Here is a 56,024-nt window from a genome sequence, read left to right on the forward strand (position 1 = left end):
GACGCCGTCCTCACCTTCCGCAGAAACACCATCCCATTAGTGTGTCACCCCGGCCAACCGCGAGCCCCTCACCAGCACGAACACCAGCTGAACCACCAGATCCTCGCTCAAGAGGTCCAACTCAGGTGCGTGCGCTCCTCTAGTGAGACCTGAAGCTGCGCGGCGGAGGCGCTGGTTTGCGCACTGTGACGGTTGCACGCTCTGTGTGTTGAACGGAGAGGCGCGTCCGAGGTGACAGCAACGCTGACAGCAACGCGATGGTGTCCACCGGGGTGAGCCGAACCGGGTTGATGCTCTGACCTGCAGGGACCTGGTCAACTTCGCTTGTCCGGACGGACTTTTAATCCGCGGGTCGAGGGTTCGATCCCCTCCGGGCCCACCAGGTGAGGGGCATATTGTGCGATCCACAGATCTCCCAGGTGTCCCCATAGGTGTCCCCATAGTGTCCAAACCGGGGCCAGTCATAGATGGGTCATACCGCAGTCCCGTCGTGGGTCTCACCCGCGCGGCATACTCGGCGCCATGCACCCCTGGCTGACGAAGACCTCGCGCGGCTGGGTCGAGCCGCGACCGTCGGCCTGCGAATGCGGCAGCACCCGTCACGTCGTCGGGTGGACGTCGTGCGGCTGTGGCGGTGGGCCGATGACGGGTGGGCACCGGACATGGATCTGCGTCGACTGCGGGCATCGTGTCGCGGTCGGGTGCCCGGGGCAGGTCGGTGCCGGGCCGATGCATGAGTGCGGATAACAAGGGTGCAACGAGGCTCTCCGGGCTATGGTTCCGCCATGAGCCAGCTTCGGATATCGCGCTGCCAGGACGAGTCCTGGGCTCCCCAGCGCCTTCACTGGGCAGCGATCGACGATGACGACCGGATCGTCATGCGGGAGTTCGCGGAGTCGATCCGCGGGGTGGTGGACCCCCTCCACTTCATTGACGTGATGGCAGACATCAAAGCGTCTATCGAGACGATCGAACGCTGCTGCGCAACGGCTCCCGGGCAGGTCGAGCCAGTCGCACGCGACCGCAACTTGTTCGAGCTCAAGCTCAGCTTCCGGACCTGGGGCTTGCGCGTGCGGATCTATGAGACTGAGGACCCTAGGTTGCCCGGCTACCTGGTGGCCCTGCGTGCCCATCAGAAGGCCATTGGTGACTCTCAGGACGAGATCGATCAGATGCAGAACGACGAGATTGATGTCGCCAGCCGGCGCTGGGCCAGTGGATACGCCACCGGGTGGGGCCTCATCGGGTGAGTCACCCCATCCCGCGGTTGCTCCTCGAGCGGAGAGGTATAGGATCAACCCTATGAACGACGTCGACCCCTTCGATGAGCTGTTCGAGTCTCCTTCTGCTCAGCTTGCTCTTCATCTGGCCCGCGAGGACCGCAAGCTCCTCGCGGACCTCGTCGCCGTACGCAAGAGCCACGGCCTTACTCAGAGCGAACTCGCCGACCGGATCGGCGTGTCACAGGCGACGATCAGCGAGTTCGAGCGCATCGGAAATGACCCTCGGATGTCGACCGTACGCCGCTACGCTCGTGCGCTTGGCGCGATGATCCGACACCAGCTTGATTCAAGCGGGATGACTGAGGGATCTGAGGATCTAACTCACTTCGCAGGATCCGGAATCGCCACTACGCGAACCGCCGATGCAGTCACACGCGAGTTGCGCGACCGGCCTGCTCGTGTCGAGGAATGGAACTCAGGCGCTGCGCGGCAAGCAGTGCGCCAGCGTGCTGTCCGGATGGGAGCTCATGTATGAACGACGAGCCCTCGCCTGAAGAGCATGGTCGTTCCGGGAGTGAGGACGCGCGGCGAGCGTTGGAGCGGATGTTCCCGCCGGGAGCTCCTGAAGTGGCTATCGGGTCCCTCCAATTAGGTCGCTCGATGGTTGCTCCGAGCGTTTCGGTTACCGTCTCCGGCGACGAGGAGTCGAAAGACGGCTTGGACTGGTCGATCTCGGGAATCGCAACCGGTCAGGAGTTCCCACCGATGGCACTCTTAGGTGACCTCTTTGTGCGGATGGACGGTGTCGCTGTTGGCGTGTCGGTGAGCGCGTCTATTGCACTGAAGGAGTTCGCGGGCGTTCTCACCGAGGATGAGGTGACGACGCGAACACGGTCGCTGGCGCCCTGGGCAACTCACGCACTGTACGACGTCGCCGCTTCTGAAGCTCGTCGGCTCCTTCTGAGCATAGGGTCTGATCCGACAATCGTCCCGATGGTCACGCCTATCCCTCCTGACGAAACCGTCGTCGACGAAGAAGCAGGCTGAACGCACGAAAGCGCCCACACCCTCCCGTAGGAGAGTGGGGGCGCTGTGTACGGTCCGGGTGGGGCCTACGTTGTTGCGACGGCCAGGAGAACCCCTCCGACCAGGCTCATCACGGCACCGACGAGCCCGATAACTCCGAACGTCCAGACCCGTCCCCACTCCTGCTCCGCCTCCCGCAGTTCGCGGTGCTTGTGCGTGTTCTGACGCCCGAAGTAGTTCCACGTGTGAACCCAATCGTCGTCACCCCGCTGCTTAATCAAGCGGTCGCGTAGCGCCAGCTTCGCATCCAGCTCGGCGGACGCTCGATATTCAGGGTGCTCACGGAAGTTGGACTCGTCCGCCGCCTTATCTCCCCACCGTTGCCGAATCTCGTCGACGAGTTGTGCGAGGCGTTCCTCTCTTGCTGAGGAGTCCGCTCGCTCCCTAAGCAGCTTCGTCCGTCTCAGCCCTATTAACAAGATCGCCACGACCGCCTGCGCGAGCGCAAGCGCCGATCCGGTCATCACCAACCATGTCCCGACGATCACCATGGTTGAACTGTAGATGCTGGCCTACGCCAGAAGCGCCCCCACCCTCCCGGCCAGTAGGCCAGGTAGGTGGGGGCCGATCTTGTGCGAGACGTGTCGTGCTATAGCCTCGACCGTTCCGAAAGCGCGACGAGTGGAAGTAGGACAGGCATGAGCACCGCAGAGTTTGTCGTGGATACGCCGGACGGAGAGGTCGAGTTCCCCTCGACGGGACCCGCAACGGACTACCTGCTCGAGGAGGGCTTCGCGAACCCAGACCGGGAGCCGCACTGGCATATGCGTTGGTGCCTGGACCGGATGGAAGTCGGAGAGTCGATGGACGTCGGGCCCGTGAGGGTCCACCGCATCGCGACACGCAGCTGACCTGATCCGTCAAGGTGCCGGGGAAGACGAATGCGCCCCCACCCTCCCAAAGGAGAGTGGGGGCGCAGCCATGCACGCGTGGGCGCTTCCGGCGAAGAGTCAGTGCCTCACACGATCTCGGCTTCGGCTTCGAGAGCTTCAGCAAGTGCCAGGGATGCCTCGACATCTCCGGTCACCCCAAGCGCTTCGCTTGAGCGCACCACGTACCCGTAGTCCAGCTCGTCCCGGAAGTCATCTTCTTGGTCATCGAGGACGTCGCGGTCGTCGGTGACGATGACGATGATCTTGTCTCCGCAGGACGCGTACGTGTACTCAGTGCGGGGATCGTTCTCCCAGGCGCAATCCGCCCCGGCGTCAGTGATGTCCTGTTCAAGACTCCTGGTGCCGTCCTGGACGTCGGGCTCAGCGGGTTCCGATGGCGCACCGCAGGCCGCGAGAGTTGCAACGAACGCGGCCGCTACTGCAGGAACGGCTGCGCGGCGACACAAGAGGCTGCCTTTCGCTGTGGCGAGGCGCGGGGCGATCACGTCTCGGGTCAGCCAGTACGCCTCGATTAGTAGCAGCACGGCACCGAGCGCGACGATTGCCCAGACGAGCAGCATCATCAGTGCCCCTGCGAGTGCGGGATCCATGACTCGATCATAGCTCCACGCAGCAGGACACCCCCGCTCTCCCGTTGGGGGGGTGTCCCTATGTTTTGAGTCAAGCCGCGAGGGCGGCCGGCTCGGGCGTGGGAACGATGGTGGGTGGCTGGTAGTAGGTGCCGTCGCGGAGCATCGCGAAGAGGACGTTGCAGCGGCGTCTGGCCAGGCAGATCACGGCGGCGTTGTGGCGTTTGCCTTCGGCGCGTTTGCGATCGTAGTAGGCCTTCGAGACGGGGTCGTGGTTCGAGGCGACCCAGGCGGAGTAGAACAGCGCGTTCTTCAGCCGCTTGTTCCCTGAACGCGCGGGGAACTCGCCACGGATCGAGGTTCCCGAGCGCCTGGTCACGGGTGCAATGCCGGCATAGGCCGCGAGGTGGCCGGGTGTCTCGAAAGCGGTGCCGTCGCCGATGTTCAGGAGGATCTGGGCGGCGGTCTTGATGCCGATCCCCGGCATGCTCATCAAGACCGAGGCGAGAGGGAAGTCCTCCAGCATGGCCTCGACCTCCCGAGCCACGGTCGCCCGCTGCTCTTTGAGCTCCTTGACCTGACCAGCGACTCTCGGAATCACAAGCTCCACCGCCGCGGTCGCTGGCACGACCACGCTCTGCTCATCCAGGGCCGCGAAGATTCGATCGACCAGTGCTTCAGGGTCGCGTCGGGAGTGGGAACGGGCGAACCGCAGCACTCTGCCTCGGCCTGTACTCGTGAGCCCGGTGGGGCCGCCGAACTTCTCCAGCAGGTCCAGGACGATCCCGGTGGAGAGGCTGCCGCCGGCGAAGACCCGCTCGAGGGCGGGATGGATCTGGGTGAGCAGAGACCGGATCCGGTTCAGTGCCCTGGTGGTCTCATGCGCGAGGTCCTCATCGAAGCCCGCGAGGACCTTCAGGGCCGAGAGGACCTCGCTGTCGCGGTCGACCTGGCGCAGGGTGTGGGGCATCGTGCGGGCGGTATCGGCGATGATGAACGCGTCGCGCGCATCGGTCTTCGACCTGCCCGGATACAGATCTGCAGCCTTCCGCATCGCCAGCCCTGGCAGGTAGGCGACGGCGCAGCCAGCGTCTCGGGCGACAGCGATCGCGAGAGCTCCGATGGTGTTGGGCTGGTCCACGACCATCAGCACTCTGCCGTGTTCCTGCAGGCTGGTGAACAGCTCTCGGAGCTGGGTCTCGTCCTGCGGGAGCGGCTTGTCGAACAGCCGATTCCCATGGGGATCCAGAGCGCATGCGTGATGCTCGCTCTTTCCCACGTCCAAGCCGACCACGACCGCGTATCTCGGTTCCATGATGCTGTCCTTCCCTGGAGCATCGTTGCTGCTCGCAGTCTCGACACCCGGTGCCGGCACCCACGTTACGAAGAGACCTCACCAAGCGGTGGGCCGTGTCCCTATCAGCGGTCAACGCGTGTCTCTCGACCAGGCGGCAACACCCCCCGGACCATCAATGGCAGGGCAACAGAGCCATACCCGGCCGAGCGACCAGACCCCCGGCGATTGGGGGGGTGCTCACAAGGTAACGGGCGGAGAGCGGGGGCTTCCCGGAGGGCGGCTCGCCATAGAGGGGGGCAAGCGAGCCGCCCCCGCACCCTACTCGTATCGACCGCTACGCGGCCGCTCGCTGTCTAGTCTGCGCGATCGTTCGAATCGAGCGCGCCCGGCAACCGGCGGCGCTCCTGCGGCCAGAACTTCGGTGGCCGCGTGCGTGCCTGCGGGATCTCGCGCATGAGTAGCAGCACGCCGGCGCGCGGATACCTTCGATGACCACCGGCGGTCCGGAGGTACGGCAGCCGGCCAGCGTGGGCCCAAGCTGCGACCGTCTTGGGGGCCACGTGGAGGATGTCCGCGACCTGGCGTGGTGTCAGCATTTCGGGGAGGTCGAGTGGCTCTTGCACGGTGTTCGGCTTCGTAGCGGGGTGCAGGGACCGCGAGTCACGAGTCGCGTTTAGCGGTCTGCTGGGCCGTGGTGATCTCGACCTGTCGCGCCGGAGTTGCCGGGGAGACCAGGACGCGGACGTCTACGCCCCGTGCTCGTCTGACGGTCACCCATCCTCCGCCTGCGCGCATCGCGTTCAGGATGTCGTCCTCGAGCGGGCGGACATCCTTCGCAGCGACACCGTATGTCTCTCCGGCGATCTCGAACCGGTGGTTCGGCATGGATGCGGGCTCCTTCTGCTAGGGAAGAGGTGAGGGTTGTAGCTGGGCATGGAAGCGCCCCCATCCCGCCGTAGAAGGATGAGGGCTTCCCCTTCCCAGGGACTGGTACTCCCGGCGCGAGCGTGCGGGAGAACGCAGACTCCTGAGCATAGGCCGATGGGCGGCTGTGCGCCTGAACGAGTGGTCAGGGTCGGTGACGCTGCCCTCTCTCTAGAGGAAACCCTCACTCTCCCGAGGGGGCAGGAGAGTGAGGGTTTCTCAAGCGGCTCCTCGTCAAGGGTGGTGGAGAGACGGGGAGCCGCAGTCCCACACTACAGACGAGTCCGTATCACCGATATCCACCGGTGGTCAACCACAACGTCCGCACACGTGTTCGACTCAGGCGCGGAGATGCGGTGGGAGACAATGGGGCATGAGCACAATAAATCCGGTGTCAGGCACCGAATGCGCAGCGGCCCCGGAATCGGTCCCCCAGAGTTCACCGGAGCTGACGGCGAGTAGTGCACCGCGCGGGGGTCGGGTCACAAGGCGCGACGGGATCCTTGACGGGGCGGCGAGGATGTTCGCGGAGTACGGGTACCACGGTGCGAGTCTGCGGAGCATCTCGTCGCATATCGGCATCTCGCATCCCGGCATGCTGCACCACTTCGAATCGAAGACGGTTTTGCTTGAGAGTGTGATTGAGCGTCTCGAAGCTGAGGTGCAAGAAGCGCTCGCCCGTATTGATGCTTTGAGCGTCGATGTTCCCGCGTTCCGGCGTGGCCTGGTAGAGGTCTGGGACCCGAGGTGCCATTCGATGCAGCTGCTGGCGATGCTCTACACGGATGCTGTCAGCGAGGAGCACCCGGGACGGTTTCGTATGGCCCGTCTACGTCTGGTCCACGAGCATGTCCTCGAGGAGTGCTTCACGTTGTTCGCCGAGCGCGGCCTGCTGCGGGAGGGCATTGATCCTGCATTCGCCAGTCTCGCTCTGATGGATCTCATACTCGGGCACGCCGTTCGTGAGAAGACCGTGCGAGCGATGCGGGGTGAGCGCTACGGCGACAGCCCGCTCACCGACCTCGACAAGCTCCTCGGAGCGTTCCTTGCACGCGGCCCACAGGACGACGGCAGCTAAGGGCCCCCGCCCCCACGAAAGAAGGCGCCCCATCCTCCGGCCGTGAGGATGGGGCATTGCGGGTCTGCGGGAGCCTCCCTCGTCTTGAGAGGTGCGACCCGGTTGCACAGTACGAAGCGACCCGCGAGGGAGTCGAGTTCTCGCGACCAACCGGTTAGAAGAGACGGCGCCCCCTACTGAACACAAGAGCGCCCCCGCCTGCCTTGAACAGTGGACAAGACAGGCGGGGACTATACCCGTAAGACTTCCTTCCGGGGCTTCACTCGGAAGGAGATCCGTGATCACACTACTGCCCGCATGAACTGTTACTGGGGCGGCGGACCGCGCGGTCGTCTTCGGCGTGCTCCCGCTCGCACATGTCGCGGGCCCACATCGAGGGGTACGTGGCGGTGCAGTCGCGGCACTGCCAGTCCAGCCCCTCGGCCCACTCAGGCGTCGCCATCGGGGGTGTCCAGTCCGTCCATGACGCCGTCGCGGTCCGCGCGGCGCCCGTGGGCCTAGCGCAGCGATGACCACGGGCACGTGGACTGGCCCGGGCTGGTGCTGGTGATCAGCGGCTGCGTCGGACTCGTGCTCGCCTGCACCTCGATCGGCGAATCCGGTCGCCTCACGCTGGGCACCGGCGTGACGGTCCTGGCCGGCGTCGTGCTGCTGGCCTGGTTCGCGCGCCGTAGTGTGCGCATTGCTCATCCGCTTCTGCACGTGCGACTGCTGGCCCGTCGCGAGATCGCGGCCGGCGCGGTGATCGGGTCGTGCTTCGCCGGCGGCTACTTCGGAGCCGCAGCCATCATCCCCGCGTTCGTCCAAGGCGTGCGCGGAGATCCGGTCTCGGTCGCCGGCGTCCTGGCTGTGCCCACCGGCCTGGTCGTGGGGCTCACTCTGCAGGTCGCTACACGTCTCATCGATCGGATCGATCCCCGCCGGGTGATCGTCAGGTGATCGTCACCGGTACCGCCACGGCCCTCCTAGGAGCCCTCAGCCTCGGGCTCGCACTCAGCCTCGATGCGTCGTATCTGGTCATCGGTGCGCTGAGCATCTTGGTGGGCATCGGGTCCGGTGCCACCTTGATGCCCACCACGGTCGCTGCGACCAGCAGGCTCGACGGGCCCGAGCTGCCGCAGGCCACCACCTTGCTGATGTTGTTGTCCCAGCTCGGCAACGCGTTGGGCACTGCGCTGGTCGCCTCCACCATCACTCTGCTCGTCGATCTCCGCGTCGAGGGCCTGGATGCCGGCGGGCACGGCGGACTCGCCGCGATGGTCGCTCTCGACCCCGCCGAGCGCGCCGGTCTTCTCGATCAGCTCGCCGCCACCGTCGGCCTGAGCTACGCCACCCCCGCCGCTCTCATCCTCGCCGCGCTGCTGGTGGCTGCGTGGGGCATGCGCGCCACGGCGCCTGAGCCCCGCAAGACGACGGAGGCGGTCTAACAGTCTTGTCCGGTCGTGCGGACGGTTGCGACTTCGGTGGTCCAGTCCTGCCACGGTCCACCACGCGCGGCACCTTCGCGCTCACAGCAGGAAACCATCTGCCCGCCGAGCGGATAGGAGAGGGCAGGGGCGTCATGATGCAGGGGATACCGACGGTGTTGCCAGGCCGCGCACAGCACCAGATGGTGGCATCAAGGGATGAAGCTGAGTCGACTCCTCCACTCCGCACGAACTGCCCTGCGCAGCGAGAAGGGCCGCCAGGCAGCCACGCGTGCCACGGACACGGTCGCCGACACCGCGCGGCGCGCGTCGCCGCGTCACAGCGCGAAGATCGACCAGGCACAGCAGAGCGCCAGGAAATACCTCGACCGCCAGTGAACACAGGCACGCGCCCCTGATCCGACCCGGGAAGGTCGTATCGGGGGCGCAGTCATGCAGCCAGCAGCGTCGAGCTCGGCGGTCGGCGTCAGCGCGTCGCGCGCACAGAGTCGACCACCTGCTGGCACGCGGCCAGGCCCGCCCACTCGTCGTCGTCCGCGCCGGCGTAGACCAGGCACAGCGGTCCGTCGTAGCCGGCGCCGAGCACCGCCTGCAGCACGCGGCGGTAATCCTCAGTATCCAGGGCGCCTTCAGCGGTGGTGGGGCACTTGGCGTGGGAGGTCTCGGCGAGGCCGCCGATGCTCGCCAGCTGCGCCTCGCGATCGGGCATCTTCCAGTTGTCCAGATCCACCAGCAGACCGATCGACCCGTCTGCGGCGTCCAGCAGCGCGTGGACGTCGTCGGCCGAGGCCAGCAGGTCCTTCCAGTTCTCAGTGACCACTCGCACCGGGGAGCCGGCAGCCAGCCGGGCCAGGCGCTCGCCGCTTGCGGCGATGAGCTCGGGCGTGGGGGAGGACTCTCCCGCGCACACGCGGCCTCGCTTCGCGCCGAGGACGGCGGCATCCTCCAGCCAGCCGGCGATCCAGGCCTCGTGGGCGTCGGCGTCGGTGGGGTGGACGGGGTCGCCGGAGTCGACCAGCAGGGCATCGAGGACGACGTCGGCATCGGCGAGCGCTGCGCGTAGCTCTTCGAGGTAGAAGCGGTCGCGGTGGGGCAGGTGGAAATGGCACAGCTGCACGGTGCCGACTCCGTGGGCGGCAAGCTCGCGCGGCAGGTCCAGCATGTCTATGGCGCCGGGTGCAGCGGCCGTCGGCGTCATGGCAGAGGAACCCGGCGGATTCGCGTGCTCGGCGATGAATCCGCCGAGGGTGCGGTGCAGCGACCAGGCGTGCACGGCCATCGGTGTTTCCGGAGCGCGGGATGCGTCGGCCGGGGTATCGGCAGGGGCAGTGTTCTGGGCAGCGGTGCTCATACGCGCCAATGTATCGGCACCCCGTGCTCGCCATGCCGGTACCCGGCGTCGGCGACCGGACGCCGGCCCCCGCAGAGATCCCGTTCTATGCAAGGCTCAGCAGGTGCGCGACCACTCCACATCGTCCCTCGGCGAGCCGGCCGCCGATCCAGCGCTGCTGAGAACGCTGGAGGCGGCCGGTCTGCCGACGACAGGACGCTTCTCTCTCAAGGCCGGGTGGGTCAGTCGCGCGTGGGTCGGCGACGACTACGTCGTCCGGCTGAGCAACGGTCCGTTCCGTGACGCGTATCGGCACGAGGCCGCAATCGCCGGCCTGCTCACCGGCAGCGGGGTCCCGCACGCTCGACACATCGCGCACGGCGATGGCCCGGACGGACAGTGGTATGTCTCCGAACGTCTGCCCGGCCGCACTCTGCATGATGTCTGGCCGGAGGCGGAACCGCACACGCGCCAGGAGATCATCGAGAGCCTCGGTGCCGCGCTTCGTGCACTGCACCGCATTCCTGCCCCGGCCGATCTGCTGCCGCCCTGGTTGGCCGACGCACTCGCCGGCGGGCTCTGGAACGCCTACCACCCACCCGTCGTGGGAGCGGCACTCCAGCTGGTCGGCTCGGCTCAGCAACGCCCTGGTCGCGACCTGCGCCTGCTCGCTGACGTGGCGGAGTGGCTCGAGGAACGCCTGGCCCTGTTCGTCGTCGACGAGCCCGCCCTCGTCCACGGTGATCTCCACGGATCCAACGTGATGGTCGACGACGGTCGCGTCACCGGGCTGATCGACTTCGCCGAGGCGCTGGCTCAACCGGCGGATGCCGAGCTCGACACCATTCTGCGATGGTGCGCGAGGCCGGGAGAGTACCCGCCCGTGCCCGGTGGTTCCGGGCTCGAGAGGCCCTCACTGGCAGAAGTCCCCGGATGGCTGCGCGGCGCGTATCCGGAACTGTTCGAGCGCGAGCATCTGCGGGAGCGGTTGAATTTCTACGACATGTACATGGAGCTCGCGCTCCTGGCGCACCATCCGGACCCCGGCGAACGCGCCGCAGCGCAGGACCGCATCGCGCGTCTGCTCTCGGGCCGTAATCATCTCGATGGGCTGATCCGGCAGACATAAAAAGCTTGTCGGTCGCTCGCCGATCACCGAGGCTTGCGACCAGGCCGCCACGAGGCGTTCTTGCCCCGAACGAATGGAGTTCCTGTGGCCGACGAGTGCGTCTCGGTGACCTCGACGAGCGTGTCCCGCGAGCGTCGCGAGTGGACCACGACGGTCCACCGGCTGCTCACTCATCTCGCGAACACCGGAGTCGGTGGCCTCCCGGTTCCGCTGCCGGCCGGATCGCCTGATCGTGACGAGGTGAGCTTCGTGGAAGGGACCACGGTGGTGGATGTGATGCTCGGTCGCGACCAGTCGGAGTCACTCGGCCGCCTGCTCCGCTCGATCCACGATGCCGGCGCCCAATTCGGAACATCGCCTCACGACGCATGGCAACCGTTCGAGTTCCGCGCCACGGGAGCGGGCACCTTCGGCGAGAGAACGTTCCTCAGCGAGGTCGTGATCGGCCACGGGGACACGGGACCGTGGAACGTCCTGACGACCCCGTCAGGAGCGGTCTCGCTCATCGACTGGGAGTTCGCAGGCCCGATCGTGAGACTCGACGAGGTCGCAGCCACGTGCTGGTTGAACATGCGCTTCCACGACCCCGATGTCGATGTGGTCGCTCCGCGCACCGGGATCGAGGAGAAGGTCGACCTGATGTCGGCGTTTCTCAGTGGCTACGGGCTTCAGCGGGAGCTGTGGCCGGCTGTCGTGCAGGGTATGAGCGACTACGCGATCCGGGATACGGCGTACGAGGCGACCCGTCTCGGGATCTCTCCGAATCGCCCCTCGACGGACGAGTCGGCGCAGTGGCGGCTGGCCTGGCGCTCTCGCAGCGCAGCGTGGATCATTCGGCACCGCGCCGAGATCCTGCACCTGCTGGGTCTGTGACAGCGACGTCGGTGCGCGTGGGAGTGGGTCGCCGGCAGTGGCGGCGACCCGCTCAGAGCAGCAGGAGAACACCGCCTATGGCGCCGACCGTGACCGCAGCTGCGCCCAGCACCACCGCCCAGGGGGAGAGCGTGCTGCGACGAACCGTCATGGTGGTGGCGTAGATCGACGCCATGCTCGATACAAGCAGAACGGCGGCCACGACGACCAGGACGAAGCCGAGTGCTCTCACAGGGCGGCCTCGGCGCGGGGAGCGATCGTCATGGACGTGATCATCCCATGACGCCGAGACGGGCAGCCGCAGCGGGGTCGAGCTCACGCGCTCTCGCGCGTCGCCCCGTGGAGCGATGGCAATCGGTCCGCCGAGCGATGTGCGGGCGAGTCCGCGGATCTAGCGTCGAGGTGTGGAACAGATCAACGACTTCATCCTGCAGGCGGCCGAATCGCCATGGCTGCTCCTGGTCATGTTCGTCTCCTCCGTGATCGACGGGTTCTTCCCGCCGATTCCCAGCGAGACCGTGCTGGTGGCGGCCGTCGCGACCGCCGCGGCCACCGGGGATCCGGTCACCATCGTGCTGCTGGGCCTGATCGCCGCGGCGGGCGCGATCATCGGGGACAACATCGCCTACCTGCTCGGCCGCACGCTGGGGGACCGGATGCCGCGCTGGATGCAGGGGCGGCGATTCTCCTCGGCCCTGGCCCGCGCCCAGCAGTCCCTCGAGCAGCGTGGGGCGCCGTTCATCCTCTCCGCCCGGTTCATCCCCGTCGGCCGGGTCGCCGTGAACATCAGCGCGGGTGTCCTGCGCTATCCGTGGCCCCGGTTCGCGGCACTCAGCGTCGCCGCCGGCTTGATGTGGTCGCTGTACAGCACGGTCATCGGCGTGGTCGCCGGGCAGTGGCTCGGTGACCAGCCGCTGCTCAGTGCGGTCATCGGAGTCGTGGTGGCCGGCGTGATCGGCCTCGTCGTCGACCGGGTCAGGACGGCCCGAGGACGCGCGTCGGCACGGGCACGGATCACACCTGCCCTGCTCCCGGCCGGCCATGCAGTCCCGGACCGCGTGGCCGAGACGGGCGCACCGCAGGAGTCATCACCGCCGCGGGAGCGGAAGACCCCGGCGGCCCTCGGGCCCGTCGTGCCCTGCCCTGCGGCGCTCTGACCCGCCGAGACGGGCGCATCGGCGCCGACAGCCACCCTCCCAGGTAGGGCCTGTGCGTGGTACGTGAGAGTGATGTGCCGGGATGCGCTGCGGGCTAGCGTCGGAGTGTGGACCACACCGATTTCCCCGGCGATCTCCCGCGCTCGACCAGACGGGCGCGACGGATGCGCATGGTGCCGCTGGCCGCGCTCATGGTCCTCACCGTGACGCTGTTCTCGGTGCTCGTGCCGATCCACTCGACCTACTACGGCACGCCCGTGCCCGTGGCCATCCCGCTCGGGGCCGCCCTGTGCAGCGCACCGCTGATCGCACTCAGCAGACCCCGAGCGGCAGCCGTCGTCTTCGGCGTGGCCGCCCTGGTGCTGCCCCTGGTGACGGCAGCGAGCCGGGACCAGTCCTGGCCGTGGCCCTGGTCGGTGCCGGCGATGATCACCTTCACGGTGTTCGTCCTGGTGATCGCCACCGTCCACGGGTGGCGCATCGGTCTGGTGTCCTGGGCCGCGCCCATGGCCGCCTCCCTCGCCCTGCCGATGATCGTGCCCGCCGTCCCCGCGAGCACGGCCGGCCCGAACCTCATCGTGACGGCCTCGATCACCGGCGCCGCGCTGCTGGTGGCGGTGCTGCTGGCCGGCAGGATCCGCGTGGGCGAGGAGCTGAACCGGGAACGGGAGCTCACGGCATCGGAGCAGGCACGGCGCATCCTGGTCGAGGAGCGCACCCGGATCGCCCGGGAGCTGCACGACGTGGTCGCCCACAGCACCTCGCTGATCCAGGTCCAGGCCTCCACCGCCCGCTACCGGATCCCGGATCTCGCGCCGGAGGCCACCGCGGAGTTCGAGGAGATCTCCCAGACGGCCCGCAACTCCCTGACCGAGATGCGGCGCCTACTCGGCGTGCTGCGCACCGAGGATGACGCCACCGAACTGGCACCGCAGCAATCGATCGCCGATATCCCGGCCCTGGTCGAGGGCATCCGCCGCACCGGCGGCGAGGTCGAGTTCTCCTTCTCGCCGCCGCCCGACGGATTGCCGCCCAGCCTGCACATCGCCGCCTTCCGCATCACCCAGGAAGCCCTCAGCAACGCCGTGCGCCACGCGCCCGGCGCTCCGATCGACCTGAGCGTCGGCACCGAGGGCTCCGCCGTCGCGCTCCGCGTGCACAATGACGAGGTTGCCGAGGGCGACGCCACCCAGCCCGGCGCTCGCCGGTCGCCCTCCATCGCGGGCCTCGACGGCACCGTCGCTGCCACCTCGGGCAGCGGCCACGGACTGCGCGGCATGCAGGAGCGGGTCTCGCTGCTGGGAGGCAGCCTCGCCGTGGGACCCGACCCCTCGGGAGGATGGACCGTCTCCGCGGTGCTGCCGTTCGATGATCGGGACGGGAGGCCGGAATGAGCATCGACGTCCTGATCGTCGACGACGCCGCGATGGTCCGCGCGGGATTCGCCGCGCTCCTGGACGCCCACGACGGGATCCGGGTCGCGGGCCAGGCCACCACCGGCAAGGAAGCTCTTGCGCTCGCCGCCCGGCTGAGCCCGGACGTGATCGTCATGGACGTGCGGATGCCGGAGCTGAACGGCATCGAGGCGACCCGGCAGATCCTGGGACCGGGCTTCCCGGCGGCGAAGGTGCCGCGGATCCTCATGCTGACCACCTTCGACATCGATGACTACGTCTACGACGCCCTGCAGGCCGGGGCCAGCGGGTTCCTGCTCAAGGACGCCCCGCCCGAGGAGCTCGTCCATGCGGTGCGCGTCGTCGCCGCCGGCGACGCGCTGCTCTCCCCGGGCATCACCCGGAAGATGATCGCCCAGTTCGCCGCCCAGAAGCCGCAGCCGCCTCGCGCCGCGGGGCTGCTGGCGAAGCTCACCGAGCGCGAGCGGGACGTGCTGCTGCTGATGGGGCAGGGACGCTCGAACGGGGAGATCGCCGCCGACCTGTTCCTCTCCGAGCACACGGTCAAGACGCACGTGGGCAGGATCCTCACCAAGATCGGTGCCCGCGACCGCGTCCAGGCCGTGATCTTCGCCTACGACAGCCGCCTGGTCGAGCCCACCTCCTGAGATCACTCCCCGGTAGGGGGTCGCCAGGGCACCCGCGAGCGATGTCCTGGACGAGGCCGCGTCCATAGCCTCCTGGCGTCACCCCAGGAGGAGAACCCATGGCCATCGCCCCGGCGCCGCAATCCCGCACCGCCCCATCCCGCACCGCCCCATCCCGCACTGCCCCGCATCGCCCGGCAGGGCGAGCCTGGGGACGCGACGCCGGCATCGACCTCGTGCGGGCGATCTGCGTGCTCGTCATCGTCGTGCTGCACTCGCTCCAGGTGGGCGTCACGCTGGCACCGGCCGGGCCGGTCCTGGAGTACGCCACGGTGGGCGCCGCCTGGTACCCGCCGCTGACGTGGCTTCTTCAGGTGATGCCGATCTTCTTCGTGATCGGCGGCTTCGCCGGGATGCACGGGTACCGGCGGATGCGCGAGCGAGGCGGAACCGCGACCGGCTTCGTGGTGGGACGCGTCCACCGGCTGCTGGTCCCGGCCGTGGTGACGATCGCCGTCGCCGGATTCGCGCTGGCGGCGCTGACCAGCGCCGGGGTTCCGGCCGACCTCGTCGCGCTGACCGGCATCCGCTACGGACAACCCCTGTGGTTCCTGGGGGTGTTCCTCGCCGTCCAAGCGGTGCTCCCCGCACTGCTGGCCGCACATCAGCGCGCCCCGCTGGCCACCCTCGCCGGCCTGGTCACCGGCGCCGTGCTGATCGACGCCCTGCGGCTGGCCACCGGCATCGAGGCCATCGGCTACGCCAACCTCGCCTTCGTCTGGCTCGCCCTGCAGCAGGCCGGATTCTTCCTCGCCGACGGGCGCATCGACGCCCTGCGGCCCCGGACCCGAGCCCTCGGCGGGCTCGTCGCCGTCGCCCTGGCAGCCGGCACGATCACTGCAGGGATCTTCTCCCCGGATCTCATCGCCAACATGAACCCGCCCACCACCGTCCTGCTGCTCGTCGGCGCCGCACAGATCGCTGTGCTCTCGCTCCTGCGCGGGCCGATCACCGCCCTGAGCAGGCGGCCACGGGTCGCGGCACTGACCGCGTTCGTCACGGAGCGCGCCATGACCATCTACCTGTGGAACCTCACGGTGCTGCTGGGGATGGCCGCCGTCACCGCGTTCGTCGCCGCCGCCGCAGAGCTGTCGCTGCCCGAGCCCTCGAGCGCGGAGTGGTGGCTGACGCGGCCGGTGTGGATCGCTCTGGCCATCGTCCTGACCGCAGGCGTGGCCCGGCTGCTCGGCGGCATCGAGCGACTCCCGCTGCCGCAGGCCCCGACCACCTCCGCCTCGCGGGCGGCGCAGGCCGTCCTGATCGGCCTCACCGGCGTGCTGGTGCCCCTCGTGGCCGGCACCACCGCCCTGACGGCGACCAGCGCGATCGTGATGATCGTGCTCGCGCTCTCCCGCCTCCGGGAGCCGCGGGGACCGGTGGCATTCGCCGGGAAGGCGGCCTGAGCGATGTCGACCCTTCTGCTCGGACTGGGCGTCGCCCTCGTCGGCGCGCTGCTACTGGCGGCCGGCGTCGAGCTGCAATCTCGAGCCGTGCATGCCACGGACGGGCAGTGGCGCAGCTACCTCACCAGCCGTGGCTGGCTGCTGGGCGCCGGCCTCCTGGCCGCGGCCGTGATGACGAACCTGCTCGCCCTCTCGCTGGCCCCGGTCAGCGCCGTGCAGGCGGTGAACATCATCGCTCTGGCGGCCTCCTCCGCCGTCGGGGCCCTCACCGGCCGGACCGTCCTGACCCGCTCGGTCGTGGTGTCGATCCTGGCGTGCGTGGCCGGAGTGCTCGGTGTCGTCGGCGTGCTCTCCTCGCATCCGGGCGAGGCGCTCGGATCGGACCTCGACAGTCGCCTCCCGGACGTCATCACGATCCAGGCGGTGTTCGCGCTGACGGCAGGCGCCCTCGCGTGGATCGGACGCGGCACGCACAGCAGGAGGGTGCATCTGGCAGGGCTCGTCGTCGCGGCGATGCTCTTCGCCAGCATCACGACCGTGGTCAAGGTGCTGGTCGAGCTCGCCCTCCGCGACGGACTCGCGGCCACGCTGGCCGCCCCCGGGACTCTCGTCGCCCTCGTCTCGATCGCCGTCGGCGCCGGGCTCGCCAACGTGCACCTCCAACGCGCCCACCGGACCTCTCCTGCCCCTGTGGTCGTCGCCGGCAGCACCATCACCGACACGATCACCGCCGCGGCGATCGGGATCCTGGTGCTCGGGGAGAGCGCGCTGACACCGTCCGCCGCGGTGTGGCTGCTGCTGTTCGCAGCCGTCTCGGCCGCCGGCGTGCTCGGGCTGTCCCGGCTGCGGCACACGGATGAGGCGGAGACGGCACCTCCACGCCCGGCGCGGCGAGAGATGGCACCCTGGGGGCGGTCTCAGCACACCGCACGATCGACCACAGGGAGCCTCCATGTCGCCAGTCCGGCTCACCGGGAACCTCGTCTGCGCCGACGTCGACGAGGCGAGGGTCGTCGAGGCGTACCTGCCTCGCCACGTCGAACTGACCCGCGCCGAGGAGGGCTGCGAGTATTTCGACGTCACGCGGACGGACGATCCGCTGATCTGGTCCGTCCAGGAGCAGTTCCGTGACGCCGACGCGTTCGCTGCCCACCAGGAACGGGTTAAGGACGACGCGTGGGGCCGGGCGACAGCGACCATCAAGCGCGATTACGAGGTCACCGGGCTGCCTACCGAGACAGCCGAGTGAGGGAGCCCGCGGCGCGGCACTGGTGACGCGGTGTGCGCCGACGGGTGCCCCGCACCGAAAGGGCCAGCCCCTTACTCTGAGCGCATGCCCTCCCTCCTGTGCCTGGATCTCGGGACCTCCGCTGCCAAAGCGGCGCTGATCGACACGACGGGCACCCTCCGGGCGCAGGCGAGCAGCGCGTACCCCACCCGATCCGCCCCGGGCGGAGGAGCGGAGCAGGCTCCGTCGGACTGGGTGCGCTCCGCACGCGCGGCGATCACGGCCATCCGGGCCGACGGGCCGGGCGATGGCTCACCCGATGCGCCGATCGCAGCGCTGTCCCTGACCGGACAGATGCAGGACCTCGTGCTCGAGACGGACGACGGCACCGACGTCCCGGCCATCCTCTACAGCGACACCCGTGCCGCTCGGGAGGCCGACGAACTGCACGCGGCTTTCCGGGACGAGGATGCAGCAGTCTCCTCGTGGGACCGGATCACCGGGAACCTGCAGGACGCCACCAGCTGCGCCGCGATGTTCCGCCGCCTGGTACGCACCGACTCGGGCCTGGTCCAGCGCACGCGGGGCATCGTCTTCGGTCCCGCCGGCCACCTCGCGCACCTGCTGGGTCTGGGCTGCTGGTGCGATCCGACCACGGCCGCCGCCACCGGCCTCCTCGACGCTCGCAGCCGCACCTGGTCGCCGCCGATCGCGGCGGCCGCAGGCATCGACGAGACACTGCTGCCCGCGATCACCACGAGTGCCGGTGAGGTCATCGGCCGCACCGGTGCGAACGCGCAGCAGCTGCTGGGCCTGCCCGCCGGTCTTCCCGTGGTGCTCGCGCCCGGTGATGCCGGGGCGACGACGCTGGGCCTGGTCGGCCTCGACCCGGGGGACGAGTACGCCTACCTCGGCAGCAGCGGGTGGCTCGCGTCCGTGCTGCCCCGCGCCCACTCCGCCTCGCGCCCGGGCGCATCGCACCACCTCGCCCTCGGCGCGACCCGCCGCGCAGCTGGCGGCACACTGCGGATCTCCGCCCTGCTCGCTGCCGGCGCCGCCGCGTCCTGGGCGCGCGAAGCCCTTCTGTCGGGTGTATCCGCGGCGACGGCCGACGCCATGCTCGAGCGCCGTGAGGCCGAGCGCGGTCGCGGGCCGACGGGCCTGCTCGCCCTGCCGTCCCTCTTCGGGGAGCGTTTCCCCGTACGGGACGGCGACTTGCGCGCCGCGCTCATCGGCATGGGACCGGGCACCTGCGGGATCGACATGTATGCGGCGGTGCTCGAGGGGATCGCCCACGCCCTCGCCCACGCGCACGTCGAGGGGGCGGAGGGGCGGCGTCCGCTGGCGGTGACCGGCGGGGGAGCGGCCTCCGCGCCGTGGCTGCGGATCCTCGCCGACGTCATGGGCCGGCCCGTACGGACCCTCGAGCAGGACGACGCCGCCCTGGTGGGCTGCGCCATCGCCGCGGCCGAGGCTCTCGGGCTGGAGCACGGCATCGTCCCGCTGGCGGCCCGGGAGACCGTCCGCACCATCGAGCCGGATCCGTCGGCCGCCGAGGCGCATGCGTCGCTGCGACCGGCCCATCGCGCGCTCTACACCGCTGTCGCCGAGGTGCGCGCGCTGCAGTGACAGCCGGATCCTCGCCCCACCGCGGTGGAGCGTCCCGGCTCACGCCGGAGGGTCAGCGGAAGCGCTGGATCGCCTGCGGGACGCTGGCGGCGAGATCGCGGATGTCCTCGTGCTCCGTGCTGGCCAGGACCTCCTCGAGCGGTCCCCGCGCGAGGATGCGGCCCTGCCCGAGGAAGGCGACCTGCGGGCACATGCGCTGGAGGAGCTCGATATCGTGCGAGGCGATCAGCGTGCCGACGCCGAGCCGCTGGATCAGAGCGGTCAGCGTCGCGGCGATCTCGCCGCGCATGCCGGGGTCCACCGCGGTCAGCGGTTCGTCGAGCACCAGGATCTCGGGACGGGTGGCCAGGGCCGTCGCCAGGGCGACTCGCTGCCTCTCACCCCCGGAGAGCGTGATCAGCGCGCGGTCCAGGACGTGGTCCTCGAGGCCGACGGTCGCGAGCATCTCGGCGGGGGAGACGGCGTGGGTGCGGCCTCCGTTGCGGGCCTCCTTGGCCGCACGCTGCAGGCGGGCCCGTACGGTCTCGCGTGGATCCGCGATCGTCATCGAGTACTGCGACATGAAGCGCACGGCGGCGCGGAACTCCTTGCGATCCTTCCCGCGCAGGCGGCCGACGCTGCGACCCTGGTAGGTGACTTCCCCGGCCGATGGCTTCAGCTCCCCGCGCAGCACATCGATCAGCGTGGTCTTCCCGGCTCCGGAGGGGCCCAGCAGGCCCAACGGCGCCTCGCCTGAGCTGATCGTCAGATCCACCCCCTCGAGCACTCTCTCCCCGGGGTATCCGGCGTGAACGGCGGAAGCGGTCAGGGTCGTCGAAGGCGGCATCGATCTCTCTCGGCAGTGGGCGTCGGGCTCGAAGGCACTGTAGCCGTGCCGGCTGGGGGAGTTCGGGTCTCTTGGCGCAGCATCGGCGCGCGTGCGCTTCCCTCGGGCCGGCCCGTCACCACCGCCAGCCGCTCACCTGCACTCGGACCCCAGCGCTTGGAGCGCGGCATTGATCTCCTCGACGTCGAAGGTGTTCACACCGTTCTGGACACGCTGCCCGGCGTCGTAGAGGTCCGAGCGGTCCGGGTCGGCCGTGCCGGCGGCCATGAAGGAGCTCGCGATGGCGGTGATCTCGAATATCTGCGGGGTCTCGAGACTGAACTCCGATTCGTCGAAGGGGAGGTCGCTCTCGATGCGCTCGAGGACTGCGCACCCCTCGGCGACGTTCTGCTCCGCGCGGGAACCGCCCGATCCGCCGGAGCCGGAGGAGAGCATGAACCCGCCGACCCCGCCGGCGCCGAGCCCGACGACTCCGGCGACCACCGCTGCCGCGATGGCGACGATCACGAGGGTGCGTGTGCGGTGCCTGCGGGAGGAGGGGCGAACCGGTCGTGAGGGATCCTGGGCAACCATGTATCCAGCCTAGATGGCCTCTGGGAGGGTGCTGGTCCGGCGGGCTGGATGAGGGGCGGGATGTGCTGCGGGCGGCGGGCTGCCCGGTGCCGGTCCGGCCCGGGCAGCCCGCCGATCACTCAGGCGAAGGGACGGGAGACCTCATCGAGCGCAGCGACCTCCTCGACCGAGAGCTCGAGCGAGGCGGCGGCGATCAGGGCCGGCACCTGCTCGGTGGTCGAGGCCGAGGCGATCGGCGCCGTGACCCCCTTGGCCAGCAACCACGCCAGGGCCACGCTGGTGATCTCCGCGCCGTGAGCGGAGGCGACCTTCTCCAGCGCGTCGACGACGGCCAGGCTCTCGTCGGTGACCAGGGACTGCGCCATGCCCTTGCGAGCGCGACCTTCCAGATCCTCCGTGGAGCGGTACTTGCCGGTGAGCACACCGGAGGCCAGCGCGAAGTAGGGGAAGACGGCCACGTCGAACTCACGGGCGATCGGCCCGTAGGAGTTCTCGTAGTCCGCCCGGTGCAGCAGGTTGTACTGAGGCTGGATCGCCACCGGGACGGTCAGGCCCTCGCGCTGTGCGGTCTCGAACCACTCGCGCATGCGCTCCGGGGAGAAGTTCGACAGCGCGATGTGACGCACGCGGCCGGACTCGACGAGCCCGTGGAAGGTGCGGACCTGATCGGCGATCGCCACCGACTCGTCATCGAAGTGGAGGTAGTACAGGTCGATCACGTCGGTCTGCAGACGCTGCAGCGACTCCGTCAGCGCCGCCTCCACGTTCGCGGCCTCCAGGCCCTTGCGGTCCGGCTTCGAGCCCACCTTGGTGGCGATCACCAGCTGGTCGCGGTTGCCACGCTCGGCCATCCACTGCCCCAGAACCGTCTCCGACTCTCCGCCGGAGTTGCCCTCGACCCACGCAGAGTACCCATCGGCGGTGTCGATGAAGTTGCCGCCCGCGGCGACGTAGGCGTCGAGCACGGCGAAGGACGTCTCGCGGTCCGAGGTCCATCCGAAGGTGTTGCCACCCAGGTTCAGCGGAAAGACGTCGAGCTCGGTGCGGGGGATGAGTGTCATGGGGAAACTCCTCGGGAACGGGTGCGGTGGGGCCGACGGCTGCGGCCGGGAGGGCGCCGTCAGGGCGCCTCCCCCGGGAGGTGCAACGCCATGAGGCGCCCGAACATGTCAGCTCGCGGCGACGATTTCGGCCCATCTCGCCTCACCAGGGTGCGCCTCGACTCACAGGACACCACGCGACGAGATCAGTCGAGGCAGAACTCGTTGCCCTCCGGGTCCGCCATGACGAGGAAGCCGATGCTCATTGGCGGCTCCGGCTCGTGGCGGGAGAGCCGCGAGGCGCCGAGGGCGAGCAGCCGCTGTGCTTCCTCCTCGAGCGCCTCCATGCGCTCGGCGCCGCGCAGCTCGCTCGCAGTGCGCACGTCGAGGTGGACACGATTCTTGACGACCTTGTCCTCGGGAACCTGCTGGAAGAACAGTCGCGGCCCAGCACCCTCGGCATCCTCGATCGCGGAGGCGCTGTTGCGCTGGTCCTCGGGGACGCCACTTCGTTCGAGGAACTCGTCCCACGCGGCGAGCGGATCAGCACCCGGCGCGAGAGCCGTCCCGGGCGGGGCAGGGTGCACGTACCCCAGCACGTCGCGCCAGAAGGTCGAGAGGGTGCGAGGATCGTGGGCGTCGAACGTGATCTGGATGGTGCTGCTCATGGCGGGCCTCCGTCGTCGAGTGCATGAGCCCAGCCTGGCTCTCGTCGAGGACAGAGGCTGTCCTCGGACTCAGGTCCGCGGACGCCGCAGCCACACGGTGGCCGCGCCCGGCAGCATGCGCTGCCCGTCAGGCCCGCTCTCGAGCTCGGCGCTGGTGACCAGCACGTCCCCCTCGGGAACGGCCACGGGGGAGCCCCCGAAGTTGGTGACGTTCAGCCACCCGCCGGGACGCTCGAAGCCCAGCACCTCTGCGCGGCACAGTTCCTCGTCCCAGGTCAGCGTCTCGTCCGTCTGCAGCTCGCGGCGGCGGGCCAGGGCCGTGCGGTACATCTCCAGCGTCGAGCCCTCGAGGCCCTCCTCCGCCTCGACCGAGTACTCGGCGAACCAGTCGGGCTGGGGCAGATGCGAGCCGTCCTTGCCGAAACCGAAGGACGAGCCCTCGCGGGTCCACGGCAGCGGCACCCGGCAGCCGTCGCGCCCCAGCCCGTCCTGGCCGCGGTCGCCGGGCGCGCTGCGCCAGAAGGCCGGATCCTGGCGCTGGTCGTCGGGGATGTCGACCACCTCGTGCAGGCCCAGCTCCTCACCCTGGTACAGGTAGGCGCTGCCGGGCAGGGCGAGCTCGAACAGGGTCGCGGCCCGTGCGCGGCGCAGGCCCAGCTCCCGGTCGATCTCGTCCTCCGGCCCGCCGGCCATGATCCAGTCCGCACCTTGCTTGCCGGGGCGGCCGTCGCGCGGGGGCAGCCCGTAGCGGGTCGCGTGGCGGACGACGTCGTGGTTGGAGAGCACCCAGGTGCTGGACGAGCCGGTCTCCGCGGACTGGGCGAGGTTGTCGGAGACGATGCGGCGGAAGTCCTCCGCCTCGAAGTCGGCCTCCAGGAGGTCGAAGCTGAACGCCTGGCCGAGCCCCTTCGGACTGGCGTACTTCGCGCGCCGCTGAGCGGTCTCGACCCAGGCCTCGGCGACGCCGATGCGGGGCGGATCGTACTCGTCGAACACCTTCCGCCACTCGGCGTAGATCTCGTGGACCTCGTCGCGGTCCCACAGCGGGTGATTGCCGTCCTTGGGGATCTCCTCCAGCTCGGCCGTGCTGGGGAGGTCCTCGGCGAGGTCCTTGGACAGTCCATGGGCGACATCGATGCGGAATCCGTCGACCCCGCGATCGGACCAGAAGCGCAGCGTGCGCAGGAAGTCCTCGCGCACCTCGGGGTGCTCCCAGTTGAAGTCCGGCTGCTCCTTGGCGAAGCTGTGCAGGTACCACTGCCCATCGGGGACCTGCGTCCAGGCCGGGCCGCCGAAGATCGACGTCCAGTCCGCCGGGGGAAGTTCCCCGTTCTGGCCCCTGCCGTCGCGGAAGATGTACCGCTTGCGCGCGTTCGATCCGGGCGGGGACTCCAGCGCCTCCCGGAACCACTCGTGCCGGTCCGAGGAGTGGTTCGGGACGATGTCGACGATGAGCTTGATGCCGACGCCGTGCAGCTCCGCCACCAGCTCGTCGAACTCCTCCAGGGTGCCGATGCGCGGGTCCACGTCGCGGTAGTCGTCGACGTCGTAGCCACCGTCGGCCAGGGCGGAGGGGTAGAAGGGGCTCAGCCACACCGCATCGATCCCCAGCTGCCGGAAGTAGGGCACACGCGAGATGATGCCGTGGAAGTCGCCCATCCCGTCGCCCCTGCCGTCGGCGAAGGAACGCGGGTAGATCTGGTAGACGGCCGCCTGGCGCCACCAGTCGGCGTCGGCCCCGCGCAGTGCGGCGTCGGCGGACCGGTCCAAGGCGTCGCTCGGGCGGGCGGAGGTCGGGTGCGTCGTCAACGATGCTCCTCTCTCAGAGTTCGGGTCCTGTCGCGCTGGGCCGGGATCCGACGCCGTGCCGGTCGGCATCCCGGTGCTGCGGCCCGCGGGTCACTTCACCGCGCCTTGCGTGAGGCCGGAGATGACCCACTTCTGCGTGACGATGTAGACCACGATCGCCGGTGCCATCGCCATCAGATACGAGGCGAACGAGACGTTGTAGTTGTTGCTGAACTGCGTCTGGAAGATCTGCTGGAGCACCGGCAGGGTCTGCAGCTCCGGGTTCGTGGTGATCATGTTAGGCATCATGTAGTCGTTCCACGAGCCCAGGAAGGCGAAGATCCCCACCGTCGCGGCCATCGGGGCCAGCAGGGGGAAGATCAGCCGGACGAAGACCTGCCAGGTCGAGGCGCCGTCGACCCGCATCGACTCCTCCAGCGACATCGGGATGGAACGCAGGAACGCCGTGAACAGCATGGTGTTGAACGCGAGCGCGAACACGATGTGCATGATCGCGACGCCGAACGGATTGTCGAGCCCGACGATGCCGGTCAGCTGCACCTGGGGCAGCGCGACGACCGGGAAAGGGATGAACATCGCCGCCAGCAGGTAGAAGAAGGACCAGCGGAACAGACGCCGGTCCCAGTTCCGGGCGATCGCGTAAGCCGCGAGCGCGGAGATGACGATCTCCCCCACCACGGAGATGGCGGTCACCATCGCCGAGATCGCCAGGCCGCGGGGAAAGCTGGTGAGCTGCCAGGCCTCGATGAACCCCTCGATGGACAGCGGCGAGGGAAGCGTGAAAGCGCGTCCGTCGACGGCCTGCTGCGTCGTCTTCAGCGACATGTTGATCGTGACGAACAACGGCACCAGCACAGCCAGCGAGCACATCATCAGGGTGATCGTGGCGGGCCAGTTGGTGCGCCGGTCCCGGCTCTGCGGGCGGCGCCGGGCCGGGCTGCCCGTGCTGCGGCCGACAGCAGGGTCGGCGGGTCCGGCAGTGGTCGGAGTGGAGGTCGGGATGGTCATGATCCGAAGCTCGCTTTCCCGCGGCTCAGCCGGAGTTGGATGAGGGCGATGACGAGGGTGACGACGAAGAACACGGCGGCGTTGGCCATCTGATACCCGTAGTCGCCCCCTTCGAAGCCTTTGAAGATCGCCATCGCGACGCTGCGCGTCGCGGTGCCGGGGCCGCCGTCGGTCAGGCCCACGATGATGTCGTAGGCGTTGAGGTAGTTCTTGAAGCCGAGGATCGTGTTGATCAGGACGTATCCCGAGGTCATCGGCAGCGTGATCCGCAGCAGGCGCTGGATGCCCGAGGCGCCGTCGATGGAGGCCGCCTCGTAGAGCTCGGCGGGGATCGTGACCAGCCCGGCGATGTAGATGAGCATGGTCCCGGGGATGGTCGACCATGCCGTGACGAGCACGATCGCCATCCACGCGAGGTTCTCGTTCGCCAGCACCGACGTGGAGAGCACCTCGATGCCGAGCGCCTGACCGATCGCCGGCAGAGTGTTGGCGAAGAGGAACTTGAAGACGAAGGCGATGATGATCCCGGAGATCACCATCGGGATCACGAAGATCGTGCGCAGAGCAGTCTGGAAGCGGATGCGCGAGGTCAGCCCCAGCGCCAGGCCGTAGGCGATCACATTCACCACGATCACCGTGACCAGCGCGAAGCCGAGCGTGAACAGGTAGGCGCTGAGAACGTTCGGGTCCTGGAAGATCGCGATGTAGTTGCGCAGCCCGATCACCTCGAACTCCCCGAACCCGATCGAGTTGGTGAGGCTGTAGGCGAAGCCGAGCGCGGCCGGCAGCGTCACAGCGAGGGTGAAGATCGCCAGCGCCGGGAAGAGGAAGGCGTAATAGACGGGGTCGGTGCGCCGTCGCCGTCGAGGAGTAGCGGCCGTCGCGCTGGTCGTCGGGGCGTCCGGGGTCACCGCCGCGGGCGGGGATGTCGTCGTCGACATGAGTGGTCCTCTGGTCGTCAGGGTCGGGACAGGTCAGGCCCGGTAGGCAAGGCGCGCCCAGTCGGCATCGAGCTGGGCGAGGATCGGCTTCGGGTCGGCCCCGAGCACTATCGACTGCAGGTAGTTCTCGTAGGGCACGGTGAGCGGGATGAACTGCGAGGGCCCCATGTAGAAGCGACCCTCGTCGTAGTAGCCCTGCATCTCGGAGATCCGGGGGTCGGTCACCGGGGGAGCGTCCTTGGTCGTCCCGAACGCGAGGAAGGCGTCGTTGTACGGGTTCTGCACCTCGGGGGTCATCAGGTGCTCGAGGAGCAGGCGAGCCCCGTCGGGCTGGTTCGCCGCCTCGGGGATCCACAGCGAGAGGTCGACGCCGACCCGCACCTTGAGGTCATCCGGATCATCGGTGACCGGCAGCGGGAAGGTGCCGAGCTCGACGTCCGTGCCCGCCTTCTGGATCTCGACCAGCGCCCAGGGGCCCTGGAAGTACATCGCTGCCTTCTCCTGAGCGACGGCGTCGTTGCCGTCGGCGTAGGACCGCGAGGCGGCGTCGGGGTTCACGAACTCCAGGAGCGAGATCATCTGCTCGATGGGCTCCAGCATCGTGTTCTGGAACGAGACCTCGGAATCGGGGCCGACGTCCTCGCCGATCTCGTTCATCGCCCGGTAGAACTCGCGGACGTCGATCAAGCCGCCGACGGAGTAGTCGAACAGACCCTGGGTGACCGTCCACAGGTCCATGAACGTGCAGTAGATCGGCGTGATGTCCGTGCCCATGAACGTCTCGCAGACGGCGATGAACTCATCCCAGGTGGTGGGAATCTCCACGCCGTGATCGGCGAAGAGACGCTTGTTGTAGATGACGGAGCAGGCGGCGACCGAGTAGGGGATCACGCTGGTGCGTCCCTCATAGGTCGGGTACCAGTCGGCGAGTTCGAGCACGTCCTCCCGGATGCGGGAAGCGGCAGGCAGGTCCGCCAGGTCGCTCATGGCGCCGCGCTCCATGAATCGCGCCATCTCGTGGTTGTAGTTCAGCAGCCCGAGGTCCGGTGGGTCGCGCCGGACGAACGCGGCGGAGAGCTTCGTCGAGATGTCGTGGACGTACGTGTAGTCGGACTGGGACCTGTTGAACTCGCCGGTGAGGTCCCGGAAGTAGGGGATCGCCTCCTGCTTCGCCTGATAGAAGGTCACGCGGGGTGTGCCGGACAGGCTGCATCCGGCGAGGCCGCCGGCGGTGAGTCCGGTCGCGGCGAGCGCACCGCCCGCGGTGAGCAGGGAGCGCCGCGTCGGGCGGCGGACGCCAAGGGGTCTGGGTGACAACGGTGTCTCCTCGAGCAACATCGCAAGCAGTTGATTTGCCTGCTAGATTTAATGCGTGGAGAAAGTATGGGGGGCATCACAGTGGGCGTCAAGGCCGTGAACGGAGCCGGTGCGTCCTCGAGCCTGGTGCGACGACTGAATACCGAGGCGCTCCTGCGGCATGCCTTCGAGGCCGAGGACTTCACCGCCGCGGAGGCGATGGAGGCGACCGGGCTGACCCGTGCGACCGTGCTGGGTCTGTGCGACGAGCTGATCGGGAGCGGATGGCTCGAGGAGCTCGAGGACAGCAGGGCGGCGGGCCTGACACGTCGCGGACGACCGGCGCGCCGGCACCGCCTGCGCCCCGACGCCGGCATCGTGGTCGGTGTCGACGCCGGCAGACGCAGTTTCCGTGCTGTCGCCTCCGATCTCCGCGGGAGGACGCTGGCCAGCGGCCAGCGCGTGCTCGAACCGAGCGGGGTGGGTCGCGACGAACGCGCCGAGATAGCGCGGGGCCTCGTACAAGACACCGTCGCGGCGACCGCCACAACGGCGCCGACGCTGATCACCGTGGTCGGGGTGCCGGCTCCGGTCGACGAGTCCGGGGTCTCGCCTCCGGGCGACGGTGCGTTCTGGGACGTCATGAACGCCGGCTTCCCGGAGCACCTCGACGGTCTCGTCATGGTCGAGAACGATGCGAACCTCGCCGCCCGCGCGGAGTACGCCGGCGGTCCCTGCGAGCACATGGCCACCCTTCTGATGGGGGAGCGCTTCGGCGCCGGTCTCATCGTCGACGGTCACCTGCTGCGAGGGGCCGCTGGCGCGGCCGGCGAGATGCGTTTCCTCGGGGGCGTGCTCGAGGATTCCACCGGCGCCGATGGCGTCGCGGCTCTCGCCCGGCGCTGGACCCTCGATGCCCTCGACTCCGGAGCCGATTCACCCGTGCTTGCGGCCATCCCGGCGGATGAGCTCAGCGCGGTGGATGTGTTCTCCGCAGCCCGCGACGGCGACCTCGTGGCCCGGGCCGTGTTGGAGCGGATTGCGGACCGCATCGCGCGGATCGCCGCGATCCTCGTCAGCCTGCTCGGCGTCAAGAAGGTCGTCGTCGCCGGCGCGATCTCCGAGGCCATCGGCCCCGTGCTGGAGCGTGCGCGCGCGCTCCTGCCGGAGATCGCGACCGCGCCGTTCCCCGAGATCGTCTCGAGCGAGCTCGGGCGTGACGTCGTGGTGCGCGGCGCCGTCGAGCACGCTCTCACACGCCTGCGTGAGGACCCCCTCGGCCTGCTCGGAATCGAGGGATGAGCGAGCGAACGACATGGGCAGGGGCGCCTCTAGGGTGTCCAATGCTCGAAACCCACCGACGAAAGGATGGACGACGATGACAGCACCAGGACAGGACAGCGGGCCACGCAGACTGCGCGCCGGTGTCATCGGCCTCGGCTGGGCCGGCCAGCAGCATGTCGCCGCCTACGCCGCCGACCCGACTGTCGAGCTGGCCGCGCTCTCGGCGATGGAGGAGGATCTCCTGGAACGCTTCGGTGACCAGCACGACGTCCCGGGCCGCTACCGGGACTGGAAGCAGATGATCGCCGAGGCAGACCTCGATGTCGTCTCGATCGCGACGCCGACCTTCCTGCATGCTCCGATGGCGACCGCCGCCCTCGAGGCGGGTCTGCACGTGCTCACCGAGAAGCCGATGGCCGAGACCGCAGAGGCCGCCAAGAGCATGGTCGCTGCCGCCGGCCGAGCCGGTCGCGTGCTCGACGTGGCGTTCAACCATCGCCAGCGCGGTGACGTCACGGCCCTGCGTCAGGTGGTCGAGTCCGGGGTGCTCGGCAAGATCTACTACGCCAAGACCGGGTGGCTGCGCCGCCAGGGCATCCCGGGCATGGGCACTTGGTTCACCAAGACCGCCAGCTCCGGCGGCGGCGCGATGATGGACATCGGCGTGCACATGCTCGACATGGCGCTGCACCTGATGGGCGAGCCAGAGGTGACAGCAGCCTCTGCCAGCACCCACGCCGAGTTCGGGCCGCTGGGTCGCGGCGGCTCCGGTTTCGGCGTCTCGCAGGTCGAGGAGGGCACGCCCTTCGAGGTCGAGGACCTCGCCACGGCGTTCCTGCGGATCGACGGCGGCGGCACGCTGCTGCTCGAGACCAGCTGGGCCCAGTGGATCCCGTACGACCAGTGCTACGTCACCCTCTACGGGGCCGACGGGGGCGCCTCCATCGAATGGGGAGGACCCCCGAGCGACCCGTACCAGCGCCTGAACGTGTGGACCGAGGTGGCCGGCATGCCTGCCGAGCTGCAGCCAGTCGTCGGGGAGGACGGCCGTCACGCCCGCGCGGTCGCGAACTTCCTGCAGAAGGTGCGTTCCGAGGACTGGGCCGTGCACGACGGGTCGCTCGCCCTGCGCCGTGCCCGGGTGCTGGATGCCTGCTACGCCTCGGCACGGACCGGCGCCGAGGTCACCGTCGAGAACTGACCCGTTCCCGGCCCCTTCCGGCGACGGGGCCGCCTATGACGACGGGGCCGACCGCGAATCATCGCGATCGGCCCCGTCGTCATGCGGGCTCCGGATCGGGCCGTAAGATCGGCCCGGCTCGGAGCGCCGGTGCTGCCGAGTTCTCAGACGGCCGGAAGCAGGTCCGGGTACTCCTCCAGCCAGGCCTCGACGGCCTCGGGCTCCTTGCCCTCACCGAACTCGTTGACCACCTTGTCCTCCAGGTTGCCGTACTCCTCGTCGGTGAGCTTGATCTGGCTGATGAAGTCGGCGGCCTCGGGGAACTCCTCCTCGAAGCCGGTGCGGCCCAGGAAGTGCAGCTTCTCGGCCTCGCCGAACAGCCCCTCGGGATCCTCGAGCGCCTTGACCGAGTAGGTCGTGTTGGCCCAGAACGGGGTCCACAGGGTGACGACGATGTCCTCTTCGGCGTTCACGGCGCTCTCCAGCTCCGTGAGCATGCCGGTGGTGGAGGACAGCACCAGCTCGTACTCGCTGTCGAGCCCGTAGCCGGGCATGACCGAGTCCTGGGTGGCGGCGGTCAGACCCGCGCCCGGCTCGATGCCGATGATCTGGCCATCGAAGCGATCGGCCTGGCCCACCAGGTCCTCGATGGAGGAGATGTCCATGTAGTCCGGGACCGAGAGGTTCAGCTTGGCGTTCTCGTAGTAGGAGCCGATGTCCTCGATGTCGCCCTCGTGCTGGTCCATGTACTCCTTGTGGGTGACCTCGGGCCACGCCGAGGGGTACATGTCCACGTCGCCCTGGGCGAGGCCCTGGTAGAGCACGCCGGCTTCGGCGATCTCCGTGTGCTCGATGGTGTAGCCCATCGCGGTGAGGCGGTTCTCCAGCAGGTAGGCCATGCTCAGGCCGTCGGACCAGGAGGGGATGTACCCCATGTTGATGGTGCCGCTGGCGGAGCCGCCGCCGTCGCTGGCGGAGCCACCGTCGGAGTCACCGGAGCCGCCGTCGCTGCTGCCGCCGCAGGCGACCAGGCCGAGCCCCATGAGGCCGGCACTGCCGCCCATCAGAGCTGCACGACGGGAGACGCCGCGGCGGGGGAGGATCAGTCGATTCGTCATGGGTTCATGTCCTTTCGGAGGGTTCGTACGGGGGGTCGTGCTCGTCAGGCCGTGCCGGCCCGGCGAGTGCGTGTGGTGCGGATCAGCGTGATCAGCGAGGACGGATGCCCCGCCGGGTTGCCGAGCGCAGCGGTCAGGCGGTCCAGGAAGACCGCCAGGAGCACCACGGAGAGCCCGGCTTCCACGCCGCCCGCGAGATCCTGCGTGGAGACGGCCTGGGTCACCTCCTGGCCGAGACCAGGGGCGGCGACCATGCCGGCGATGACCGCCATGGAAAGCGCCAGCATGATGATCTGGTTGACGCCGGCCATGATGGTGGGAACGGCCAGCGGGAGCTGGATGCCGCGCAGAATCTGCCACGGCGTGGCCCCGAAGGACTCGCCGGCCTCGACGGTCTCCGAGTCGACCTGCCGGATGCCCAGCTCGGTCATGCGCACTCCCGGGGGCAGGGAGAAGATGACCGTCGCGAACAGGCCCGGGGCGTAGCCGAGCGAGAAGAAGATGACGGCCGGGATCAGGTACACGAAGGCCGGCATCGTCTGCATCAGGTCGAGCACCGGGCGCACCAGGGAGCTAACCACATTGTTGGAGGCGGCCAGGACCCCGACGGGAACCGCGATCACCACAGCCACGACTGTGGCGACGATGACCTGTGCCATCAGCTGCATCATCGGTTCCCACAGCTCCAGCGAGAGCACCAGCGTGAAGCCGACCAGGGTGAACACCGCGAAGCGCCAGGAGCGGACCACCAGGGCGATCAGCACACAGGCCAGGATGCCCACCACCGGCGGAACCAGGATCAGCCAGTTGGCCAGGTGCTCGATCGGGAACTCCATGGCCGTCGTCAGGCCATCGAAGAACCACGCGAAGGTGGCCTTGAACCACAGCAGGAAGGTCTCGACCCAGTCGCCGACGGGGATGTGGGGGATGAGGCTCTCGTCGTCCGGGTTCATCGCGTCTCACCTCCGTGGGCCAGGTCGTCGGGTCCGCTCGTGGCGGCGGGGTCCGGGGGCGGGTCGGTCCCGTCCGGAGGTGTGCCGGCACCATCGGGGGGAGGCACCGGGGTCGCGGTCGCCGCTGCGACCTCGTGACTCGTACCGTTCGCCTCGCCGGCGGCGGTCAGGAGGGTGACCCGCGGGATGACCCCTGCGAAGTGGCCTTCGTCGTCGACCACGATCAGCGGGCTGTGATGGCGGGCCGAGGTCGCGAACAGTTCCGCCAGCGAGCTGTCGTGCTGGACGATGGGCATCGTGTGTTCGCTCGACCAGGGAAGCTCGTCCTGGCCCTCGCGTACGGCGCGGGCGACGTCGTCCTCCCACAGCACGCCGGCGGGCGTGCGGTCGCGCTTGAGCACCACGAGCCATGAGTTCTGCGTCTGTCGCAGCAGCTTGTGGGCGGTGCGCGGACCCTGGGCGGCGCCGAGCGTCTCGGGCGGCTGCTCCATGATCGTCGACGCGGTCAGCACGCGGGAGCGGTCGACATCCTGGATGAAGCGGGCGACGTAGTCGTTCGCGGGCTCGTTGAGGATCTCATCGGAGGTTCCCACCTGTTCGATGCGGCCGTCGCGCATCATGGCGATGCGATCGCCGATGCGCATGGCCTCGTTGAGGTCGTGGGTGATGAACAGGACGGTCTTCTCCAGGCGCTGCTGGAGGTCGATGAGCTGGTCCTGCATGTCGCGACGGATCAGCGGGTCGAGGGCGCTGAAGGCTTCGTCCATGAGCATGATGTCGGTCCCGGCGGCCAGAGCGCGGGCCAGGCCGACGCGCTGCTGCATGCCGCCGGAGAGGGCGCTGGGCTTGTACCCGCCCCAGCCTTTCAGGCCGACCATCTCGAGCGCCTCGGCGGCCTTGGCCTCACGGTCCTTGCGGTTCACGCCGCTGACCTCGAGACCGTAGGCGGCGTTCTCCCCGACGGTCCGGTGGGGGAACAGCGCGAAGTGCTGGAAGACCATGGAGATGCGGTTGCGCCGCACCTCACGGACCTCGGCCGGGCTGAGGGAGGTCAGGTTTCGGTCGCCGATATACAGCTCGCCGGCGCTCGCCGGGAGCAGGCCGTTGACCATTCGGATCAGCGTGGACTTGCCCGAGCCGGACAAGCCCATGACGACGAAGATCTCGCCGGGCTCGACGCTGAAGCTGGCGTCGATGACGGCGGCGGTGAGGCCCTGGTTGCGCAGTTCGTCGCGGCTTCCGCCCTTGCGGAGCTCTTCGACTCCCCGCGCGGGGCGACGTCCGAAGATCTTGTACAGACCGTCGGCGGTAATTGCTGGCACGCAGGCTCCTTCATGGAAGTTCGGGTGGCGGGCCGGGGTGGCGATCCGGGTCCCGTGTATCCCCCACGTCACAGGACGCCGGCATCGCAGGACGCCGACCCGACAAGTCATCCTCACAAGCGGCCCGGCGTACGGCAAACGGTTCTTTATCAGGAATGGGGTCGGCAGAGCTCGTGAAAGGCCTGTTCAGGGCCGGGAGACAGTCGTAGGCGCGGCCGGCGCGAAGTTCGGAAGGTCCCGTTGGCCTGGAGCGATGCCGCGTCCAGCGGTGCCGGCCCGGGGACAACCGGATTGTCGGACGATCCGGACATAACTATTCGGTCACGCGGGTGTCGTGGGTCCCAGAACGGCGGGCTCGTCGGGACCGGAAGGTCACGGGCATGTTTCGGCGGAGAACGACGAGTCGGGCCGGACGGGCGCGCAGACGCCCTCGGGCGGCGTGATGCGAAGGCGCGGGCGCAGATACGCAGATACCCGGCCGCGGAGGGTCAGGCGCGGAGGGTCAGGCGCGGAGGGTCAGGCGCGGAGAGGGAGCGTCTCGGCGAGGAAGTCGACGGTCTGCTGCCAGGCCGCGTCGGACGCCTGCGCGTGGTGGACGAACGGGTGCGGGTTGTCGAAGGCGTGCCCCGCACCCTCGTGCAGTTCGAACCGCACCTGCTCGCGGGTGCCGCCGGCGGTGACGGCGTGGCGGATCTGCTCGACGGTCTCGGGCGGGATGAAGTCGTCTGCCGTGCCGAAGTGGTGCAGGCTCGGCATGGTGACCACGCCCGCGCGATCCAGCAGGGAGGGCAGGGCCGAGCCGTAGTAACTGACCAGCGTCGTGGGCGGGCGGTCCTCCTCGGCGGCGGACGCCGCAGCGGCGAAGGCTAGGCCGCCGCCGTAGCAGAAGCCCAGCAGCCCCACCCGTTCGGAGTCCACCGCGCCGTGCGCACGCAGCGCGCCCAGGGCGGCGATGGCGTCGGCCTCGGCTCGCTCCCAGGGCAGCTGCTGGGTCAGGGTCATGGCCTCGCCGAGCCAGGACTCCGCGTCCTCCCAGTCGTCGATGCCGACGATCGGCGGATCGAGGCGGGCGAAGAGCTGCGGGGCCAGCACCGCATAGCCGAGCGCGGCGAGATCTGCGCAGCGCCGCTGGATGTAGTCGGAGACGCCGAAGATCTCCTGCAGCACCACGAGGCCGGGCACCGGCTCCTCGCGGTGCTCGGGCAGCCAGAGCAGTCCGGGCAGGTCGCCGGCATCGGTGGGGATGGGCAGTGTGGTCGCGCTCACGCGATGACTGTATCGCGAGGGGCGCCGGGCACTCACTCGCCCTGCGGCCTCCCCCGCTCGGCCGCACGGCCTGGCCGCGATGCTCGGTCGCTCCGCTGGACGACGGTCACAGGGTCTCGATGCCCACCAGCAGGCCCTGGTCGTTGCCGGCGAATGCCCCGGGCGCCACCTCCAGCTCCCACTGATCGCCGCCGGCGGTGGTCGCGGTGCAGGCCACCGGTTCGAAGGTCGCGAAGGAGAGGCCGTCCTGGCAGGTCACGTCCTCCCAGTCGGCGTAGTCGACGGGGACGTAAGCATTCGGGGAGGTGAGCACCTCCAGCGTGTGCTGCGCGAGCTGCTCGGAATCCAGGTCTTCGGCCCCGAACGTCGAGCTGACGCCGAGGCCGGTGAGGGACACGGTCTCCTTCAGCAGGACCTCGGCCGGCCCGGTCAGGGCGCCGCCGGTGGTGAACAGGATCGCGACCCTGCTGCCGGCGGTGAAGTCCTCCTCGGACGGGATCCGCACCGAGTGCGCCGTCCATTCCTGGTCCGGGTCGGGAGAGTCGACGCTCGCCGGGCCCATGCACGACGCGGTGGCGCCCGGGCTGAGCGTGAGCTCGTCGTAGCACTCGGCCGTCCCGCCGAGGGGCCCGGTCAGCAGGGCGGCCAGCTGGTCGGGGCTGCGCACGAGATCGCCCTCACCGGGCTCCTCGGGTCCCAGATCGGTGACGAGCACGAGACGGGTCTCAGGCTCCGTCGGCTCCGTCGCCTCGTCCTCGTCGCCGGCACCCACCCCATCGTTCTGTTCGGCTCCCTCGTCCGAGTCCCCGTTCCCCTGCTCACTGCTGGTCGCGGCGCCCCCGCCGTCGCTGCTGTTCTGCCCGGCTCCCTGCCCTTCCCCCTGATCTGATGTCTCGGACGGTGCCCCCGCGCTGTCCTCCCCGTCGGCTCCGGCGCTCGTGCTGCAGGCCGACGCGGACAGCAGCGCCGCCCCCGCGGCGACGGTCAGTACGGTGCGGGCCCGGCGTGCGGTGCTCGTGATGGTCATGGCGTCCTCTCCGCCGACTGCGGGAGACGGTTGTCCGTCGTGGATCCGCGTCGATGCGTTGCCGCTCACACCGTCGCATCAGGTCAAGGGAAGGTCAAGAGAGTGCCATGGAACTACAGACTTGAGAGTGTGAAGATCCTGTGTGCCCCTGCGCCGCCCCCTGCTAGAGTCGCCGACCAGTGACGCGGGGTGCCGTCGAGAAGCGGCGGCTGAGAGCACACCCGTCGAACCTGCCCTGGTCTGCACCTGCGAAGGGATCGTCACCGATGACTACGAGCACGCCCGAGAACCGACTGCGCAGCGCCCTCGAGGCGCTCAGCGGGCACAGCCCGCTCGTCCACTGCATCACCAACACCGTCGTCCAGCAGATCACCGCCGACGTCCTGCTGGCCATCGGGGCCGCCCCCGCGATGGTGGACCACCCGCAGGAGGCGCCGGTCTTCGCCGCTGCGGCCGACGCACTGCTGGTGAACACCGGCACCGTGGCCGAGGGACAGGTGCAGGCGATGCCCGCCGCCGCCCGCGCCGCCCGCGACGCCGGACGGCCCTGGGTGCTCGACCCGGTCGCCGTCGGCTCGCTGCCCGTCCGCACCCCGCTGGCGCACGAACTGCTGACCCTCGGGCCCGCCGCCGTCCGCGGCAACGCCTCCGAGATCGCCGCGCTCGCCGGCACCGGCGGGGGAGGGCGCGGCGTCGATTCCACCGACACGGTCGAGGCGGTGCTCGACGCCGCCCGCGACCTCTCCGCCCGCACCGGTGCCGTGGTCGCGGTCTCCGGAGAGCGCGACGCGATCGTCTCCGCGGGTCGCACCACAGTGCTGACCGGCGGCGACGCCCTGCTCGCGCGAGTGATCGGTACCGGCTGCGCGCTCGGCGCGACCTGCGCTGCCCTCCTGGGCTCAACTCGCGACACCGACCTCACCCCCCACGACGCGGTGCTCGCCGCACATGCGCTGCACGGCGCCGCCGGAACCCTCGCCGCGCGCGAGGCGCAGGGAGTCGGGTCCTTCGCCGTCGGCTGGCTCGATGCGCTGGACACCCTCACGCCCGCCGACGTGCTCGAGCTCGTGGGTCTTCAGGAGCAGGCGGCCCCGGCGTGATCCGGCCGTCCCTGCGCACCGCCCATGCGGCCGACTTCTCGCTGTACCACGTCACCGACTCGGCGCTGTCCGGCGGGATCGACGCGGTGCCCGGCGTGGTCCTCGCCGCCGTCCGCGGCGGAGCGGGCGCGATCCAGCTGCGGGACAAGGACGCCTCCGACGCCGACCTGCTCGAGCTGGTCCGCGCATGCCGGGAACGCCTGGCGAGCGAGCTCGGCCCTCGCGCCCAGGAGGTGCCCTTGTTCGTCAACGACCGTCTTGGTGTGGCCGAGGCCGCGCGGTGCCACCTCCACGTGGGCCAGAGCGACGTCGCCGCGGCCGCTGTCCGCGAGGTGCTCGGGGAGGAGCTGATGATCGGCCTCTCCGCCGGCACCGCCGGCCAGGTGCGCGCCGCGCTCGCCGAGGACATGGCCGACGTGCTGGGCATCGGCCCGATCCGCGCGACCGCCACCAAGGCCGACGCCGCGCCGCCGCTCGGCCTGGAGGGACTGGGGGAGTGCCTGGACCCGTGGCGGCAGGCGCGGCACGTGTCGGCCGCCTCAGCTCCGCTGGCCGTCGCCATCGGCGGTATCGACCACCGCCTCGCCCCAGAGATCGCGGCCACCGGTGTGGACGGTCTCTGCGTGGTCTCGGCCATCGCCGCGGCACCCGACCCCGCTGCGGCCGCCGGCCGACTCCGAGAAGCCATCGACCAGGGCCGCTCATCCAGCAGGCCGTGACCACCCGTCCGCGGACCCCGGCTCCCCACCGGCCCGGCTCCGCAGCACACCCCAGGAGGACCGCCCCATGCGACCACCCACAGCACTGACCATCGCCGGCTCCGACCCCAGCGGCGGCGCCGGCTTCCAGGCCGACCTGAAGACGTTCGCGGCACTCGGCGTCTACGGCACCACCGCGATCACCGCCGTGATCGCGCAGAACACCCGCGGCGTGCAGTCCGTGACGCCGATGACCGCCGAGGACGTCCAGTCGCAGCTGACCAGCGTGCTGGATGACATCCCGCTGGACGCCACCAAGCTGGGGATGCTCACCTCCGCCGAGGTCGTCGCCGCCGTCGCCGAGACCATGGCCGCGCGAGCCGGCCAGTTCGGCACCGTCGTGCTCGACCCGGTCATGGTCGCCACCAGCGGCGATGAACTGCTGCCTCGGCAGGCGGCACAGAACCTGCGCGAACTTCTGCTGCCGCTGGTGCACGTGATCACGCCGAACCTGCCCGAAGCGGCGAAGCTGCTGGATGCGGAGGTCGCCCCCGATGTCGAGACCATGCAGGAGCAGGCCGTGCGGCTGCAGCAGCTGGGTCCCGCCGTCGTGGTCCTCAAGGGCGGGCACCACGATGACGACGAGGTCGTCGACGTCGTCGCTCACCCCGGCGGCGTGGACCTGCTGCGGGCCGAGCGCGTGCGCACCCGCGCCACCCACGGCACCGGGTGCACGCTCTCCGCGGCGATCGCCGCGCAGTACGCGCGCATCGCGATGGTCCGCTCAGCGGGGCCCGACGCCCTGGGAGCGCTCGCCGCCACCATGGACGCCTCGCACGAGAGGATCGGCGAATCCGAAGCAGGAGACGACCTGGCCGCGGTCGGCGCGGGGCGTGACTTCCTGCAGCGGGCGCTGATCGGCGGCGCCGCCTATGACCTCTCATTCGCGCCGGAGCAGGGGCACGGCCCGGTCGACCATCTGGTCACCGTGGCGCGCCGGGAGCCGGGCGGGCACACGGCGAGTGCCTGAGCGCTCGGCCGCTGACCGGGCCGCCGCTGACCGGACCCGACCGACAAACGTTCCCGCGGGAACGTTCTCCGGCTGGTGGTCTCAGGCGGAGCGAGCGGAGAGGTGGCGGGAGCTGACCGCGAGGGGGCCGGTGGCCTCCACCAGGCCGGTCAGGGTCTCGTCCCTCTCCCGGGCGAAGATCTGGGCTTCGTCGGCTGCCGTCTCGGGCTGGAGATCGGGCTCGAGGTAGTCGAAATGCTCGGCTGCGCTGGGGTGTGTGTCGGTGACCTTCATCGGTGCCTCCTGGGGAAGTCAGGCGGTGTTCACCGGCCGTTAGTCGACCAGGTGCGATAAGCATGGCACCACGGGCTCGGATTCCCGGGAAAGACACCTGGGATTTTGGTGGACGGAGGCGGCCTGGGGAGGAACGGTCCGCGGAGCCGCCCCGAGGCGCGGTCCCGGGGCGGTGAGCCCTGGCGCGCTCGGTCCCGGCTCGCTCGGTCCTGGTTCGCTCAGCCTGCGTGGGGCCGCGCGGTCAGAGCTCGTCGTCCCCGGCGTGCCCGTCGGCCCGGCGGCGGGCACGGTCCTGCGCGGCGTCCTCGATTTCTTCCTGGCTCTTCGAGCCGCGGCGGTCCCGGAACCCGAGGGCGACCCCGAGGGCGGCGCCGAAGATGAACCCGATTCCCGCGCCGAGGAAGAGATTGTTGAAGATGGACAGGCCCACGCCGATCCCCACCGTGAACCCGATGATCATCCCGAAGGGCAGCCAGGTCGCGTCGAAACGTCGTCTGCTGTCGGCCATCATCCCTCCTCCGATCAGTGCTGGATCCGTGGTGGCGGGTGCTCGGGGCGCGGCCTCGGGGACCAGCGATCCTCTGGGGTCCCCCAGCCTATCCCGTCGGCGGTAGATCACCGAGGTCAGGGCTCTGCAGGGACGTGTGGATCACGACCGGTCGGTCACCAGGGCAGGGCGTCGGGGATCCGGTCGGCGCCGAGCACATGCTGGTCGCAGAAGGCCAGCACCGTCCGGTTCCAGGCGAGGGCGTTCGAGGGCGTCTGCACCCAGTGGTTCTCGCTGGTCAGCTGCAGGAACCGGTGCGGCATGGTCTCGGGCGGGCCGTCCCAGGTCGAGACCAGGTCCCACCACAGTCGCAGCGCTTCACTGATCGGTACCCGGTAGTCGCGGTTGCCGTGGGTGATGAGCATCGGGGTGGTGATCGCGCCGACGCTGCGGTGCGGGGAGAAGGCGCGGTACCACTGGGGGTCCTCGTCCTCATGGCGGTGCACGCGCATCTTCGAGGCGGCCGCATCGGTGGTGCGGTGCTGCTGCTCCAGCGCCCACAGCCCGGCGTGGGTGACGATCGCGTCGAAGCGGTCCGTGTGCCCGGCGATCCAGTTCGCCATGAACCCGCCGAAGGAGGCGCCCAGCATCGCGGTGCGCGAGCCGTCCAGCTCCGGACGCGCGAGCTCCTGGTCGAACAGGGCCTCGCACTCGCGGTAGACGACGTCCGGACGGCGCGGCCAGCCCCGGTTCAGACCCGTGTCGCCGTACCCGGTCGACATCGCCGGATCGGGCATCAGGACCGCGTAGCCGCGCTCGACGGCCAGCCACGGGCACCACCGCCAGCTCCATGCGTTGTAGGAGGCGTGGGGGCCGCCGTGGATCCACAGCATGAACGGCGCGGGGGAGCCGGCCGACGCGGACTCGGGCATGCACAGCCATCCACCGACGGCAACGCCGTCGACGTCGGCCTCGACCCACTCCACGGTTCCCGGCAGCCGGCCCACGGCCCCCGGGGCCGGCAGCTCACGCACAGCCGCGTCCACCGCGATCCGCACCGGCCGCGCCGGCGTGGCGATATCACTGCACAGCGCGATGACCGATCCATCGGGCGCCGGAGCGAGCGAGGAGAACACACCGCCGGTCACGAGCTCGCGCACCGCACCGGTCGCAGCATCGACGCTGAGTGTTGCGCCCGAGGAGTGCAGGTCCCCGGTGACCAGCAGGGTGCCCTCCGGGGTCCATGCGAACTCGCTGACAGTCAGGTCGCCGGAGTCGACGACGGTCGGGTCCCCGCCGTCGAACGGATGGATCTCGAGGCGGCTGTAGCTGGTGTCCGTCGGCCCGGAGAGCGTTGAGCGGATCAGCGCCAGGCGGGCGCCGTCGGGTGAGAAGCGCGGGTCGTGGTACTCGGCGGCGTCGCCGGCCGCGAGCAGCGTGGTGCGCTCGCTGGTCGCGGTGTCGATCAGTACGAGCGACGAGCGGGTCTCCCCGCCCCGGACGCGCTCGGTCCAGGACGTCGCGACCGTCGACCCGTCAGGGGAGAGGTCCGCCGAGGCGGCGTGCAGGGAGAGAGTGCCGGCATCGGGGGTGAGGTCGGTGAGGTCACCGTCGGGGGAGACGAGCACGAGGTGGCGCTCGGAGTCGCCGAGTTCGTGGTCCCACTGTCGGATGGGCATGCCGGTGTGCCAGATGGTGGTCTGCTCGGCGTCCTGGCGGCTCGCCCGACGATCGGCGTCGTCCTCGAGGGTGGCGCCGGGAAGAACACCGGTGGCGGCCAGCAGCGTCCCGTCGTCGGCGATCGTCAGCAGCTCCAGGCCACCCGGGGTGGACGCGACCAGTCGTGCTTCGCCGATGCGCGGCAGGCGCCAGATCGCCGCGGAATCCTCGTCGTCCTCGCCGAGGGGGTCGGGGCGGGCCGACGTGAACAGCAACGAGCCGTCGGAGGCGAATCTCGGGCCGCGTTCGCCCTTCTCCGAGAAGGTCAGGCGCCGTGCCGGGTGCTCACCGTCCGGATCCAGTTCCCACAGGGAGGAGACGAGCCTCGCGCCGGGCTCGTCGGCCTCCTGGATCGCGGCGACCACCCGTCCGTCCGCGCCGGCGGCGACCGAGGCCAGGCGTGGGATGCGGAGGAAGCCGTCGATGTCGGAGAAATCGGAGAACGGTTCGGGGGCATCGGCGCTGGTGACGGGAGGCACATCGCCACGCTACCGGAGGCTGCGGAAGAGGACCGACGGTGGAGCTGTTTCGTCGTGCTCGCAGGAGACTGCGTCGTGCCTCCGGCGCGATTCGAACGCGCGACACCCGCTTTAGGAGAGCGGTGCTCTATCCCCTGAGCTACGGAGGCGGACCGGCCCCGTGGACCGGTGCCCGCATGTGTCGCTGTGTGGCGCGCTGGTCATCGTCACGACACATGGGCCCGGCCATCGTAGCGCCCCGTGGCAGGATCGACCCATGTCGAGGCACCGTCACGAGATCACCGCCACCGTCACCAGTGTGGTGCTGGCCGGGGGCAGCTCCTCCCGCCTGGGCGGCGAGGACAAGACCCGTCTGCGCATCGCCGGCGCCCCCGTGCTGGAGCGGGTGCTGCGCGCCGCACCTGCCGGACGGCGCGTCGTCGTCGGGCCGGCGACCGAGGACGGTGCCGACCTCGCGGGCCGCCACGGGGCCCACTTCGTCCGCGAGGATCCTCCGGGGTCCGGCCCGCTGGCGGCGCTCGCCCGTGGTGTCGGCGAGCTCACGCGGGCGGACGACGGGGAGTCCGGTGTCGACCACATCGGCACCGCCGGCGTGCAGACGGTGCTGGTGCTCGGCGGGGACATGCCGTTGCTGCGCCCCGAGACCCTCTCCGCCCTGTGTGCCGACAGCGCGGCCACCGGGCGCGTGGCGGCGCTCGCCGACGGCGACGACCGCACCCAGTACCTGTGCGCCGCCTGGCCCCTGGCCAGGCTGCTCGACGCCCTGGCCGCGGTGGAGAACCCGGAGGGCGGCTGGGCGGACGGCAGCCTGCGCAGCCTGTACGCGCAGCTGGGGGAGGGCGAGCTGACGACCCGCGCCGCCATCGGAGCGGAGGCGACCGACGTGGACACCCCCGAGTCCCTCGCCGAGGCGCATCGCGCCGCCGGCCCGCGCATCGCTCTGGCGCAGATCACCGTCAGTGAGGAGTTCGAGACGACGGCACTCACGGTCCGCCGGGCGGTCGCCGACGCCGGAGCCGCCGGGGCCCACCTGGTGCTGCTGCCCGAGGCGACCCTGACCCCGTTCGGCACGGACCTGCGTCGCGCCGCGGAGGCCCATCACGATGCCTTCGAGTCCCTCCTCCAGGAGCTGGCCGACCAGCACGCCCTCGTCATCGCGGCGGGGTCCTTCACCACCGCCGACGCCGACCGTGTGCACAACACGGTCATCGTCCGCGGCCCCGCTCCGGGCAGCCACGCCACCGCCGCCGCGGCCGACGACGCGGGCGGCGCGGCCGACGACCCGATCCATCTCGAGTACCGCAAGATCCACCTCTTCGATGCCTACGGCCACCGTGAGTCCGACACCGTCGCTCCCGGCCACGAACTCGTGACGATCGACCTCCATGGCACCCGCCTGGGCCTTGCCACCTGCTATGACGTGCGCTTCGCCGAGCAGTTCACGGCCCTGGCCCGTCGCGGCGCCGAGGCGATCCTGCTTCCGCTGGCGTGGGCCGACGGGCCCGGCAAGAGCGAACAGCTGCGGCTGCTGCTGCAGGCCCGTGCGCTGGACTCGACCAGCGTCGTCCTCGCCGCCGACCAGGCACCGCCGGCGGACTACGCAGGCCGTGCGGCCCGTGGGATCGGCCAGAGCGCCCTCATCGGCCCCCTCGGTCAGATCCGGCAGGAGCTCGGGCGTGAGGAGGGCATGCTCGTGGTCGATCTCGACCTGGCGGAGATCGCCGCCGCCCGCGCCGCCCTGCCCGTCCTGGAGCACGCTGCGGACCTCCCGCCTGCGTGAGCGCGCCCGGTACGTGTGATCGAGGGCATGCTCGGGCTCTCAGAGCTCAGGCGTAGCCTGCTCCCGTGATTTCTCGAGCATCCCGCGACCTGCACACCGTCCCCGCCGCGCTGATCGGGCTGGCCGCCGCCGTGATAGTGGCTCTCACGCTGCTGCCCGCGCCGGCGCACGCCCACGACACGCTGATCTCCACGGATCCGGCCGACGGGGACACGCTGGAGACCTCGCCCGATGACATCACGCTGACCTTCTCCGCCGACGTGCTCGAGGTGAGCCCCGTCGTCCGCATCAGCGACGAGTCCGGCGAGACCCTCAGCGAGATCACGCCGAGCGTCGAGGGGCCGACCGCGACGGCGGAGCTCGAGGAGCCGCTGCCGGCCGGCACGTACACGGTCGAGTGGCGGGTCGTCTCCTCGGACGGCCACCCGATCGAGGGCACCTTCGACATCACCGTCGAGCAGGACACCGACGCCGGCGCGGCCGCCGATCCCGCGGCCAGCGACGGTGGTGGCCAGTCGAGCGACGGGGGAGAAGCCGCGTCCAGCGACGCCGGAGGAGCCGCGCAGAGCGATGCCGGCGGGGCCGAGCAGTCCAGCGCAGCATCCCAGGAGGAGCCCGCCGATCAGAACGGGTCGATGATGCCGTGGCTGCTCGGGATCGTCGGTGTCGCCGTCGTCGGCGTGGCCATTGCAGCGTTCTTTACCCTGCGCAAGCGGTCCTGAGGGGGCGTGCGCCGGACGGGAGCGGGGCAGGAGCCGCCCGTCTCCGAGTGATACCGCCCGCGAACGTCTCGATCCCGCGCACGGGCCGCCGCGCATGAAAGAGCCCCCGGTGCCGCAGCACCGGGGGCTCCTCGATCACGACGGGACGGTGATCAGTTCCCGCCCTGGTTCTCGTCGCCGCCGAGGCCCAGCTGATCGCGGGCGGCGTCGGCCCCGCTGTCGACCTGCTCGTCGAACTGATCCGGAGTGCGCTCCTTGATCTGCTCGGCCGCCGCGTCGATACCCTGCTCGGCCTGCTCGGAGTTCTCGCCGGCGAAGTCCTTCGCCTTGTTCAGCGCGTCATCGAAACCCATGATGGTCACCCTTTCGTTCGCGGAACCGCCCCACATCCGGGGCGACGCGGTCAACCTACGTCGCTGTGAAGCGTGACTCAAACGTGACCTTCAAACTGGCCGCGAACTGACCGGTTCTGCCCGAATAACCCCCTCACCGGGACGAGGTGAGCAACAATGGATGCGTGAATCTGCGCAGCTCGCCGGCGGACGGACCCTCCACCCCCTCGGAGCGTGCCCCGCTGCCCAAGGACCGGTCCGCCCGCTGGGACCACGTGCTGAATCTGCTCGCCTCCAGCAAGCGGCTGAGCGTCTCGGAGGTCGCCGCCGAGCTCGGGATCAGCGAATCCACGGTGCGCCGCGACTTCATGGAGATGGAGCGCGCCCAGCTCGTGCGTCGCACCCACGGCGGGATCGTGGCGATCGACGTCGCCTACTCTCTCGCCACCGTCCCCCGGGCCACGGACGAGAACTCGGCGCAGCGCGAGGCGGTGGCCGACTTCGCCGCGTCCCTGGTCGAGCCGGGTCAGATCATCGGCTTCAACGGCGGGCGCACCACCACGGCGACCTCCCGCCGCGCCGTCGCCCGTCCCGACATCGACTCCCGGGACGGCAGCCCGGGCCTGACGGTCGTCTGCGCGGCGCTGAACATCGCCACCGAGGCGGTGCTGCGGCCCTCCGTGCGCACCGTCGTCCTCGGCGGGGTCGCCGAGCCCTACTCCTTCGAGCTGACGGGCCCGCTGGCCACGGCGACCATGCGGGACCTGTGGCTGGACACGATGTTCGTCGGCACCGTCGGGCTCGACATCGATGCCGGCCTGACCTGCAACTCCGACTCGGAGGCCGGCGTCACCCGGATCATGATCGGCCACTCCCGGCGGGTCGTGGGGCTTGCGACGGCCGACAAGATCGGCCACCGCGCCCTCGCCGGCATCTGCCCGGTCTCGGTGCTGACCGACCTGATCATCGCCGGGCCGGTCCCGGACGAGCTGCGAGCCCATCTCGCCGAGGCCTCGGTGCGGCTGCACGAGGTGTGAACCGGCCAGGGCCCGGCCGGAGCCGCCGGCCGATGCCGGGGCGCGGGCCGATGTGAGCAGGACCAGCGATGCGCCCGGCACGCCTGCGCGAGCGGAGGCCCCTGTCCCGGTAGCGTGAGCAACCATGTGGAGACTCCTGCGCGGCAAGAACCGCCCGGACGGCACGGCACAGGACGCGGATCCCCGCGACGACGCCCTGTCGGCCCTGGCTCGCGAGCATCGGGCCGCCGCGAAGCCCGCCCGCAGCGGCGACGACCGGCCGGAGACCGCCGCCTCCCGCCGTGCCCAGCGCACCGCATCGGCGAGCACCCAGGACAGGCCCGAGAGCACCGGCGGCGTGGACATCGTCGTGGATCGGCACCTCGAGGAGGTCGGGGCCGGGATCGCGCCCGAGCAGGACGAGGACGACCTGCCCGCGCCGCCGCGCGAGCATCGTCCGCTCAGCCGGGACGACCTGGTCGCCGACGCCCTGGACCGTTGGGCCCAGCAGATCACCGGGGGCGTCACCGCGCCCTCGTTCCTGACCCAGATCCGGGCCGGTGCGACCGTCCTGGACCTCAGCCACTCCCACCCCTCGGGCCTGGCACAGCTGCTCGCCGGTCGCGGCCCGACCCGACTGTCCTCCCTGGTCCGCGAGGTCGGCGCCCTGGCCGACGCCCGTGCGCACGCCCGGACCATCCGCGAGGTGGCCGAGCGCCACGCGGAAGAGGTGGGCCTGACCACGTGCCATCTCGGCATCGGAGAGGCCACCTGGATCCCGGAGGACGGCTCCGAGCCGATCCACGCTCCCGTCCTGGTGCGCCCCATCACCCTGCGCCTGCGCGGCAACGCCCGCGAGGACGTCGATCTCGAGGTGGACACCACCGCCGACCTGAACCCGGTGCTGCTGCGCTCCCTGCGCGAGGCGGGCGTCGCCGTCGACGCCCGCGCGCTGCTGGCGACCACCGACAGCACGCACGGCTTCGACCCCAATCCGGTGCTGGACGCCTTTCGCTCCCTCGGCCAGCCGCTGCCCGGCTTCCGCGTCACCCACGCTCTCGTGGTCGGCAATCTCATGGACGCGGCCGGGTCGGTCGCCGAGGACCTCGCCATCGATCGCAGCGACTGGTCCTCCTCCCCGCTGATCGCCGCGCTCGCCGGTGACGCCGAGGCCCAGGCCGTGGTGCGCCCCGATCAGGGCGAGCGTGACGGCGACGAAGCAGCCCGCGCCGGCCGCGCAGACACTTCAGGCACCGCGGACACCGCGGATCACGCCGTTCCCGAGGTCCCCGAGGACGAACTGGTCGCGGCGGTGGACCCGGACCACCGCAAGGTGCTCGCGCGGGTGCTCGCCGGCCAGGACCTCGCTGTGGCGACTCCACCGGGAACCGGCAGCCTCGACCTCGTCGTCGACCTCGCCGAGGAGCTCAACGCCCGCGGCCGCAGCGTGCTGGTGGTCTCCCAGCGCCGCCGCAATCTGGCCCAGCTGGTCCAGCTCGCGCGCGGTAGGGGGCTGGAGGAGCTCGTCTTCGATCTCTCGCCGGACCCGTCGCTGCAGCGCAATGCCTCCGCTGCGCTGCTGCGCAGCCTGCGACGCGCCGGCTCCTACGGTCTGGGCGCCGGTGACACCGCCCCGGCGGAACTGGGCGAGACGCGCGAGACCCTGGTGGGCCACGTGGAGGCGATGCATCGCATCCAGCACCCGTGGGGAGCCTCCGCCCACGACGCGATCTCCGCGCTCGCCGCCTTGACCCGGCTGCGTCCGGCGCCCCGCACGCAGGTGCGCCTGCGCGCCGATGTCGCGGCCCAGATGGTCGGCGCCGACCGTGATCGCTTCGCGGCTGCTCTGCGCGAGGCCGCAGAGGTCGGGATCCTCTCCAGCGGGCCGGAGGAGTCCGCCTGGTACGGCGCGCCCATCAGCTCGGACACGCAGGCCGCCCGCGCCGAGGAGCTCGTCTCTGTGCTGCGCGAGGAGATCCTGCCGCAGCTGCGCAAGGCGTGCGACGTGACCGGCGGGAAGCTCGGCCTCGCCGAGCCCACCAGCCTCCGGCAGCTGACCCAGCGGCTGAGCCTGCTGGACCGTGTGCAGGCACTGCTGTCGACCTTCCAGGCCGCGGTGTTCGTCTCCCCGCTGGCCGATCTCGAAGCTGCGACGGCCGACAAGGCCTGGCGCATCGAGCACGGCGTGACCATGGGGTGGGGCACGCGGCGCCGGCTGCGCAAGGAGGCCGCCTCCCTGCAGCGGCCCTCCTCCCTGTCCCCGGACCTCCACCGCGACCTCACCGAGGCCCGTCGCGTCGCCGAGGACTGGCGGCGGGTCACGGCCGAGCGCGAGGCCGACAGCGGATCGAGCGCTGCCGCCTCCGCCTCGTCGGCCCCGCAGTCGCCGTCGGACGCCGACTCGCCCTCGGATGCCGTCTCGCCCGCCGGCTCCGGTTCGCCCACCGGCTCGGCCTCGTCCGCGGGCCCCAGGCGGTCCGCGTCGGCCCCCGGCTCCAAGCCGTCCCTTCCGCCGGATCTCGCCGTCGTGCACCGCACCGCGGACCGCGCCCAGAAGGTGCTCGACGAGCTGGCGGTGCTGCTGGATGGTACGGAGGCCGGCAGCGACCTCGCCCGCACCGACCTCGACGAGCTCGAGCGCCGCTTCGAGGCGCTGTACCGCGACCGCGCAGATCTCGAGAATCTGCCGCGCCGCACCGAGCTGCTGCGGCGCCTGTCCTTCGACGGGCTCGGCGAGCTGGTCGAGGATCTCCGCATGCGGCGCGTGCCGATCGACCAGGTCGAGGCGGAGCTGGAGCTGTGCTGGTGGCGCACCGTGCTGGAGCTGATCGCCGGGGCAGAGCCCACCATCTCCCAGTACGACGGCACCTCGCTCTCGCAGGTCGCCGAACGCTTCCGGCGCCTGGACGCCGAATACCTCGCCAGCGCCTCCGCACGGGTCCACGCCGCGGCCGACGAGGCCCGCGTGGAGACCATGAAGACCTACCCGGACACCTCCCGCGCGGCGATCGCGGAGCTGGCCCGCTCCTCGACCGTCTCGATCCGCGACCTGGCCGCGAAATACGAGGACATCCTCTTTGCCGCCCGGCCCACCTGGCTGGCCTCCCCGTACCTGGTCCCGCAGGTGATCCCGCGCGGCCGCCACTTCGACGTGGTGATCGTGGCCGACGGCGGCCGCCTGCCCACTGCCGCCGCCCTGCCCTCGATCGTGCGCGCCGAACAGACCGTCGTCGTCGGCGATCCGCTCGAGTACGGCGGCGACGGCGCTCCCAGCCTGCTGGACGACATGCTGCGCATCGCCCCGCACGTCGAGCTGCTGCGCGACAAGCACCCGGCCACCGACGGGCTGCGCACCTTCGCCCAGCGCCGAGCCCTGGTGGGCGAGGTGGTCGCCGTGCCCAGCCCCATCGCCCCCGAGCAGGACCGCCTGGTGCGGGTGGAGAACGGCCGCGGCGCGGTCACCGAGGGCATGGAGTACGTCGAGAGCACCGAGGCCGAGCTGCGCCGCGTGACCGACCTCGTCATCGAGCACGCCCGCACCCGTCCCGAGCGCTCCCTCGCGGTGCTCACGTTCACCGAGGACCATGCCCGGCGCCTGATGGACCGCATCATGAACACCGTCTCGGTGATCCCCGCGCTGCGCGACTACTTCGACCCCGGCGCCCGCGAGGTGTTCACGGTGCTGCCCGCCGCCCAGGCGACCTCGATCCTGCGCGACGACATCATCGTCTCGGTCGGGTTCGGCAAGACGCCGCACGGCCGGCTCCTGCACCGCTTCGGTCCCCTGTCCGAGCCCGACGGCCGCAAGGCCCTGGCCACGGTCATCACGCGCGCCCGCGGCCGCACCACCGTCGTCTCCTCGATCGACGTCCAGGACCTCGACCACACCCGCCTGCGCAGCGAAGGCGCCCGTGACCTGCGGGCGATGCTGTGGGTGCTGCGCGGCGGGCCCGACGTCCCCGTGCTGCCCCACGTCGCGGCGCTGACCGGGCGCGAGGAGCTCAGCGCCCCGCCGGAGACCGAGGCGCCGCGCCGATCGCCGGCCGCCCCGGGCGAGGACGCCGAGGACACCGCCGCCGCACGTGGCGCCTCGCCGGCATCGGCCGCTCAGACATCCGGCAGCAGCCCCGAATCGGAACTGTCGGACGAGGACCTCGACGCGGCCATCGAGGCGGCCCTGGCCCGGAAATCCGCTGATTCCGCGGGTGGCGGCGACACGGAGCAGCAGCCGAGCGCAGCCGATGTCGCGAAGGCGGGAGCTCCCTCACCGAGCGATCCTGAGCCGGTCGGCGAACAGAGCGTCGAGGATGACCGGGCCGGCGGCACGGCGACCACCGCGGCGGTGACGGACCCTGATGCATCAGGGGACGCAGCGCGCGGCCCCGATGCCGAGGCGACCGCCCAGGCCGACCAGGGCGCGCAGGGCGCGCAGGCCGACGAGGCTGCGGAGCCCACCGCCCCGCGCGAACTGGAGACCGACGCACTCGTGCGCGACCTCGCCGACCGTCTGTGGCGACTGGGACTGCTGGTCGAGAGCAACTTCGGCCTGACCTCGGACCGCATCGAGCTCGCCCTGGGGCACCCCGAGATGCCCGGCCGCCTCCTGCTCGCGGTGGACACCGACGGCGCCCGCTACGTGGCCACCTCCAGCCAGCGCGAGCGAGACCGTCTGCGCGCCGAACGTCTCGAGGCCGCCGGCTGGGCGACCGAGCGGGTGTGGTCATGGGCGCTGTTCATCGATCCCGACGGGGAGGCCGAACGCATCCGCCGCGCGGTGGACCGAGCCCTGCGACTGGTCCAGGCCGAGGAGCGCTCCGATTCGCCCAGCGGCGTCGGCACCATCCGCCATCGCCTGCCGCGCCCGCAGATCCCCGCCGGGCATCCGCTGTCCTTCTACTCCAGCGAGGATTTCGACGCCGTGGTGGAGTACATCTGCTCCGACGGCCGAGCCCGCCTCGAGGAGCACCTGGCCACCGAGGTGCGCAGCTTCCTCGGCTTCGAGCACCGGTCCGTGCTGCTGGACGTGTCGGTCTCCAGCGCGATCCGCCGCTACCAGGAACGGCAATGACCCACCGGGAGCGGCGATGAGCCAGCAGGAACAGCGATGAGCCGCCGGGTCGTGATCTCCTCGGTGACGGGCAAGCCCATCGCCTGGGACGAGCCCCAGGACGACGAGCCCGGCGAGTCCGAGCCGGAGCGTCGCCCGATCGTGCCGGACCGCCTGGCCGAGGAGGCCCCGGAGCCCGGGGCCGACGAATCCAACGATCACCGCATCGCCGGAGACGTCCCGCCCCACTGGGGACCCGGGCGCTGAAGTCCGTACCTGCGGTGTCGCCGCATGGCGGTCGTCCCGGCGAGTGCTCAATGCTCCACGATCTGCAGTCCTTCATCCATGGACGGTTCCTCGAGCAGAGACTCCAGATGCTCGTTGCCGGCGCGATCGACGAGGTGCACGAAGCTCGCGCCGTCGACCCGTCGTTGCTGTGCCCGCCGGGTGGACTCCTCGAGCGACGTGGTCAGTCGGTGCAGCACAACCTCAGCGCGCTCTGGTACCGCGCGTTCGAGCGCCCAACTTCGGTGGGATACTGACCACGCGTTCCAATCCAGCACGACCTGAATGTCCGCACGCAGAACCTGCTCGGCGACAGACCAGATCAGCTTCCGGGCCTCGGCCGCACTCTCGCCGTAGGCGGGGTCATCCAAGGCCAGACTCGGATACAGCCGCAGCATCCACTCGTCCAGGGTGAAGCGGACCGCCGGGAGTGTGTCCTCCAGATGCCTGGCGAGCGTGGTCTTGCCGGATCCGGCCAATCCGTACATGAGATGAACGCGACGATGCATGATCCCGACCTTAGACGTCCCCACAGCACCCGCCCCGTACGCTAGCGGCCATGACGGACCCCGCCTCGGCCCCCTCGGAGAACGCCGCCTCGGCGGAGCCTGGCCGGGAGCCGGTTCTGCCGCAGCACCGCAACCCCCTGGGGAACCTGCTGCGCGGAGCGCTCATCGGTCTGGTCGAGACCATCCCCGGAGTCAGCGGCGGAACGGTCGCCCTGGTCACCGGGATCTATGACGAGCTGATCGACTCCGGCCACCACGTCACCGCTGCCGCCCGCCGGCTGGTCACCGGCCCGGATCGCCTCACCTCGATGCGCCGGGAGCTGCGGGCCGTCTCCTGGATCCTGGTGATCCCGCTGCTGATCGGCATGGGCGCCGCCGTGCTGACCCTGGCCGGCCCCGTCTCACACCTGGTCGAGACCTTCCCGCAGACCATGCGTGCGCTGTTCTTCGGACTGGTGCTCGGCTCGGTCATGGTCCCCGTCCGTCTCTCCGGCGGGGCCTGGCGAGGCGCGGAGTACCTCCGCTTCGCCGTGGGGGCGGTCGTCGCGTTCGCGCTGACCTCGCTGCCCACCGCCACCCTCGAGCCGAGCCTGTGGATCATCGCGCCCGCGGCCGCCCTCGCGGTCAGCGCTCTCGTGCTGCCCGGCCTGTCGGGCTCCTTCATCCTGCTCAGCCTGGGGCTCTACCAGCCCGTGCTGCAGGCCGTCGACCAGCGGGACCTCGGCTTCATCGCCTGGTTCGGGCTGTGGGCCTGCGTGGGCCTGGTGGTGATGGTCAAGCTGCTGCGCTACGTGCTGACCCACTACCACCGCAGCACCATGGTGGTCCTCGCCGGGCTGATGGTCGGCGCCCTGCGCAGCCTGTGGCCGTGGCAGGACGAATCCGGATCCCTGCAGGCTCCCGACGCCGACTGGCTCGCGCTGCTGGGCCTGGCGGTGCTCGGTGTGGTCGCCGTGCAGCTGCTGATCCTGCTGGAGAAGCGCACCGTCTCCGAGCACAGCTGAGCCCGCGGCGACGGGGCGGGAGGCCGTTCGCGCCCTCCCTGTTCGGGCACCCGCCGTACCCTGGTCGTCATGACTGCATCCTCCTCGCACCCCGCCGCCCACACCTCTGCCGAGCAGTCCGGTCCGGACCTCTCCGGAGTGCGGATCGCGCTGATCGGAGCCGGCAACATGGGCGGCCCCGTCGCCCGTGCCTTCCTCAGCGCGGGCGTGACCGCCGAGAATCTGCAGATCGTCAACTCCACCTCCGCCAGCAGCGAGCGGGCCGCCGCGGAGCTCGGCGCCACCGCCGCCTCCCGCTCCGAGGCGCTCGAGGGGGCCGACGTCGTCGTCCTCGGGGTCAAGCCGTACCAGGTCCTGGATCTGCTCTCCAAGATCCGCGACTCCCTGCCCGCCGGCGCCGTGGTGATCTCCCTGGCCGCCGGCGTCACGATCGCCGCTATGGAGGCCGCCCTCCCGGCCGGCATGCCCGTCGAGCGGGCGATGCCCAACACGCCGATCGCGGTGGGGGAGGGCGTCGTCGGCCTCATGCGTGGCACCAGTGTCGAGGACGCTCAGCACGCCCTGGTCCACGCCCTGTTCGCCCGCGCCGGCGTCGCCGTGGACATCACTGAGGAGCAGGTGCATGCCTTCATCGGCGCCGCCGGGTCTCTTCCCGCCTTCACCTACCTGATCATCGAGGCGATGACCGACGAGGCCGTCCGCCTGGGCCTCAAGCGCGATCTGGCCGCCTCCCTGATCCAGCAGACCGTCCGCGGCGCCGCGACCGTGCTGAGCGATACCGGTGCCCATCCGGCGGCGGCCAAGAACGCGGTCAGCTCTCCGGGCGGGACCACCGTCCAGGGCCTGGCCGCGATGGAACGCGCCGGGGTCCGTGCGGGCGTGGCCGGTGCGATGGCCGCCGCCGCCGACCACTCCCGGCAGATGGCCGGCGACTGACAGGCGGTTCCCGCAGGCGCCGGGCCGGGCGTTCCGGTCGACTACTGGCGTGTGAGCGGGAGCCGTGGCGTATATGGCATCGGTTCCCGCTCCTCGACCAGTAGTCGACGGCCCTCCCGGTCACCATTGAGGCTGGGCCAGGCCGCAGCAGGGTGGGGGCGGCGCCGCGCTCAGGGCCGGTTGGAGAACTTCTCGATCAGATCCGTGTGCCCGGAGACGATCACCAGGTCGTGGGGGTCCACCATGGTGTCCGGCGCCGCGTAGGTGAAGTCCTTGCCCGGGGACTTCACGCCCACCACGGTCACGCCGAAGGTCGCACGGATATCGGATTCGGCGAGAGTCTTGCCCTGCACCTCGCGCGGCGGCCGCATCTTGACGATGGCGAAGTCGTCGTCGAACTCGATGAAGTCCATCAGGCGCCCGTTGACCAGGTGCGCGACCCGCTTGCCGGCGTCGGCCTCCGGATAGACCACGTGGTGGGCACCGATGCGCTGGAGGATGCGGCCGTGCGCTGTGGAGATGGCCTTCGCCCAGATGATGGGCTTGCCGAGATCGACCAGGTTCGCGGCGATCAGCACGCTGGATTCGATGGAGGTGCCCACGCCGACCACGGCGACGGAGAAGTCCGAGGCGCCCACCTGGTCGAGGACCTCGGGCTGGGTGGCGTCGGCGCGGACGACATGGGTGAGCTGGCCGGAGTACTTCTGGACCAGGTCCTCGTGCTCGTCGATCGCGAGGACCTGGGTTCCCAGCCCTTCCAGCGTGACGGCGATGGCGGCGCCGAAACGGCCCAGGCCGATCACCAGCACTCCCTCATCGCGTGCGCGGCGCGCCATGTCTCCTCCTCGTCCCCGGCAGGTCGCCGCGGGGTCCCGCGGGCCGGGCGGGCACAGTCTACGAGGTCCGCGGTCGGGCCCGCCGGGGATCAGCCGACGATCGGCCGCTCCTCGGGGAACTGGACCATCCGGCGGCGGTGACGCAGGGCGAGGGCGGCGCCGAGGGTCGTCGGCCCCAGACGGCCGACGTACATGCACGCGATGATCACGTACTTCGCCTCGGTGGGCAGCTGCGAGGTGATGCCGGTGGACAGGCCCACGGTGCCGAAGGCGGACAGCGACTCGAACAGTGATTCGTCCAGCGTGAACGTGGTCATCCGCAGCAGCAGGAACGTCGCCATGAACACCCCGGCGGCGCTGAGGACCAGGACGCCGATGGCCTGACGGATGGTCTCCTGGGGAATGCGTCGGCCGAACGCCTCGACGTCGGGATTGCCTCGCAGCTCCGCCCAGATCGACAGCATCAGCAGGGCGAACGTCGTCACGCGGATGCCGCCCGCGGTGGACCCCGAGCCGCCGCCGATGAACATCAGCAGTTCGGTCAGCAGGTGCGACTCGGCGGTCATCTGCCCCACGTCCAACGTGGCGAAGCCGCCCGAACGGGGCATGATCGAGGCGAACCCGGAGGCGAGGATCTTGGTGCCCAGCGGCTGGCCGCCCAGCGTGGCGGGATTGGTCCACTCCAGGATCAGGAAACCGAGCCAGCCGATCACCAGCAGCAGACCGGTGGTCGCCAGGGTGAGCTTGGCGTGCAGGCTCCACATGTGCGGGATGCGGAGCTTCTTGACCACCGCCAGGATCACCGGGAAGCCGAGCGAGCCCGCCAGCACGGCCAGGCCCACCGGCACCGAGAAGAACGGGTCCCCGAGGTACTGGCCGACTCCTTGCGCCTCGGGCACGAAACCGGCGTTGTTGAAGGCGCTGACGGCGTAGAACAGGCCCAGGAACAGGGCCTCGCGGACACCGTGATCGTTGAGGATCATGTACGGGGTCAGCGCGATGAACGTGGCGATCTCGAAGGCGGTCGAGGTGATCACGATGATGCGCAGCACCCCGCCGACCTCCGCCAGGCGCTCGGCTCTGGTCTCCTGCGCGGTGATCATCCGCTGGGCGAGGCCGAGGCGATGCATCACCGACAGGCTCAGCAGCGAGGCCAGCGTCAGCAGCCCCAGGCCGCCCATCTTCATCGCCACGATGATGATGCTCAGCCCCAGCGTCGACCAGTTAGACCCAGTGTCCACCGAGACCAGGCCCGTCACGCAGATAGCCGAGGTGGCGGTGAACAGGGCGTCGACGAAGGCGGTGCGCTGGCCGTCCGCGGAGGCGGCGGGCAGCGACAGCAGGCCCGTGAACAGCGCGATCATCAGCGTGAACACACCGAGGGCGGCTCGTGCCGGCGTGAGCTTGAACAGGGGAGCCAGGCGCTTCCACCAGTCGTCGACCGGGATTCCGAGCGGTCCGAGCACGCGACGCAGCGCGGCTCTGGCCTGCCGTCCGGTCATCGCTCCCCGTCTCGTCATCGTGCGGCCGGCCGCAGGCCGGCTCCGCTGGCGTCCTCCCGCGGCAGGTCGCCGCGCTCGGGGCAGTCTATGAGACCGCGCCGGGCATCCGACCGCACCGGACCGCTCGTGGGTACGCTTCGACGCATGCCCGATGCCGCGCCCCTGTCCGCCCCGACTTCGCACGCCGGCCCCGGCTCCGTCCCGGACGCCACCGGCCTGGTGCGGGACGATGCCCTGTCCGAGTACGACTTCGGTCCCTACCATCCGATGTCCCCGGTGCGGCTGTCGCTGACCTTCGAGCTCGCCCGCTGCGCAGGGCTCCTGGATCGGCCCGGCGTGGAGTTCCTCGAGGCGCCCGTGGCCACCGACGAGCAGCTCGGTGCCGTGCATGAGGCCGCGTACATCGCGGCGGTGAAGCAGGCGTCGCTGCCCCAGGATCTCGGTGCGGCCGACGAGCTGATCCACTTCGGCATCGGCGGGGACGACGTGCCGGCCTTCCCCGGGATGCACACGGCCTCCGCCCGCATCGCCGGAGGCTCGATCGCGGCGGTCGACGCGATCCGCTCCGGCCGGGTGCGTCGCGCGGTCAACATCGCCGGGGGCCTCCACCA

At 70.3% G+C, this 56,024-nt stretch carries 56 protein-coding genes and 1 tRNA gene (1 of these 57 running past the window's edge); 30 read left to right on the forward strand and 27 right to left on the reverse strand.

Annotated elements, in window-relative coordinates; all coding sequences use genetic code 11:
* Window positions 1–785: 785 nt before the first annotated feature.
* The 3 genes from AC5020_RS09545 to AC5020_RS09555 are packed head-to-tail and all read left to right on the forward strand — an operon-like array spanning window position 786 to window position 2,270.
* Window positions 786–1,250 (forward strand): hypothetical protein, encoded by a 465-nt coding sequence (locus tag AC5020_RS09545; protein ID WP_464988108.1) that lies wholly within the window; start codon window positions 786–788, stop codon window positions 1,248–1,250.
* Between the two features lie 52 nt (window positions 1,251–1,302).
* Entirely contained in the window at window positions 1,303–1,758 is a 456-nt protein-coding gene (locus AC5020_RS09550; RefSeq protein WP_464988109.1) for a helix-turn-helix domain-containing protein, read from the forward strand.
* A complete protein-coding gene (locus AC5020_RS09555) occupies window positions 1,755–2,270 on the forward strand; it encodes a hypothetical protein (protein WP_464988110.1) in 516 nt (171 codons plus the stop codon). The genes AC5020_RS09550 and AC5020_RS09555 overlap by 4 nt, the downstream gene beginning before the upstream one ends.
* Before the next feature lie 65 nt (window positions 2,271–2,335).
* Here AC5020_RS09555 and AC5020_RS09560 read toward each other — a convergent pair whose 3' ends face one another.
* Window positions 2,336–2,800, reverse strand: a complete 465-nt coding sequence (locus tag AC5020_RS09560) for a hypothetical protein (protein WP_464988111.1) — start codon at window positions 2,798–2,800, stop codon at window positions 2,336–2,338.
* Between the two features lie 147 nt (window positions 2,801–2,947).
* Here AC5020_RS09560 and AC5020_RS09565 point away from each other — a divergent pair, with 147 nt between their 5' ends.
* A complete protein-coding gene (locus AC5020_RS09565; protein WP_464988112.1) occupies window positions 2,948–3,160 on the forward strand; it encodes a hypothetical protein in 213 nt (70 codons plus the stop codon).
* 107 nt (window positions 3,161–3,267) lie between these two features.
* Here AC5020_RS09565 and AC5020_RS09570 read toward each other — a convergent pair whose 3' ends face one another.
* The 3 genes from AC5020_RS09570 to AC5020_RS09580 form a co-directional block, all read right to left on the reverse strand.
* Window positions 3,268–3,792 carry a hypothetical protein gene (locus AC5020_RS09570; RefSeq protein ID WP_464988113.1) on the reverse strand — a complete coding sequence of 175 codons (525 nt, stop codon included), beginning with the start codon at window positions 3,790–3,792 and terminating at the stop codon, window positions 3,268–3,270.
* 70 nt (window positions 3,793–3,862) lie between these two features.
* Window positions 3,863–5,086, reverse strand: coding sequence for an IS110 family RNA-guided transposase (locus AC5020_RS09575; protein WP_464988114.1), 1,224 nt, complete (start codon window positions 5,084–5,086; stop codon window positions 3,863–3,865).
* 335 nt (window positions 5,087–5,421) lie between these two features.
* Entirely contained in the window at window positions 5,422–5,664 is a 243-nt protein-coding gene (locus tag AC5020_RS09580; protein WP_464988166.1) for a helix-turn-helix domain-containing protein, read from the reverse strand.
* A gap of 701 nt (window positions 5,665–6,365) precedes the next feature.
* Between AC5020_RS09580 and AC5020_RS09585 the strand changes: the two genes are divergently transcribed.
* From AC5020_RS09585 to AC5020_RS09600, 4 genes are all read left to right on the forward strand, one after another.
* A complete protein-coding gene (locus AC5020_RS09585) occupies window positions 6,366–7,070 on the forward strand; it encodes a TetR/AcrR family transcriptional regulator (protein ID WP_464988115.1) in 705 nt (234 codons plus the stop codon).
* A 522-nt stretch (window positions 7,071–7,592) separates the two neighbouring features.
* Complete coding sequence (locus tag AC5020_RS09590) at window positions 7,593–8,009, forward strand: MFS transporter (protein ID WP_464988116.1); 417 nt, start codon at window positions 7,593–7,595, stop codon at window positions 8,007–8,009.
* Window positions 8,006–8,497 carry a hypothetical protein gene (locus AC5020_RS09595; RefSeq protein WP_464988117.1) on the forward strand — a complete coding sequence of 164 codons (492 nt, stop codon included), beginning with the start codon at window positions 8,006–8,008 and terminating at the stop codon, window positions 8,495–8,497. Before AC5020_RS09590 ends, AC5020_RS09595 begins: the two co-directional genes overlap by 4 nt.
* 198 nt (window positions 8,498–8,695) lie before the next feature.
* Window positions 8,696–8,875 carry a hypothetical protein gene (locus AC5020_RS09600; RefSeq protein WP_377793022.1) on the forward strand — a complete coding sequence of 60 codons (180 nt, stop codon included), beginning with the start codon at window positions 8,696–8,698 and terminating at the stop codon, window positions 8,873–8,875.
* 88 nt (window positions 8,876–8,963) lie between these two features.
* Here the strand turns inward: AC5020_RS09600 and AC5020_RS09605 are convergent, their stop codons facing one another.
* A complete protein-coding gene (locus AC5020_RS09605) occupies window positions 8,964–9,848 on the reverse strand; it encodes a sugar phosphate isomerase/epimerase family protein (RefSeq protein WP_464988118.1) in 885 nt (294 codons plus the stop codon).
* Between the two features lie 103 nt (window positions 9,849–9,951).
* On the opposite strand from AC5020_RS09605, the gene AC5020_RS09610 reads away from it, so the two are divergent.
* Window positions 9,952–10,956, forward strand: a complete 1,005-nt coding sequence (locus AC5020_RS09610) for a phosphotransferase family protein (RefSeq protein ID WP_464988119.1) — start codon at window positions 9,952–9,954, stop codon at window positions 10,954–10,956.
* Window positions 10,957–11,040: 84 nt separating this feature from the next.
* Window positions 11,041–11,829, forward strand: coding sequence for an aminoglycoside phosphotransferase/kinase family protein (locus AC5020_RS09615; protein ID WP_464988120.1), 789 nt, complete (start codon window positions 11,041–11,043; stop codon window positions 11,827–11,829).
* Between the two features lie 52 nt (window positions 11,830–11,881).
* Here AC5020_RS09615 and AC5020_RS09620 read toward each other — a convergent pair whose 3' ends face one another.
* Window positions 11,882–12,061: a hypothetical protein gene (locus tag AC5020_RS09620; protein ID WP_464988121.1), complete on the reverse strand. Its 180-nt coding sequence runs from the start codon at window positions 12,059–12,061 to the stop codon at window positions 11,882–11,884.
* A 172-nt stretch (window positions 12,062–12,233) separates the two neighbouring features.
* Between AC5020_RS09620 and AC5020_RS09625 the strand changes: the two genes are divergently transcribed.
* From AC5020_RS09625 to AC5020_RS09655, 7 genes are all read left to right on the forward strand, one after another.
* Window positions 12,234–12,986, forward strand: coding sequence for a DedA family protein (locus AC5020_RS09625; protein ID WP_464988122.1), 753 nt, complete (start codon window positions 12,234–12,236; stop codon window positions 12,984–12,986).
* Window positions 12,987–13,093: 107 nt separating this feature from the next.
* On the forward strand, window positions 13,094–14,380 hold the full coding sequence (locus tag AC5020_RS09630; protein ID WP_464988123.1) for a sensor histidine kinase: 1,287 nt from the start codon (window positions 13,094–13,096) through the stop codon (window positions 14,378–14,380).
* On the forward strand, window positions 14,377–15,048 hold the full coding sequence (locus AC5020_RS09635; RefSeq protein WP_377018204.1) for a response regulator: 672 nt from the start codon (window positions 14,377–14,379) through the stop codon (window positions 15,046–15,048). The genes AC5020_RS09630 and AC5020_RS09635 overlap by 4 nt, the downstream gene beginning before the upstream one ends.
* A gap of 98 nt (window positions 15,049–15,146) precedes the next feature.
* Window positions 15,147–16,490 (forward strand): acyltransferase family protein, encoded by a 1,344-nt coding sequence (locus tag AC5020_RS09640; protein ID WP_464988124.1) that lies wholly within the window; start codon window positions 15,147–15,149, stop codon window positions 16,488–16,490.
* A gap of 3 nt (window positions 16,491–16,493) precedes the next feature.
* Window positions 16,494–17,621, forward strand: coding sequence for a hypothetical protein (locus tag AC5020_RS09645; RefSeq protein ID WP_464988125.1), 1,128 nt, complete (start codon window positions 16,494–16,496; stop codon window positions 17,619–17,621).
* Window positions 17,533–17,739: a putative quinol monooxygenase gene (locus tag AC5020_RS09650; protein ID WP_377793126.1), complete on the forward strand. Its 207-nt coding sequence runs from the start codon at window positions 17,533–17,535 to the stop codon at window positions 17,737–17,739. Before AC5020_RS09645 ends, AC5020_RS09650 begins: the two co-directional genes overlap by 89 nt.
* 84 nt (window positions 17,740–17,823) lie before the next feature.
* Entirely contained in the window at window positions 17,824–19,347 is a 1,524-nt protein-coding gene (locus tag AC5020_RS09655; RefSeq protein ID WP_464988126.1) for an FGGY family carbohydrate kinase, read from the forward strand.
* Between the two features lie 52 nt (window positions 19,348–19,399).
* Here the strand turns inward: AC5020_RS09655 and AC5020_RS09660 are convergent, their stop codons facing one another.
* From AC5020_RS09660 to AC5020_RS09695, 8 genes are all read right to left on the reverse strand, one after another.
* Window positions 19,400–20,101 (reverse strand): ABC transporter ATP-binding protein, encoded by a 702-nt coding sequence (locus AC5020_RS09660; protein ID WP_464988127.1) that lies wholly within the window; start codon window positions 20,099–20,101, stop codon window positions 19,400–19,402.
* Window positions 20,102–20,305: 204 nt separating this feature from the next.
* A complete protein-coding gene (locus AC5020_RS09665) occupies window positions 20,306–20,746 on the reverse strand; it encodes a hypothetical protein (protein ID WP_464988128.1) in 441 nt (146 codons plus the stop codon).
* A gap of 119 nt (window positions 20,747–20,865) precedes the next feature.
* A complete protein-coding gene (locus AC5020_RS09670) occupies window positions 20,866–21,807 on the reverse strand; it encodes an aldo/keto reductase (RefSeq protein WP_464988129.1) in 942 nt (313 codons plus the stop codon).
* A 185-nt stretch (window positions 21,808–21,992) separates the two neighbouring features.
* Window positions 21,993–22,454: a VOC family protein gene (locus AC5020_RS09675; RefSeq protein ID WP_464988130.1), complete on the reverse strand. Its 462-nt coding sequence runs from the start codon at window positions 22,452–22,454 to the stop codon at window positions 21,993–21,995.
* Window positions 22,455–22,523: 69 nt separating this feature from the next.
* Window positions 22,524–24,263, reverse strand: a complete 1,740-nt coding sequence (locus tag AC5020_RS09680; RefSeq protein ID WP_494564414.1) for a glycoside hydrolase family 13 protein — start codon at window positions 24,261–24,263, stop codon at window positions 22,524–22,526.
* Window positions 24,264–24,353: 90 nt separating this feature from the next.
* A complete protein-coding gene (locus tag AC5020_RS09685; RefSeq protein WP_464988131.1) occupies window positions 24,354–25,271 on the reverse strand; it encodes a carbohydrate ABC transporter permease in 918 nt (305 codons plus the stop codon).
* Window positions 25,268–26,212 (reverse strand): carbohydrate ABC transporter permease, encoded by a 945-nt coding sequence (locus AC5020_RS09690; RefSeq protein WP_377803666.1) that lies wholly within the window; start codon window positions 26,210–26,212, stop codon window positions 25,268–25,270. The genes AC5020_RS09685 and AC5020_RS09690 overlap by 4 nt, the downstream gene beginning before the upstream one ends.
* Window positions 26,213–26,245: 33 nt before the next feature.
* Window positions 26,246–27,550 (reverse strand): ABC transporter substrate-binding protein, encoded by a 1,305-nt coding sequence (locus AC5020_RS09695; protein WP_494564415.1) that lies wholly within the window; start codon window positions 27,548–27,550, stop codon window positions 26,246–26,248.
* A gap of 45 nt (window positions 27,551–27,595) precedes the next feature.
* Between AC5020_RS09695 and AC5020_RS09700 the strand changes: the two genes are divergently transcribed.
* Window positions 27,596–28,810 carry an ROK family protein gene (locus AC5020_RS09700; RefSeq protein WP_464988133.1) on the forward strand — a complete coding sequence of 405 codons (1,215 nt, stop codon included), beginning with the start codon at window positions 27,596–27,598 and terminating at the stop codon, window positions 28,808–28,810.
* Between the two features lie 76 nt (window positions 28,811–28,886).
* A complete protein-coding gene (locus AC5020_RS09705) occupies window positions 28,887–29,993 on the forward strand; it encodes a Gfo/Idh/MocA family protein (RefSeq protein ID WP_377803663.1) in 1,107 nt (368 codons plus the stop codon).
* A gap of 143 nt (window positions 29,994–30,136) precedes the next feature.
* Here AC5020_RS09705 and AC5020_RS09710 read toward each other — a convergent pair whose 3' ends face one another.
* From AC5020_RS09710 to AC5020_RS09730, 5 genes are all read right to left on the reverse strand, one after another.
* On the reverse strand, window positions 30,137–31,090 hold the full coding sequence (locus tag AC5020_RS09710) for a glycine betaine ABC transporter substrate-binding protein (RefSeq protein ID WP_377803662.1): 954 nt from the start codon (window positions 31,088–31,090) through the stop codon (window positions 30,137–30,139).
* A 44-nt stretch (window positions 31,091–31,134) separates the two neighbouring features.
* On the reverse strand, window positions 31,135–32,043 hold the full coding sequence (locus tag AC5020_RS09715) for an ABC transporter permease (protein WP_377803661.1): 909 nt from the start codon (window positions 32,041–32,043) through the stop codon (window positions 31,135–31,137).
* Window positions 32,040–33,365 carry a quaternary amine ABC transporter ATP-binding protein gene (locus tag AC5020_RS09720; protein WP_377803659.1) on the reverse strand — a complete coding sequence of 442 codons (1,326 nt, stop codon included), beginning with the start codon at window positions 33,363–33,365 and terminating at the stop codon, window positions 32,040–32,042. The genes AC5020_RS09715 and AC5020_RS09720 overlap by 4 nt, the downstream gene beginning before the upstream one ends.
* A 516-nt stretch (window positions 33,366–33,881) precedes the next feature.
* Window positions 33,882–34,631, reverse strand: coding sequence for a dienelactone hydrolase family protein (locus AC5020_RS09725; protein WP_464988134.1), 750 nt, complete (start codon window positions 34,629–34,631; stop codon window positions 33,882–33,884).
* Between the two features lie 106 nt (window positions 34,632–34,737).
* Window positions 34,738–35,658, reverse strand: a complete 921-nt coding sequence (locus AC5020_RS09730; protein WP_464988135.1) for a hypothetical protein — start codon at window positions 35,656–35,658, stop codon at window positions 34,738–34,740.
* 266 nt (window positions 35,659–35,924) lie between these two features.
* Between AC5020_RS09730 and thiM the strand changes: the two genes are divergently transcribed.
* From thiM to thiD, 3 genes are all read left to right on the forward strand, one after another.
* Window positions 35,925–36,758, forward strand: a complete 834-nt coding sequence (gene thiM / locus AC5020_RS09735; RefSeq protein WP_464988136.1) for a hydroxyethylthiazole kinase — start codon at window positions 35,925–35,927, stop codon at window positions 36,756–36,758.
* Complete coding sequence (gene thiE, locus AC5020_RS09740) at window positions 36,755–37,477, forward strand: thiamine phosphate synthase (RefSeq protein WP_464988137.1); 723 nt, start codon at window positions 36,755–36,757, stop codon at window positions 37,475–37,477. The genes thiM and thiE overlap by 4 nt, the downstream gene beginning before the upstream one ends.
* 67 nt (window positions 37,478–37,544) lie before the next feature.
* A complete protein-coding gene (gene thiD / locus AC5020_RS09745) occupies window positions 37,545–38,486 on the forward strand; it encodes a bifunctional hydroxymethylpyrimidine kinase/phosphomethylpyrimidine kinase (RefSeq protein ID WP_464988138.1) in 942 nt (313 codons plus the stop codon).
* An 81-nt stretch (window positions 38,487–38,567) separates the two neighbouring features.
* On the opposite strand, the gene AC5020_RS09750 is transcribed toward thiD, so the two are convergent.
* From AC5020_RS09750 to AC5020_RS09765, 4 genes are all read right to left on the reverse strand, one after another.
* On the reverse strand, window positions 38,568–38,759 hold the full coding sequence (locus AC5020_RS09750) for a hypothetical protein (RefSeq protein WP_377018177.1): 192 nt from the start codon (window positions 38,757–38,759) through the stop codon (window positions 38,568–38,570).
* Between the two features lie 241 nt (window positions 38,760–39,000).
* Entirely contained in the window at window positions 39,001–39,267 is a 267-nt protein-coding gene (locus AC5020_RS09755) for a hypothetical protein (protein ID WP_377018176.1), read from the reverse strand.
* 155 nt (window positions 39,268–39,422) lie between these two features.
* Window positions 39,423–41,444 carry a S9 family peptidase gene (locus tag AC5020_RS09760; protein WP_464988139.1) on the reverse strand — a complete coding sequence of 674 codons (2,022 nt, stop codon included), beginning with the start codon at window positions 41,442–41,444 and terminating at the stop codon, window positions 39,423–39,425.
* A 76-nt stretch (window positions 41,445–41,520) separates the two neighbouring features.
* Window positions 41,521–41,593, reverse strand: a tRNA-Arg gene (locus tag AC5020_RS09765).
* A gap of 107 nt (window positions 41,594–41,700) precedes the next feature.
* Between AC5020_RS09765 and AC5020_RS09770 the strand changes: the two genes are divergently transcribed.
* Together AC5020_RS09770 and AC5020_RS09775 are read left to right on the forward strand one after the other, a co-directional pair.
* Complete coding sequence (locus AC5020_RS09770) at window positions 41,701–43,224, forward strand: nitrilase-related carbon-nitrogen hydrolase (protein ID WP_464988140.1); 1,524 nt, start codon at window positions 41,701–41,703, stop codon at window positions 43,222–43,224.
* Between the two features lie 65 nt (window positions 43,225–43,289).
* Window positions 43,290–43,946 carry a copper resistance CopC family protein gene (locus AC5020_RS09775; protein WP_377804305.1) on the forward strand — a complete coding sequence of 219 codons (657 nt, stop codon included), beginning with the start codon at window positions 43,290–43,292 and terminating at the stop codon, window positions 43,944–43,946.
* Between the two features lie 152 nt (window positions 43,947–44,098).
* On the opposite strand, the gene AC5020_RS09780 is transcribed toward AC5020_RS09775, so the two are convergent.
* On the reverse strand, window positions 44,099–44,299 hold the full coding sequence (locus tag AC5020_RS09780; RefSeq protein WP_377018172.1) for an antitoxin: 201 nt from the start codon (window positions 44,297–44,299) through the stop codon (window positions 44,099–44,101).
* Window positions 44,300–44,463: 164 nt separating this feature from the next.
* On the opposite strand from AC5020_RS09780, the gene AC5020_RS09785 reads away from it, so the two are divergent.
* The 3 genes from AC5020_RS09785 (at window position 44,464) to AC5020_RS09795 (ending at window position 50,608) form a co-directional block, all read left to right on the forward strand.
* Window positions 44,464–45,315 (forward strand): DeoR/GlpR family DNA-binding transcription regulator, encoded by an 852-nt coding sequence (locus AC5020_RS09785; protein WP_464988141.1) that lies wholly within the window; start codon window positions 44,464–44,466, stop codon window positions 45,313–45,315.
* A 124-nt stretch (window positions 45,316–45,439) separates the two neighbouring features.
* Window positions 45,440–50,362, forward strand: a complete 4,923-nt coding sequence (locus tag AC5020_RS09790) for a PDDEXK-like endonuclease domain-containing protein (protein ID WP_464988142.1) — start codon at window positions 45,440–45,442, stop codon at window positions 50,360–50,362.
* A 36-nt stretch (window positions 50,363–50,398) separates the two neighbouring features.
* Entirely contained in the window at window positions 50,399–50,608 is a 210-nt protein-coding gene (locus AC5020_RS09795) for a hypothetical protein (protein WP_464988143.1), read from the forward strand.
* 47 nt (window positions 50,609–50,655) lie between these two features.
* On the opposite strand, the gene AC5020_RS09800 is transcribed toward AC5020_RS09795, so the two are convergent.
* Window positions 50,656–51,135: a P-loop nucleotide/nucleoside kinase family protein gene (locus AC5020_RS09800; protein ID WP_464988144.1), complete on the reverse strand. Its 480-nt coding sequence runs from the start codon at window positions 51,133–51,135 to the stop codon at window positions 50,656–50,658.
* 50 nt (window positions 51,136–51,185) lie between these two features.
* Between AC5020_RS09800 and AC5020_RS09805 the strand changes: the two genes are divergently transcribed.
* Both AC5020_RS09805 and proC read left to right on the forward strand, forming a co-directional pair.
* Entirely contained in the window at window positions 51,186–52,139 is a 954-nt protein-coding gene (locus AC5020_RS09805) for a DUF368 domain-containing protein (protein WP_464988145.1), read from the forward strand.
* Window positions 52,140–52,208: 69 nt separating this feature from the next.
* Entirely contained in the window at window positions 52,209–53,075 is an 867-nt protein-coding gene (gene proC / locus AC5020_RS09810; RefSeq protein ID WP_377804315.1) for a pyrroline-5-carboxylate reductase, read from the forward strand.
* A gap of 170 nt (window positions 53,076–53,245) precedes the next feature.
* Here the strand turns inward: proC and AC5020_RS09815 are convergent, their stop codons facing one another.
* Together AC5020_RS09815 and AC5020_RS09820 are read right to left on the reverse strand one after the other, a co-directional pair.
* Entirely contained in the window at window positions 53,246–53,911 is a 666-nt protein-coding gene (locus tag AC5020_RS09815; RefSeq protein ID WP_377018166.1) for a potassium channel family protein, read from the reverse strand.
* 89 nt (window positions 53,912–54,000) lie between these two features.
* A complete protein-coding gene (locus AC5020_RS09820) occupies window positions 54,001–55,413 on the reverse strand; it encodes a TrkH family potassium uptake protein (protein ID WP_377804317.1) in 1,413 nt (470 codons plus the stop codon).
* A 144-nt stretch (window positions 55,414–55,557) separates the two neighbouring features.
* On the opposite strand from AC5020_RS09820, the gene AC5020_RS09825 reads away from it, so the two are divergent.
* A protein-coding gene (locus AC5020_RS09825) for an acetoin utilization protein AcuC (RefSeq protein ID WP_464988146.1) crosses the window boundary here: on the forward strand, window positions 55,558–56,024 show its 5' end (the start). It continues 802 nt past the right edge of the window; 467 of the gene's 1,269 nt are visible here — the first part of the coding sequence; its start codon is at window positions 55,558–55,560; its stop codon lies off the right edge, out of view.

The sequence above is a fragment of the Brachybacterium sp. SYSU DS0246 genome, from assembly GCF_059391765.1.

Excerpts from the sequence above, each read along its gene's own strand:
- AC5020_RS09550 (WP_464988109.1), top strand. The coding sequence starts at position 1,303 with ATGAACGACGTCGACCCCTTCGATGAGCTGTTCGAGTCTCCTTCTGCT.
- AC5020_RS09645 (WP_464988125.1), top strand. The coding sequence starts at position 16,494 with ATGTCGACCCTTCTGCTCGGACTGGGCGTCGCCCTCGTCGGCGCGCTG.
- AC5020_RS09555 (WP_464988110.1), top strand. The coding sequence starts at position 1,755 with ATGAACGACGAGCCCTCGCCTGAAGAGCATGGTCGTTCCGGGAGTGAG.
- AC5020_RS09565 (WP_464988112.1), top strand. The coding sequence starts at position 2,948 with ATGAGCACCGCAGAGTTTGTCGTGGATACGCCGGACGGAGAGGTCGAG.
- AC5020_RS09635 (WP_377018204.1), top strand. The coding sequence starts at position 14,377 with ATGAGCATCGACGTCCTGATCGTCGACGACGCCGCGATGGTCCGCGCG.
- AC5020_RS09580 (WP_464988166.1), bottom strand. The coding sequence starts at position 5,664 with ATGCTGACACCACGCCAGGTCGCGGACATCCTCCACGTGGCCCCCAAG.
- AC5020_RS09780 (WP_377018172.1), bottom strand. The coding sequence starts at position 44,299 with ATGGGTTTCGATGACGCGCTGAACAAGGCGAAGGACTTCGCCGGCGAG.
- AC5020_RS09600 (WP_377793022.1), top strand. The coding sequence starts at position 8,696 with ATGAAGCTGAGTCGACTCCTCCACTCCGCACGAACTGCCCTGCGCAGC.
- thiM (WP_464988136.1), top strand. The coding sequence starts at position 35,925 with ATGACTACGAGCACGCCCGAGAACCGACTGCGCAGCGCCCTCGAGGCG.
- AC5020_RS09605 (WP_464988118.1), bottom strand. The coding sequence starts at position 9,848 with ATGAGCACCGCTGCCCAGAACACTGCCCCTGCCGATACCCCGGCCGAC.
- AC5020_RS09715 (WP_377803661.1), bottom strand. The coding sequence starts at position 32,043 with ATGAACCCGGACGACGAGAGCCTCATCCCCCACATCCCCGTCGGCGAC.
- AC5020_RS09730 (WP_464988135.1), bottom strand. The coding sequence starts at position 35,658 with ATGACCATCACGAGCACCGCACGCCGGGCCCGCACCGTACTGACCGTC.
- AC5020_RS09710 (WP_377803662.1), bottom strand. The coding sequence starts at position 31,090 with ATGACGAATCGACTGATCCTCCCCCGCCGCGGCGTCTCCCGTCGTGCA.
- AC5020_RS09585 (WP_464988115.1), top strand. The coding sequence starts at position 6,366 with ATGAGCACAATAAATCCGGTGTCAGGCACCGAATGCGCAGCGGCCCCG.
- AC5020_RS09820 (WP_377804317.1), bottom strand. The coding sequence starts at position 55,413 with ATGACCGGACGGCAGGCCAGAGCCGCGCTGCGTCGCGTGCTCGGACCG.
- AC5020_RS09790 (WP_464988142.1), top strand. The coding sequence starts at position 45,440 with ATGTGGAGACTCCTGCGCGGCAAGAACCGCCCGGACGGCACGGCACAG.
- proC (WP_377804315.1), top strand. The coding sequence starts at position 52,209 with ATGACTGCATCCTCCTCGCACCCCGCCGCCCACACCTCTGCCGAGCAG.
- AC5020_RS09815 (WP_377018166.1), bottom strand. The coding sequence starts at position 53,911 with ATGGCGCGCCGCGCACGCGATGAGGGAGTGCTGGTGATCGGCCTGGGC.
- AC5020_RS09575 (WP_464988114.1), bottom strand. The coding sequence starts at position 5,086 with ATGGAACCGAGATACGCGGTCGTGGTCGGCTTGGACGTGGGAAAGAGC.
- AC5020_RS09670 (WP_464988129.1), bottom strand. The coding sequence starts at position 21,807 with ATGACACTCATCCCCCGCACCGAGCTCGACGTCTTTCCGCTGAACCTG.
- AC5020_RS09695 (WP_494564415.1), bottom strand. The coding sequence starts at position 27,550 with ATGTTGCTCGAGGAGACACCGTTGTCACCCAGACCCCTTGGCGTCCGC.
- AC5020_RS09750 (WP_377018177.1), bottom strand. The coding sequence starts at position 38,759 with ATGAAGGTCACCGACACACACCCCAGCGCAGCCGAGCATTTCGACTAC.
- thiD (WP_464988138.1), top strand. The coding sequence starts at position 37,545 with ATGCGACCACCCACAGCACTGACCATCGCCGGCTCCGACCCCAGCGGC.
- AC5020_RS09665 (WP_464988128.1), bottom strand. The coding sequence starts at position 20,746 with ATGGTTGCCCAGGATCCCTCACGACCGGTTCGCCCCTCCTCCCGCAGG.
- AC5020_RS09795 (WP_464988143.1), top strand. The coding sequence starts at position 50,399 with ATGAGCCGCCGGGTCGTGATCTCCTCGGTGACGGGCAAGCCCATCGCC.
- AC5020_RS09690 (WP_377803666.1), bottom strand. The coding sequence starts at position 26,212 with ATGTCGACGACGACATCCCCGCCCGCGGCGGTGACCCCGGACGCCCCG.
- AC5020_RS09800 (WP_464988144.1), bottom strand. The coding sequence starts at position 51,135 with ATGCATCGTCGCGTTCATCTCATGTACGGATTGGCCGGATCCGGCAAG.
- AC5020_RS09685 (WP_464988131.1), bottom strand. The coding sequence starts at position 25,271 with ATGACCATCCCGACCTCCACTCCGACCACTGCCGGACCCGCCGACCCT.
- AC5020_RS09640 (WP_464988124.1), top strand. The coding sequence starts at position 15,147 with ATGGCCATCGCCCCGGCGCCGCAATCCCGCACCGCCCCATCCCGCACC.
- AC5020_RS09770 (WP_464988140.1), top strand. The coding sequence starts at position 41,701 with ATGTCGAGGCACCGTCACGAGATCACCGCCACCGTCACCAGTGTGGTG.
- AC5020_RS09700 (WP_464988133.1), top strand. The coding sequence starts at position 27,596 with ATGGGGGGCATCACAGTGGGCGTCAAGGCCGTGAACGGAGCCGGTGCG.
- AC5020_RS09570 (WP_464988113.1), bottom strand. The coding sequence starts at position 3,792 with ATGGATCCCGCACTCGCAGGGGCACTGATGATGCTGCTCGTCTGGGCA.
- AC5020_RS09655 (WP_464988126.1), top strand. The coding sequence starts at position 17,824 with ATGCCCTCCCTCCTGTGCCTGGATCTCGGGACCTCCGCTGCCAAAGCG.
- AC5020_RS09705 (WP_377803663.1), top strand. The coding sequence starts at position 28,887 with ATGACAGCACCAGGACAGGACAGCGGGCCACGCAGACTGCGCGCCGGT.
- AC5020_RS09805 (WP_464988145.1), top strand. The coding sequence starts at position 51,186 with ATGACGGACCCCGCCTCGGCCCCCTCGGAGAACGCCGCCTCGGCGGAG.
- AC5020_RS09545 (WP_464988108.1), top strand. The coding sequence starts at position 786 with ATGAGCCAGCTTCGGATATCGCGCTGCCAGGACGAGTCCTGGGCTCCC.
- AC5020_RS09675 (WP_464988130.1), bottom strand. The coding sequence starts at position 22,454 with ATGAGCAGCACCATCCAGATCACGTTCGACGCCCACGATCCTCGCACC.
- AC5020_RS09755 (WP_377018176.1), bottom strand. The coding sequence starts at position 39,267 with ATGGCCGACAGCAGACGACGTTTCGACGCGACCTGGCTGCCCTTCGGG.
- AC5020_RS09560 (WP_464988111.1), bottom strand. The coding sequence starts at position 2,800 with ATGGTGATCGTCGGGACATGGTTGGTGATGACCGGATCGGCGCTTGCG.